Origin of the sequence: Bradyrhizobium sp. CSS354 (assembly GCF_029051725.1) — a bacterium.
Lineage (GTDB): Bacteria > Pseudomonadota > Alphaproteobacteria > Rhizobiales > Xanthobacteraceae > Bradyrhizobium.
Map to the genome: position 1 here is coordinate 170,011 of NZ_JAACFU010000007.1, position 54,341 is coordinate 224,351.

Sequence of the window (54,341 nt, forward strand, 5' to 3'; positions counted from 1 at the left end):
ACCTCGCGATCCCGCTCGGCTTGCTTATCGCACTTGCGGCGCGGGGCGGTGCGCCGAGACCGCTGCTGCTCGCGGGCTTTGCGATCCTTGTGCTGGCGAGCCTCGGCAATGCCGGGCTCGGCACCTATCATTCCGGCGTCGAATGGGGCTTTTGGAAGGGACCGACGGACTGCTCCGGTCCCGTCGTCAATCTCGGCAGCGCCACCGACCTGCTGTCGCGGCTCGACACCGTGAAAGTGGTCCGCTGCGACGAGGTGCAGTGGCGCTTTCTCGGCCTCTCGCTTGCCGGCTACAACGTGCTGATCTCGCTCTTGATGGCTGCGATCGCCGGGTGGGGATTGGTTGCGACGGCGAAGCGCTGAGGCTCAATCATCCACATCGTCCTGCGTCCGGCCGAACAGGCGCACGATGCCCGGCGTCGCGATCGTCACGAACACGAAACGCGAGAGGTGATGGGCGCCGACGAAGATCGGGTCGATGTGCAGCGTCAGGGCCAGCGCTAACATGGCATCCATCGCGCCCGGTGCGTAGGCGACCACGACGTCGGAGAATTTCACCTGCGTGGTGAGCGCCACGATGCCGACGAAGATCGCGGAGACTGCGATGGCGACGGCAAACGAACCCAGCGCCGCGTTGATGTGGCCGGCGAGCGTCTTGATCCGCATCCGCGCGAAGCGGCTGCCGATCAGGGCGCCGATGCCGACCAGCGCCACGCCGCGTACCCAGTCCGGCAGGCCGCCCTCGACCCAGCCCGCGCCATGCAGCACGCTTGAGCCGATCATCGCGCCGAACATCCAGCTCGCCGGAAACCTGATCAGCCGCAGGACGAGCGCCGCGGCTAGCGAGGCCGCGACCAGCTCGACGAGGTCGAGCGGCGAGGCAATCGTCGTCGCCAGCGACGGCGCGACGGAGGGGGCGACGCCGGCGAACGCCAGCACCATCGGCAGCGCCGCGGTGAGGATGATGACGCGCATGGTCTGCACCACCGCGATCCCCGGCAAATCGGCGCCGCGCTCGACCGCCAAAATCGTGATCTGCGACAGCGCGCCGGGGCTGCCGGCGAGGAAGGCCGAGGTGCGGTCCCAGCCGTGGAAGCGCTGGAGATAATAGCTGGAGCCGAAGGTCGAGCAAAAGGTCGCGAGCGCGAGCAGCCCGATGGTGAGCGGATAGGCACTGACCTGTTGAAGCAGGTGCCGCGAGACGACCGAGCCTAATGAAATGCCGAGCAGCACCAGCACGGTCTGGGTCAGGATCGGCGGCAGCGTCAGCTGGCGACCGGCGATCGCGGCGATCCCGACCGCGATCATCGAGCCCGAGATCAATCCCCCGGGAAGGCTCGCGAGCAGAAACACGAGGCCACCGGCGGTGCCAATGACGAGCGTTTCCACCGTGCTCAAGATCTTGGCACGGCTCGGCCATTCGAACGGCGGGGAGGCGGTGATTTGCTTCACACCGCCTTATCGCAAATCAGCGAGAGGCGCACAATTGCGGCCACGTCATGCCGCAATGCGCGCGCCTCTCGCCGAAGCCGGCGAGGACCGTGACGGGTTTACTTCTTGTCGGCGGGAGCCGCGGTCGCGCCAGCCTTGGCTTCCTTCATGCATTCGCGGCGGAATTTCTTGCGCTCCTTGCCCTTCAATCCTTTGGTATCTGCCTGCTTGGAGCATTCGAGCGATCCGGCCGAGCGCTCCTTCGGCGCCTTCTTGTCGGTGGTCGCGGCGGCATCGGTTTTGGCTGCCGGCGCGGCGGTCTGCGCGAAGGCAGTGCCGGTGGCGAGCAGGGAGGCGAGAGCGACGACGGCGAGGCGAGATGAGAAGGTCATGGTGCTGCACTCTTCTTGCGGGAATTGCGAAGGGCGCGAAAGTCGGCTGGCGTTGCTGAACGCGACATGAATAATTTGAACGTAGAGGATCACTATATTTTGGCGGCAGGAGCCATCGCTTCCTTGTCGCGAGCAGGCGGCACGCTAGGATAGAATCCTCGGTTCACTTTCCCCGGGGGAAGATCAAGGAGGAGACCCAGGATGACCATCCAATCAAAGTTGCTGTGTGCAGTTGCGCTGTCGGGATTTGCCGCGCTGGTGGCGAGTGCGCCGGCGCAGGCGCTGACCTCGCAGGAGTGCAGCGCGAAATACCAGGCCGCCAAGAAGGACGGCTCGCTCGGCACCACGAAGTGGAATGACTTCCGCAAGGCCCAGTGCGGCGCGGACGCGACGCCAGCGGCTGCGCCGACCGCGGCCGCTCCCGCTGCGCCCGCCGAGCCGAAGCAGGCGAAGAAGGAGGCCGCCCCGGCTGCTGCGCCGACCCTGCCGGCCGGCCCCGCGATCTATCCGAACGCGGTCGATCCGAAATACGCCAAGGAGACCCCCGGCAAGGGGCGCCTGCACACCTGCGTCGACCAGTACAATGCCAACAAAACCACCAACGGCAATGGCGGCATGAAGTGGATCGAGAAGGGCGGCGGCTATTACAGCGAATGCAACAAGAAGCTGAAGGGCGCCGCCTGAAGCTTTAAGACGACGCAGAGGCCGGAGCCAAGCTCCGGCCTCTTGCTTCAATCCAGTAGCTTCTCGGCCGATTTCGCCACGAGCTGCGATCGCTTGCGCGGACCGCGCTCGACGAACAGCAGGCTCTGGCCGAAGATGAAGCAGTAGAACAGGAAGGCCTGCGCTTCAGCTGCCTCGGTCTCGAGGCCAGTCGCGCGGTAGAGTTCGGCGACGTGCTTCAGCCGCGCCGCGTCCACGTTCGCCACCGCTGCCGCGGCGCCCTCGTCCGAGCGGGCCCATTGCCGGATCGCAAGCTCGATTGCCATCCCGTCCGGATTGAGCCGCTCCGAATAGAGCTGGATCACTGCCCGCAGCCGTTCACGGGGCTCTTGGCCATCGAGACTCGTCTGCTGCGCGATCGCCGTTGAGCGTCCCTCGCGCCAGCGTTCCAGTATGGCACCGAGCAGTGCGGCACGGTCGGCGAAGCGGCGGTAGAAGCCGCCCTTGGTGACGCCCAGATTCTTGGCGAGCACCTCCACCCGCACCCCTTCGACCCCCGATCGGGCGAGCTCGGTGAGCCCTGCCTCGACCCAGACATCGCCTTTGCCGTCACTCATACAGGCAGCCTCGCCGATTCTTGATACGGTGCCGTATTGCTAACGCGGGAGGAGGTTGATACGCTACCGTATCAATCATCAAACGCAGAAGAGGCCAGGGAGAATTGCGATGGAGCAGGAGGCGACCTATCGCGGCACGGTCTATCCGTGGCAGTGCGATCACGTCGGCCATATGAACATCATGTGGTATGTCGGCAAATTCGACGAGGCCAACTGGATTCTGTTCGCCCGCCTCGGGCTGACGCCGAGCTATCTGCGCGGCTCCGGCCGCGGCATGGCCGCCGTGCAGCAGAACATCACCTACAAGCGCGAGCTGCTCGCCGGTGACATCGTCGAGATACGCAGCCATCTGCTGGAGATCCGCGACAAATCGATCCGCTTCCGGCACGACATGACCAATGCCGAGACCGGCGAGATCGCCGCGTTCTGCGAGATCACGGGCGTGCACATAGACCGTAGCCAGCGCAAATCGGTGCCGTTCACGGATGCCATCCGCGAGATCGCTTTGAGCCATCTCACCGAGCCGGCGGAGGCCTGAAGCATGGCCGCATTCGAGCTGAAGAACCCGGGCTATCGCGTGGCTGCCATCGCCATGTTCGACGGCCAGCCGGCGATGCACACGCTCGGCATCGTGATCGACCGCCTTGCGCCGGGCGAAGTCGAACTGGCCATGCTGCATTCGCCGGCGCTCACACAACAGAACGGCTTTGTCCACGCCGGCATCATTACCGCAGGACTCGACAACGCCTGTGGTGTTGCCGCCTTCACTCTGATGCCGCCCGAGGCCGATATCCTCACCGTCGAGTTCAAGACCACGCTGCTCGCGCCGGCGCGGGGCGAGCGTTTCGTCTTCAAAGCAGAGGTGGTCAAGCCCGGCCGCAAGTTGACCTTTTGCGAGGCCAAGGCGTTTGCCGAGCACGAGGGCAAGGTCACGTTGATCGCCACGATGACCGGGACACTGATGGCAATGCTGCCCCGCGCTTCGGCTTCGCACGAGCCACGCACGACCACCGCATAGCGGTGATTGACAAGACTGTCGGGGCGTCCCTTGATACTCCGGTCATGCTTGCAAGCCTTGGTCTCATTCTGCTCTGCCAGTTGATCGGCGAAGCCGTCGTGCGCAGCCTCGGGCTGCCGATGCCAGGCCCGGTACTCGGCCTCTTGCTGCTCCTCATCCTGCTGCTCGCACGCGACCGCTTTGCGCTTCTCGCGCGCGGGCCGCTGCGCGATGATGGCGTCGAGACGGCGAGCAGGGGTCTATTGGCGCATCTGTCGCTGCTGTTCGTGCCGGCCGGGGTCGGGGTCGTGCAAAAGCTCGACCTGCTCGCGTCCCACGGCATCGCTATCATCCTCGTGCTCGCGCTGTCGGTGGTCGTCACGCTGCTCGCGACCGTACTCACCTTCCGTCTGGTCAGCCGCCTGTTGAGGCAACAGGACGCGCGATGAAGGACAATCCGTTCTCGCTCTGGGTCTATCTCTCGCAGTCGCCGTTGCTTTGGTTGACCGTGACGCTGCTGGTCTATGCGAGCACGGACGCGGTGTCGCTGGCAACGCGGCGCCATCCGCTCGCCAATCCCGTGCTGCATGCGATGTGGATCGTCGGCGCGTTCCTGCTGTTGACCGGCACCTCCTACACGACCTATTTCGCCGGCGCGCAGTTCGTGCATTTCCTTTTGGGGCCTGCGACGGTCGCGCTGGCTGTTCCCCTTTACGAGAACCGCAAGCGCGTCGTCGCCTCGATCGTGCCGATGCTGGTGGCGCTGGTTGCGGGATCGGTCACCGCCGTGGTGTCCGTGGTGTTGCTGGCCGAGCTCGCCGGTCTGCCGCGCGACGTGGTTCTGTCGCTCGCGCCGAAATCCGTCACGGCCGGCGTTGCCATGGGCATCGCCGAATCCCTGCATGCCGATCCCTCGCTTGCTGCGGTTGCCGTCATCCTCACGGGCATCATGGGCGCGATCATCGTGACGCCGCTGATGAACCGCACCGGCATCAGCGATTTCCGCGCCCGCGGCTTTGCCGCCGGCCTTGCCGCGCACGGGATCGGTACCGCGCGCGCGTTCCAGGTCGACGAGATCGCCGGCGTCTTCTCCGGGATAGCCATGAGCCTGAACGCTTTGGTGACCTCCTTCCTGGTACCTTTGGCGGTCACGCTGCTGGTGCGATGACATCGGCACCGCGACACTCTATATGAGCTGTAACAATTCCCAGTCTCGAACCGTATCGACGGAGATGGGACCGAAATGGAACGAGATATGGCTGGATTCAGGAACAAGGGCCTTGTGCCGACGCGGCGCGCGGCGCTGACGCTGATTGGGGCGGGCGCCCTTGTCGCGGGTGGGATGACCTCGACGCGCGCGGCGACCGACGAAGACGAGGTGCTGACCGAAGCCAAGGTGCTGCGCGACCCCGATATTCCCGTCGCCGGTAATCCCGACGGGAATATCAGCATTATCGAATGGTCCGACTACAACTGCCCCTATTGCCGCAAGCTCGAGCCCGAGTTGCGTCAGGTCATCCAGGACGACGGCAAGGTCCGGCTGGTGATGAAGGACTGGCCGATCCTCGGGCCGGTTTCGGTCACGGCGGCGCGGACCGCGCTCGCGGCGAAATTCCAGGACAAGTACCACCAGGCCCATGACGCCATGATGGGCGTCAGCTCGCGCCTGACCGAGCCACGCATCAACGAATTGCTCGCGGCCGCCGGTGTTGACATGGATCGGTTGAAGCGCGATCTCGCAGACCGCGCCAAGGACATCGACGCCGTGCTCAAGCGCAACAACGAGCAGGCCGAAGCCTTCGGTTTCAGCGGCACCCCGTCCTTCATCGTCGGCAAGTACCGCGTGCCGGGCGTGCTCAGCATGAACGAGTTCGAGCAGGTCATCGCCGACGCCCGCAAGGCCAAGATGAACTGAGCCGAGCGATATTCACCGCGCAATACGAAGGCGCCGCCGCGGACCCGCGACGGCGCCTCATTTCATTCATGATACCAAATCGTTACTTCGAGGAGATGCGGACCCAGTCCTTGTGCGCGCGATCACGCAGCGCGTCCCAATCGGCCTTGGCAACATCCCAGTTCACGATGGTGCGATTGGTTGTCGCGACCTCGCCATTGGCGACCGACGACGTCTGCATGGAGTCATAGACGTACACGCCGCAGCCGAGCAGCAGCGCGCCCAAAATCATTCCAAGAAACATCCGCATCGCGAAACCTCCAATGACGGGCGATAACGTCGACCCGGATCGATTGTTCCGCGACAGTGCGGCGCAGGTAAGGACGATCCGTTCACGCATCATTCAGCCACTGAACCAACTCCGCATTGATCTCGCGTGGGTAGGTGTGGCTGAGGTCGTCGATCTCGCGATAGGTGACATTTGCGCCGGCGGCGGCGAGGGCCGCCTGGGTCTGCCGCGCGGTCTGCACCGGAAACATCCAGTCGAGCTTGCCGTGCGCGATGAAGATCGGCAGGCGCTGCAGGCGCGTGGCGTCAGCCATCTCAGCCATCAGCGGATGGAAGGTCGCCGACACCGGCGCGACATGCGTGAAGGGCGATGCGCCTTCGAGCCCGGTGACGTAGCAGAAGGTGCCGCCGTCGCTCATGCCTGTCAGCAGCATGCGCGAGGCGTCGATGGCCCAGCGGTTGCGTACGGTTTCGAGAATGCGCATGAGGTTGGGCGTGTCGGAATCGTCACCCATCAGGGCCCAGGTCGGGCCGGTCGCGGTCGGCGCCACTAGGATCGCACCGAGACTGCGGGCGTCGCGCAGCCAGCTCCACAGAAAACCGCGGCCGTTGCCGCTGCCGCCATGCAGCGCCATCACCAGCGGCATGGCGCGGTCGGGCGTGTAATATTCGGGTACGTAGACCGAAAAGCCGCCGCGGCTGCCGGGCTCGTTGTGATCGTGGATGATGCCGGTGTGCGCGTCCGCGCCGGCTTCGAGCCGCGACAACAGGTCGGCATTCTCGCGATTGGCGGCGTTGAGGAAGAAGCTGCTCACCGGCGGAAACTGCATTGCGAGCGGATAGAGTGCCTCCTGCGCGCGCGGCACGTGGCGCAGCGCGCGGAAGACCGCGACGAGGTCGCCATTGCCACGCTCGATCTCGCGGATGCCGGCGAAGGCGGCGAGAGTCTCGTCGCAGGCACGGTCGAGTCGCTCGCGCAGTCCGGTGAACTGTTCCGGCCATTCTCCGATTGCGGCGCGCGCCGTTTGCAACGCCTCGTCGGGAGCGCCGATCGCGTTCATCACGGAGCCGAAGGCCGGCGGGTGCAGGTTTCGCTGAAAGAAGGCGAGCGCTTCCAGCGCATTGAGCAGCGGCGGTAGCACGGCCACGATGTCGTCAACGACGGCCTCGCTCATCGTCGCGTCCTTGCGTCAGTTCTGATCGTCAGTGCAGCTTTGGCGCCTTCAAGAGCTTGTAGCGATCGGTCGAGGTCACCGTGACGTCGAAGGTGACACCTTCATGGTGTACCGTCAGCGGCACGTCAACGCCGGCGGCGCCGAGGCCCCACAGCTTGTTGTAGAAGCCGGTCTGGCTCGTCACCTTCTCGCCGTCGACCGCGAGGATGACGTCGCCGGTCTTGAGCTCGGCGCGGGCGGCCGGACCATTGGCAGAGATCCCGATCACCACCACGCGGTTGTCGATCTCTGTCGAATAGAGTCCAAGCCATGGCCGCGCCGGCTTGTTGACGCGACCGAACTTGCGCAGATCGTCCAGGATCGGCTTCAACAGGTCGATCGGCACGATCATGTTAACGTGCTCGGCCTTGCCGTCGCGCTCGCGTTCGAGCTGGAGCGAGCCGATGCCGATCAGCTCCCCGCGTTCGTTGAGGAGCGCCGTGCCGCCCCAGTTCGGGTGCGCGGGATGGGTGAAGACGGCCTCGTCCAGCAGATATTCCCAGTAGCCGGCAAATTCCTGCTTGGCCACGATCTGGCTCGCGACCGAGCGCGTGCGTCCGCCGGCGCCGCCGACCACGACGCGGTCGCCGAGCTGGGTCTCGGCTGAGATACCGAGCGGCAAGGGATCGACGTCCAGCTGGCCGAGCGCCTGCACCAGGCCAAAGCCGGTGACGGCGTCGAAGCCGAGCACATGTCCCTCCACCACGCGCCCGTCTCCGACGTGCAGCCAAACGGACTCTGCTTCGGTGATGAGGTAACCGATGGTGAGCACCAGCCCATCGTCGATCACGACGCCGTTGCCGGCGCGTTCGGTCCCCAGTGTCTCGGCGCTGAAGGCGTCCGGCGGGATGATGGCATGCAGGCCGACGACGGAGGCGAGCACGCGGTCGAGATCGAAACCGTAATCGCTCGCCCGCGGCTGATTGGCCGGCGGCACTCTCCATTCGGTCAGAGCGGGCATGGAGTTCTCCTGGCTGAGTGCATCGCTCGGCGCGGCTAGCGGAAAGACGCACGAAGCACGCATAATTTAGGCCGGGGGAGGCCGTCTTGAAAGCCTCGCTCCCCAACTATTCCGAAGCGTCGTATGACATTTTTGAAAGGCACGGGAACGGTTCATGCAAGGTCGGTCGGGCGACCCTCCGGCATTGGCCGCATGGCTGCTCTCCGGCGAGGTGCTAGGCGCCTTCCAACGAAGCTGCTAACCATTGCCGCTTCGTTTGACCTAGGGATCACGGATCGAAGCATGGACAACCGCAGCGACATCTGGCGTGGCATCGACACGATCAAGGCACGTTTCATCGACCTCAGCGACAAGGTCTGGGGCATGCCCGAAGTCTGCTACACCGAGGCGCGGTCCGCCGCAGAACATCTCGCCGAGTTGCGTCATCAGGGTTTTCGCATCACCGAGCAGGTCGCGGGCATTCCGACCGCGGTGATGGGCGAATGGGGCGAGGGCGGACCGGTCATTGCCTTCATGGGGGAGTATGATGCGCTGCCGGGCCTCAGCCAGGAGGCGGGCGTCGCGGAGCATCGTCCGGTCGAGACCGGCGGCCACGGCCATGGCTGCGGCCACAATCTGCTCGGTTCCGCAGCTCTCCTCGCCGCGACGGCGGTGAAGGACTGGCTTGCCGAGAACAAGGTGCCGGGCCGCGTGCGCTATTACGGTTGCCCGGCGGAGGAGGGCGGCGCGGCAAAAGCCTTCATGGTGCGCTCCGGCGCATTTGAAGACGCCGACATCGCCATCACCTGGCATCCGCACAGCTTCTGGGAGGTCGCGGTGACGCCGTCACTCGCCAACACCCGCGCCGATTTCATCTTCACCGGCCGCACCTCGCATGCGGCGGCCTCGCCACATCTCGGCCGCTCCGCGCTCGACGCCGTGGAGCTGATGAATGTCGGCGTGAACTACATGCGCGAGCACATGCCGAGCGACGCGCGCGTGCACTACGCGCTGCTCGACACCGGCGGCATCGCTCCGAACGTGGTGCAGGCGCATGCGCGCGTGCGCTATTCGATCCGCGCCCGTGATCTGCCCGGCATGAACGAGCTGGTCGGACGCGTGAGCAAGATCGCGGAGGGCGCGGCGCTGATGACCGAGACCAAGGTCGAGATGAAGATCATCTCCGCGGTCTCCAACATCCTGCCGAACACGCCGCTGGAGCAGGCGCTGCACCGGGTCATGGAAGAGCTCGGACCGCCGCATTTCGACGACGCAGACAAGGGCTTTGCCACGGAGATCCGCGCGACGCTGAGCGACAAGGACATCGAGTCGGTCTATTACGCGATCGGCATGGAGCCGACCGACCGGCCGCTGGCCGACTTCCTGGTGCCACTCGATGCCAAGCGCAATCCGCTGGTCGGCTCGACCGACGTCGGCGACGTGAGCTGGGTGGTGCCGACCGTGCAGGTCCACGCACCCACGGTTGCAATCGGTACGCCCTTCCACACCTGGCAGGTGGTCGCGCAGGGCAAGAGCGCGCATGCGCACAAGGCCATGGTGCAGGCCGCCAAGGCGATGGCCGGCATCGGCATCAAGGCGCTGACGGACCCGGAGCTGATCAAGGCTGCCAAGGCTGACCTCGAGAAGCGCACCGCCAAGACACCTTACGTCTGTCCGCTGCCAGACCACGTCGCGCCGCCGCTCGACATGTCCGTGGCGTAGAATTCGCCTCGATACTTCGTCTGATCCGGCGAACAAATTTTCTGCAGTGCAGCGCGGAATCCAGCCTGTTTTGATGCTGGATTGCCGAATGGATGGGCTGCGGAATATGGTTTTGCCCAACAGACAGTCAGAAGACCGTTTGCATACACACGGTCGCAGTTGACGCGCACCCCATTCGGTGTGCCATCTACCGCCAGCCAAGCCCGGTGGTCGCCTCGCGCGACCGCCTGCATCCATACGGGAACCAGACGGGGGACAACCATGCTGGATAAAGAACTGCGTTCGATGATCGGTGACGTGAAGGACGGGCGGATGGATCGCCGCGGCTTCATTCAACGCCTGGCTGCCGTGGGTCTCACCGCGCCTTTGGCCAACCAGATCCTCGCGCTCGGCGGGGTCGCCATGGCTGAGGGCGTCTCGACCTACAAGCCGACCAAGCGCGGCGGCGGTGGTGCGCTCAAGCTGCTGTGGTGGCAGGGGCCGACCCTGCTCAATCCGCATTTCGCCACCGGCACCAAGGACCAGGACGGCTCGCGCCTGTTCTACGAACCGCTCGCCTGCTGGGATCCCGACGGCAACATGAAGCTGGTTCTCGCGACGGAGATTCCCTCGACCCAGAACGGCCTGCTCGCGGCCGACGGCAAGTCGGTGACCTGGAAGCTGAAACCCGGCGTCAAATGGCACGATGGCAAACCCTTCACCGCCGATGACGTGGTCTTCACCTGGGAATACATCATCGATCCCGCGACCGCGGCCGTCACTGTCGCGACCTACCGCGATATTACGGTTGAGAAGGTGGATGATCTGACAGTCCGCCTCGGCTTCAAGAAGCCGACGCCGTTCTGGGCCGATGCCTTCGTCGGCGCGACCGGACAGATTCTGCCTAAGCACCTGTTTGCCGAGTTCAAAGGCTCGAAGTCCCGTGAGGCGCCGGCCAACCTCGCCCCGGTCGGCACCGGCCCCTACAAATTCGTCGAGTTCAAGCCCGGCGATCTCATCCGGGGCGTGATCAATCCCGAATATCACATGCCGAACCGTCCCCATTTCGATACGATCGAGATGAAGGGCGGCGGCGATGCCGTCTCGGCGGCGCGCGCGGTGATCCAGACCGGCGAATATGATTTCGGCTGGAATATCCAGGTCGAGGACGACGTGCTGCTGCGTCTGGAGAAGGGCGGCAAGGGCAAGACCATCTACGCCGTAGGCGGCGATACCGAGTTCATCGCGCTCAACTTCACCGATCCGACCACCGAGGTCGACGGCGAGCGCTCCTCGATAAAGACCAAGCATCCGCTGTTCTCGGATCCGGCGGTGCGCAAGGCGCTGTCGCTGCTGGTCGATCGCGAGTCCATCAAGAAAGCCATCTATGGCCGCGCCGGCCGCACTACCGCGAACTTCCTCAACGGTCCCGAAAAGTTCGTCTCCAAGAACACCACATGGGAGTTCAGCGTCGAGAAGGCCTCGAAGATCCTCGACGATGCCGGCTGGAAGCCCGGCGCCGACGGCATTCGCGAGAAGGACGGCAAGAGGCTGAAGATCGTGTATCAGACCTCGATCAACGGCCCGCGCCAGAAGACCCAGGCGATCGTCAAGCAGGCCTGTCAGAAGGCCGGCATCGATGTGGAATTGAAGTCCGTCGTGGCCTCTGTGTTCTTCTCCTCGGACGTTGCCAATCCCGACACGTACGCCAAATTCTACGCGGACATCGAGATGTTCCAGATCCCGATGAGCCAGCCGGATCCCGCCCAGCACATGCGCCGCTATCATTCGAGCAATGTCGCGGCCAAGGAGAACAAGTGGCAGGGCACCAATTTCCCGCGCTGGATCAACAAGGACTATGACGCGACCATCGACGCCGCCGACGGTGAGATGGATCCGGTCAAGCGTGTGGCGCTCTACATCAAGGCCAACGATCTCCTGTTCCAGGACACCGTGTTCATCCCGGCGCAGCATCGGCTGAAGGTGGAGGCGAGCGCCAACACGCTGCGTCCGGTGATCAGCGGCTGGGCCAACGAGACCGACAATTTGTTCGACTGGTACCGCGAGGAATGATCACGCACGCCTAGAGCGGTCCTTCTTCATGAGCCAGTATGTCCTGCGTCGCCTCCTGATCGCGATTCCGAGCCTGCTCGGAATTTCGCTCGTGCTGTTCGTCGTGCTCGCGCTAGCCCCGGGCGATCCCTTCTCGGAGCTGGCGACCAATCCGAACGTGCCGCCCGAAGTCGCTCTCGCGCTTCGGGCGAAGTTCGGCCTCGACGATCCGATCTACCTTCGTTACCTGCACTGGCTCAACGCCATGCTGCATGGCGACTGGGGTTTCTCCTTTGTCAGCCGGATGAACGTCGACACGCTCATTCTCCAGCGACTGCCAACGACGCTCTACGTGATCGGCTCGGCGCAGATTCTGGCGCTCCTGATCGCGATCCCGGTCGGGGTCTATGCCGCGACGAAGCCGTATTCGCTGTTCGACCAGGTTGCCAACACGCTGGCCTTCGTCGGCTTCTCGCTTCCGACCTTCTTCACCGGCATCCTGTTCATCCTGATCTTCTCGGTCACGCTGGACTGGCTGCCTTTCGTCTACACCACGGACATCAAGGGCACGGGCATTCACTGGCTGGCGGAGACGATCCGTCAGGCAATCATGCCGGTGGCGGTGCTCGGCCTGTTCCAGGCGGCGTCGATGACGCGCTTCGTGCGCTCGGCGATGCTCGACGTGATCCGGCTCGACTACGTCACCACCGCGCGCGCCAAGGGCATCGGCCAGCGGCGGGTGATTATCAAGCACGTGATGCGCAACGCGATGATCCCGGTCGTCACGCTGATTGCGTTGCAAATCCCGGCGGTGTTCGGCGGCGCCATCGTCACCGAGCAGATTTTCCGCATCCCCGGCATCGGCTCGCTGCTGATCTCCTCCATCCTTTCCAACGACACGCCGGTGGTGATGGCCGTCACCTTCGTCTTTGCGTGCCTGGTCGTGCTGTTCAATCTCATCGCGGACGTTCTTTATGGCTGGCTTGACCCTCGCATCTCCCTCCGCTGAGCGGCGCGTCTACTCGCCCTGGCGCGAGACGTGGCGGCGCTATAGCCGCCACAAGCTTGCCGTGGTCAGTGCGTTCCTGCTCCTCGTTCTGATCCTGGCGGTGGTGGTCGGCCCCTTTATCTGGCGGGTCAAGATCGACGACATCGATATCGTGGCGGGCATGCAGGGGCCGTCGCTGGCCCATCCTTTCGGCACCGACGATCTCGGGCAGGACATCCTCGCCCGCATGATCTATGGCGGGCGCATCTCGCTCGCGGTCGGCCTCGCCGCGATGCTGGTCTCAGTCTTTGTCGGCGTGCTGATCGGCGCGCTCGCCGGCATGTCGCGCGGTGCGCTCGGTCATGGGCTGATGTGGCTCACCGATCTCTTTCTGTCGCTGCCGCAATTGCCCCTGCTGCTGCTGCTGATCTATCTCTTCCGCGACGGGCTGAAGGCGGCTTTCGGCCCCGAGGGCGGCATTTTCATCCTGATCGTGCTCGTGATCGGTGGCTTGCGCTGGATGCCGGTTGCGCGCCTCGTTCGCGCCCAGTTCCTGTCGATCCGCGAGAAGGAATTCGTTGAAGCCGCGCGCGCTCTCGGGGCAAGCCCGGTGCGGCAGGTTGTGCGCCATATCCTGCCCAATGCCCTCGGTCCGGTGATCATCGCCGGCACCATCGACGTGGCTGCCGCCATCATCGCGGAATCGACGCTGTCCTTCCTCGGCCTCGGCTTCCCTCCGGATACGCCGACCTGGGGCCGGCTGCTTTATGACGCGAAAGACTTTCTCGACATCGGCCCGCACTGGGCGCTGTTTCCGGGCGGCGCGATCTTCATCGCGGTGGTCGCCATCAACTTCATCGGCGACGGCTTGCGTGACGCGCTCGATGCGCGGCGGGTGATCTGATGGCGCCGCTGCTCGAGATCAAGGGACTGAAAACCCACTTCTCCACCGACGACGGCATCCTCCAGGCGGTCGATGGTGTCGACATCTCCATCAACCGCGGCGAGACGCTCTGCGTCGTCGGCGAATCCGGCTGCGGCAAGACCGTCACCGCGATGTCGATCCTGAAGCTGATCGCGATGCCGCCGGGCCGCATCGCGGCAGGCGAGATCATCTTCGAGGGCCGCGATCTCGTGCCGCTGACGAGCAGTCAGCTCGACGAGATCCGCGCCAAGGAGATCGGCTTCATCTTCCAGGAGCCGATGACCTCGCTCAATCCGGTGCTGACCATCGGCGAGCAGATCGCCGAAAGCCTGCGCCGCCATGAGAACGTCACCAGGAAGCAGGCGCTCGAGCGCACCATCGAAATGCTCAAGCTGGTGCAGATTCCCAACGCCGAAGGCCGCGTGCACAACTATCCGCATCAGTTCTCCGGCGGCATGCGGCAGCGCGTGATGATCGCGATGGCGCTCGCCTGCAAGCCGAAACTGATCATCGCCGACGAGCCCACCACGGCCCTCGACGTCACCATTCAGGCGCAGATCCTCGACCTGCTCCAGGACATGAAGGAGCGCTTCGGCATGGCGGTGATGCTGATCACCCATGCCATGGGCGTCGTCGCCGAGACCGCGCAACGCGTCGTGGTGATGTACGCCGGCAAGGTGGTAGAGGAGGCGCCTGTCGACGACCTCTTCGGCAATCCCGGCCATCCCTATACCCAGGGACTGATCCGCTCGATCCCGCGCATTGATCTCGACAGCGAGCACAAGGTGCGGCTGGAGGCGATCGGCGGCTCGGTGCCGATCCTGATCAACCCGCCGGTCGGCTGCCGCTTCGCTCCGCGCTGCCGCCACGCCATGAGCATCTGCACCGAGAGGGAGCCGCTGCTGCGCGAAATCGCGCCCGGCCACCGCATGGCCTGTCATCTGGGAGATACGCAGTTGGGAGGCGCAGCATGACCGAGCCCTTGCTCCGCGTCAGCGGCCTGAAGAAATATTTTCCCGTGCATGGCGGCCTGTTATCGCGCCAGGTCGGCAGCGTTTATGCGGTGGACGGGGTCTCGTTCTCGGTCAACCGGGGCGAGACGCTCGGCCTCGTCGGCGAATCCGGCTGCGGCAAGTCGACGACGGGACGCTGCGTGCTGCGCCTGATCGAGCCGACCGACGGCGAGGTCGTGTTCGACGGTCAGGATGTCCGCCAGCTCGGCGGCAACGATTTGCGCGCGATGCGGCGGAACATGCAGCTCGTGTTCCAGGACCCGTTCGCCTCCCTCAATCCGCGCATGACGGTCGGCGCCATCCTCGGCGAAGCGCTGATCATCCATAAGCTTGGCTCATCGGCCAAGGAGCGGGAGGATCGCGTCGCGAGCCTGCTGGTGAAGGTGGGGCTCAAGGCCGAGCACATGCGCCGCTATCCGCATGAGTTTTCCGGCGGTCAGCGCCAGCGCATCGTGATCGCGCGTGCGCTCGCGGTCGAGCCGAAACTGATCGTCTGCGACGAACCGGTGTCGGCGCTCGACGTCTCGATCCAGGCTCAGGTCATCAATTTGCTGGAAGATCTCCAGGCCGAGCTGAACCTCACCTATCTCTTCGTCGCGCACGATTTGTCGGTGGTCGAGCACATCTCCGACCGCGTCGCGGTGATGTATCTTGGCCGTATCGTCGAGCTCGCCAAGGCCAGCGACCTCTACCGCAATCCGCAGCATCCCTACACGAGGGCGCTGTTATCAGCGGTGCCGGTGCCCGATCCCAAGCTCAAACGCGAGCGCATCCGCCTCAAGGGAGACGTTCCGAGCCCGATGAAGCCGCCGTCGGGCTGCCACTTCCACACCCGCTGTCCTATCGCCCAGCCGCGTTGCGCCGAAAGCGCGCCGGAGCTGAAGGAGGGAGCGGGCGGGCACCTTGTGGCGTGCCATCTCGCCTGACGCCTGGAAAAGCGGAGCGCGCATTCATGCGTGAAGCAGGCCGTGCTCCGAAAGGGCCTGCCTGAATGCCTCAACCGAAGTGTGGTGATGCGCGAACAGACGCGCCTCTCGCGCGCCGCTCGTAGCCCCCGCAAGCTTCGCCAGCCATGCGACACGCTTTGCCCTGTCGTAATCGCAGAGGACATTGTCCATGTCGAAGAGGACGAGCTTGTTCCACCAGTCACAGCGGCACTCTCGGATTGGCCGAACATCCGGCCGTGATCCAAGCCATACCGCGCTAGAGCGCAGGCAACAAATCCAGAGCAACAGTCGATCCCGTCACGCGCTTCTCGCGGACCAGGGAACGACCTGTGCCGACATCATCAGCCGGTCCCGGCCATTGTCCCTGGCGGCGTAGAGCGCGCGATCGGCGGCGGCGACCAGCGTGCTGCAGTCCGTCGTGGGTTGGGACGGCAGACTCGTCGCGGCGCCAACACTTGCAGTCATCAGGCGGGAGGGGGATTGTCGCGTTAACCAGGCTGGCTCAAGCGTCGGCTTGGCCCGGTGTTCTACCTCACTCGTCCAGAGTGAAGCCGACGCGCAGCGTAACCTGGTAGTGGCGCACGGCACCGTTCTCGATATGGCCGCGCGTTTGCACCACCTCGAACCATTTCATCTCACGAACGGTCTTGGCGGCCCGGCTGACCGCGTTCTTGATCGCGTCCTCGATCGAGGTCTCGGACGATCCGACCAGTTCCAGGATCTTGTAGACGTGATCCGTCTCGCTTGTGGCCATGACTATTCTCCCCTTGTGCTGTGGCAGGGCTGGACACGTCTGGCGCGGACCGTTGGCGCGCGCGAAACATCCGGCCTTCACTCTGAACGGTCGGCGGCGCATCGAGTTCCGTCCCCGGCGAGAGCCTGCCGCGCGCCTGCCGGGCACCGCCCTGGCGTCTTCATTTTTTTAAGTGCACGAAAATCTGGATGGCATGTGCGGGCTGCGCTCCCGAATTGACGCGCGGTCGCGGGCCTGCCCTTGCCCGTCCCGATACGAGCGAGCTAACCTCGGCCTTTCCTCCGGCATCTTCGAAGAGCGGTGATGATCGCGCGTTGGACGAGGGGCGCTCTGGCTGTGATCGGTCTCTGCGTTGTGCCTGCGCCGGCCCTCGCGCAGGACGATCTCGACGGTGCCCCGGTGAGCATGTCGCTGCAGGTGACGACCGATCCCTCCGCCATCGCGTGCCGCCGGCTGGAAACGGTCAATCCGGCCTCGCTGATCTTCTTGCCGCTGCGCCGGACCTTCAACGAGGATTTTGACGAGCACCCGCTGGCGAACGGACGCTGGGTGCCGCATTACGCCGGCGGTGCGGCCTGGCCGGAGGCGCGCTACTGGGGTGGCGACGGCTCCGACTTCAAGCGCAAGACCAGCGCCAATGGCGAGCAGCAGATCTACGTCGATCCGCGCTACGCGGGGCGGGCCGCGGCGCCGCTCGGGCTCGATCCGTTCAAGGTCAAGGACGGCGTGCTGTCGATCGTCGCCAGCCGCACCCCGCCGGAATTGAAACCGGTGCTGTTCAACAACGAGTACATTTCCGGGATACTCACGACCCAGGGCACGTTCGCGCAGAAGCACGGCTATTTCGAAATCCGCGCCAAGGTGCCGGTCGGGCACGCGGTATGGCCGGCGTTCTGGATGCTGGCGGATGACGGCGGCTGGCCGCCGGAGGTCGACGTGCTGGAAGGCCGCGGCGAAAAGCCGGGTGATCTCGTGATGACGACGCATTGGCGGATTCCCTCGACCCAGAAGATCCAGTCCTGCGGCTTCGACTTCGCGGTCGGCGACGCTTCGAGCGCGTTCCACACTTACGGTGTATTGTGGGAAGAGGATCGCCTGGTCTATTTCATCGACCGGAGGCCGGTGTCCGACATCAAGGTGCCGATCGGTTTCGACGATCCCATGTACATGATCGTCAATCTCGCAATCGGATCGAAATTCTTTCTCGGCGTCGGACCGGTCGACGCGGAGTCGCCCTCGACCGTTGCATTCGAGATCGACCGCATATCCGTCTATCAGATCGATATGGAGCAGGCCCGGAGATAGCAATGGCAGCTGATTTCTCGCGGCGCGATTTTGCAAAGCTCGCGGGCCTTGCGGCGGTCGGCGCAACGGCAGGTGTCAAGGCTGACGAGAAGGCTGCGGACAAGGCTGCGGTAGATGAAACGCTGATCGTGCCCGACCGCCACGCGCCCGCGCCTTTCCCGAAGGATTTTCTCTGGGGCACGGCGACTTCGTCCTATCAGATCGAAGGCGCCGTCGACGAGGACGGTCGCGGCAAGTCGATCTGGGACACCTTCAGTCACACGCCCGGCAAGATCGAGGACGGTACGACCGGCGACCGCGCCAACGAACACTATCATCGCTACAAGGACGACGTGACGCTGATCAAGGCGCTCGGCGTCAAGGCTTACCGTTTCTCGATCGCCTGGCCGCGGGTGTTTCCGGAAGGATCGGGACAACCCAATCCCAAAGGGCTCGACTTCTACAACCGTCTCGTCGACGAGCTGCTCGCGAACGGCATCGAGCCCTACGCCACGCTCTATCACTGGGACCTGCCGCAGGCGCTCCAGGACCGCGTCGGCGGCTGGCAGTCCAGCGACACCTCGAAGGCTTTTGCCGACTACGCCGCCTACGTCGCCCAGCGTCTGACCGATCGCGTGAAGAATATTTTCACCGTCAACGAGGTCGGGCGCTTCGTGAATTTCGGCTATGGCTGGGGCATCGACGCGCCCGGACTCAAGCTGCCGGCGGCGCTGCTCAACCAGGCCCGCCATCACGTCGCGCTGGCGCACGGGCTGGCGGTGCAGGCGATCCGCGCCTCAGGGCGCGCCGGCACCCGCGTCGGCGCGGCCGAGAACATTGCCGCCTGCGTGCCGGCGATCGCGACACCCGAAAACATCCGCGCGGCCGAGATCGCGACGCGCGAGCTCAACGCCAGCTTCCTCGGTGTGGTGCTGGAGGGCAAATACACCGACGGGTTCCTCGCCTATGCCGGCGCGGACGCTCCGAAATTCACGCCTGATGAATTGAAGATCATCGGCACGCCGAACGACTTCGTCGGCCTCAACATATACGCGCCGCAATATTACATCACGGCCTCCGATCGTGCGCCCGGCTTCCATGTACTGCCGTTCCCGACCTCGTTCCCGCACATGAACTCGGAATGGTTACGGGTTGGCCCCGAGGTCATCTACTGGGCGCCGCGCATCGCCGCAAAGATCTGGAACATCGACGATATTTATATCAGCGAGAACGGTACCTCGTCGGAGGACAAGCTCGCCGCCGACGGCCAGGTCTACGACCTCGACCGCATCATGTTCCTGCGCAACTACCTGACCCAGATGCAGCGCGCGATTACCGAAGGCGTCCCAATTCGCGGCTATTTCCTGTGGAGCCTGATGGACAATTTCGAATGGATTTTTGGTTACGGAAAGCGGTTTGGCCTGTACCGCGTCGATTTCGAGACGCAGGCGAGGGTGCCGAAGCTGAGCGCGGCGTTCTATCGCGACGTGGTCGCGCGGAACGCGATCGGGATGTGAGGCCAGACGTCAACCTTACGGATCCAGCTCCGTATCCCAGTAGAGATAATCCAGCCAGCTGTCGTGCAGATAGTTCGGTGGGAACAGGCGGCCGTTGCGGTGGAGCTGGTGCACGGTCGGCGCGAACGCGTGTTGGCGCGGAAACATCTTGGCCTGCACCGGCGTCAGATTGCCCTTGCGCAGATTGCAGGGCGAGCACGCCGCGACCACGTTCTCCCAGGTGGTCTGGCCGCCTTTGCTGCGCGGGATGATGTGGTCGAAGGTGAGGTCTTCGGGCGAGCCGCAATATTGGCAGGCGAAACGATCGCGCAGGAAGACGTTAAATCGGGTGAAGGCAGGATGGGTAGTCGGCTTGACGAAGGATTTGAGCGAGACGACGCTCGGCAACTGCATTTGCAGCGTGGGACTATGGACCGCCTGATCGTAATGCGCGACGATGTTGACGCGGTCGAGGAATACCGCCTTGATCGCGTCCTGCCACGACCACAAAGACAGTGGGTAGTAACTCAGCGGCCGGAAGTCCGCATTCAGCACCAACACCGGCCAATGGCCTTGCGAGACATGTGCGTTCAAGTAACGCTCCTGGCCTCCAATGTACGCTGCGAAGCAGCACGTAACTGACATACTACATGCAGCGTGACGGGATTGTGAAGCCCGTCGAGCGACTTATTCCGGCACAAGCAATGCGGCCGAGGGGTGGCAAACCGCGCAAAACGCCGTGATTTCCAGGTCCGAGGCCGTGGAGGCAGCGTCCTCCTGACAGCGCAACGTGGATGTGTCGAGGCAGCTACTCCCGTACCCGCTCCAGCTTCTGCAAACATCGCGTCGCGCGCACCGCGGCCGGCATCTCCTCATCCGGAAAGCTGGTCTTCCAGTCGGTGACGCCGACCTCGCCGACATAAATGTCGCCCCGGGAATCCAGCGCAATGCCGTGTGGTGCCAGGAACTTTCCGTTCGCAACGCCCGGGCCTTCCTCGCCGCCGAGCCGCGCGATGCGGTTGCCCTTGGCGTCCACGATCGAGAGCCGTGGGCCGAGATTGGGCACCTTGCGGTTGACCGCAAGGCCGGGCCCGAGTTCTCCGATGACGAAGGTCGGGCTCTTGCTGCCGCCGCAGCAGCATAGCGCACACGGGCGGTGCAGATTGTTCCACTGAGTCTCGTATTTGCCGTTGCCGTCGAACACCTGCACGCGGTGGTTCTCGCGGTCGGCGACATAGACAAAGCCGTCGGCGTCGGCCGCGATGTTGTGCACGATGTTGAACTGGCCGGGATCGGTGCCGGGCTCACCCCAGCTTGTCATCAGCTTGCCATCGGGCGTGAATTTGTGCACGCGCGCATTGCCATAGCCGTCGGAAACGTAGATTTCGCCCTTCGGCGACAGCGCCGTGTGGGTACAGCGGTGGAAGGGGTCGCCGCTCATGAACGGCGACGGTTTCTCCGGGATGCCGATCGTCAGCAGCACCTTGCCGTCGGTGGTGCACTTGCGCACGGTGTGGTCGCCGTCATCTGTGCAATAGAGGTTGTCGTCGGCATCGATATGCAGGCCGTGGGCGCGCGAGAACAGGCCTTCGCCCCAACTGCGCAAGAAATTGCCCTCGCGGTCCAGCACGACCATCGGATGGGCCCCGCGGTTGAAGACGTAGACGCGGTCCTTGCTGTCGACCGCGACCGAAGCGACGTCGGTGAGCTGCCATCCGTGCGGCAGCTTTGCGAAGTTTTCAACGACACGGTAGCGGTGCTCGCCGGTGCCGAGAATGGCTGGCATGGGTGTTCTCCTCTTATTCGTGTCGGCGATGCGCGATCGTCTCCACACTGTCATTGCGAGCGCAGCGAAGCAATCCAGACTGTCTCTCCGAATAGACACTGGATTGCTTCGCTGCGCTCGCAACGACGAGGAGGCTCAAATTGCGCCCGCCTCACGCCCCAAAATCCCTTCCTCGATCGCCTTGATCTGGAGCGCGAGATATTTCGAGTTGATCCGGCATTGCGCGAGGCTGCCGGCGATGAACCAGAGGCCGGGTTGCCCAGTGCGCGCATACATGTTGCGCAGCTCGAGGCCGTCGCCAAAGCCCCAGATCGGGCCGACGCGGTCGGCGACGCCGTCGCCGAACAGTTTCCGCACCAGATATTCCTGTGTCTTGTAACCGGTCGAAAGCACGATCAGGTCGGCCGGAAGGGTCGTGCCGTCCTTCATCCGCGCTCCCTCGGCGACGAAGCTCTCGATGTCGGAAAACTGCCTGAGCTTGATCGCACCCTCGACGATGAGGTTGGAGCAGCCGACATTGAAATAATAGCCGCCGCCACGGGTGAGATATTTGAACTGCCAGCCGGTGCCGGCCTCGCCGAAATCGAGCTTGAAGCCGATTTTGCGCAGGCCGTCGAGCAGCTCGTTATCGAGCTGCTTCGACTGCTCCGTCAGCATCACATGGGTCTTCTTCGCCAGCGGCGTCGGCATCGAGGCCGCGATCAAATCGTTGTCCTCGAGCGTGCCCTCATTGTAGGTCGCGTAGGCAAGTTGGGCCGACGGCTCGATATTGGTGACCAGCGTGGGTGAACGCTGCACCAACGTCACTTCTGCGCCACTGGAGTGAAGATCCTGCGCGATGTCGTGGCCGCTATTGCCGGTGCCGATGACGATGGCGCGTTTGCCTGTCCAGCTCTCGCCGTCCTCGTAGCGGCTCGAATGCAGCAGCGTGCCCTTGAAGTTTTCGAGGGTCGGAATGACAGGCACATTGGCGATGCCGCTGACGCCGGTCGCCATCACTACATGGCGCGGGTGCATGGTCCGTTTGCCGCCGTCGGCGCCTCGCAACGTGACGGTCCAACTGCCCTTGGCATCGTCGTAGGCGCCGCCTTCGAATTCGGTCCCGGTCCAGAAGTTCAGCTCCATCGCGTCGACGTAAGCTTCGAACCAGTTGGCGAGCTTGTCCTTGGGGATATAGGTCGGCCAGTTCGGCGGAAACGGCATGTAGGGCAAATGATTGACTTGCACCTGGTTATGCAGGGTCAGCGCGTGGTAACGTTTGCGCCAATTGTCCCCGATCCGCGCCTCGCGATCGACGATCAGTGTGTCGATCTTCAACTGCTTCAGCCGAGCCGCAATCGCGAGCCCGGCCTGGCCGCCGCCGACCACCAGCACGGCTGGATCGCGATCGGTGTAGTCGCGCGAGGCGTTGCGCAGGTCGAGCCAGTTCGGTCCACGGAAGTCGCGCGAATAAGCCTGGCCGCGCGGCCGCGAGGTGCCGAGCTGCTCCTCGAAGCCCTTGAGCTCGTCGAGCGCGGTGAGGAGCGTCCACGCTTTCAGGCGGTCGCCGTCGGTAGCGTCGGGCACAAGCCTCGCGATGCCGCTGCCGCGCCCCAGTGCGGTTTCGAAATCGAAGATCGCTTCGATCGTGTTGGTCCCGGCACGCGTCACCCAGCGCGGTGGCGCTCGGTTCGGCGCGATCTTGAAGCTGCCCGGTGCGACCTTTGCCGCGAGCGTTGTCAGCTCCCGCTTGATCGAGGCGCCGCCGGCGATGGTTTGCAGGTTCCAGCTCAGTGCCAGCACATCGCGCCAATAGCTGTCGGCGAGGAAAAGACGGTCCAGCCCAGCGCCACCGGGTACGCCAAGTGTGCGCTCGAATTCGTCGAGCCAGCCTTGCGCGGATGCGGCGATATCCTTCGTCCTGTCCAGCATGCGCGACCTCGTGCCGTCTTCGCGGCGTTTCCTCTAGGGTCGAAGGCTATACTGTTTCGCAGACGGCCAATAGCCGATTACCCGAGCAGTGAGAGCATGTGCCCCTGCTTCAGCGGAATGCGCCGTCAGCCCGTGAGGGAGACCTGCGGCACTCTCGCGGTGTTTGAGAACGGACACGCGAAAAAGGCTCCACCTCGGTGGAGCCTCCCTCGCGCTCTTGGGATTCACAGCCGCTCGCGTCGCGGCGAGCGGAACATCCCTACCTCACCCGCGTGCCGGCGCCGTACAACTCACGCTCACGGCCGACATCGTCAGGCGACAGCGGCGGGCTTGCGGCGTCGAAGCCGTTCCAGCCGGACTTTTGCCAGGCGGCGCTCCGTTCCTGCAGGTTCACCGCCTTCTCGTGCAATAGGGCATCGAGACGTGAGCGGTCCTGGTCGGGCACCCGCGCCGATACCAGCGTTCCGCCGCGACGGACGCCCTCCGCGTACCGCGACGCATCATCCTTGGAAACGCCGGCTTCGGTCAGCGCGCCAACGATGCCGCCCGTCGCGGCGCCGGCTGCGGCACCAACTGCCGTCGAAGCCAGCCATCCGGCAGCAACCACCGGCCCGAGCCCCGGAATAGCCAGCAATCCGAGTCCTGCAAGCAGGCCCGCCGCGCTTCCGATTCCAGCGCCGATGCCTGCACCCGTACCGGCGCCTTCGGCGCGGTCATCGACGCCGTCGCGGTCACGGTCGACCTTGCCGGTGGAGGAGGAGCCGTACCAATTATCGGAGTTGTTCGCGACGATGCTGATGTCGGAGTGCGGCACGCCCGCGGCCTCCAGACGCCTGACCGCACGTTCCGCATCCGAATAGGTGTCATAAAGTCGAGAAATGGTGGTGGTCATGTTTTATCCTCCTTACTTGGCGGGGTTCACGTTGCCCTGGAAATCGACGCTCACGTCCGCCTTGGTCCCAGCCTTGTCGGCCTTGCCGCGCCAGACGCCGTTGTCGTCCTTTTGCAGGCCGGAAACATTGGAATAGCCCGCGCCCTCGATCTTCGACTTCGCCTGTCCCTCGGTGAAGCTGTTGCGGCCTGCGACTGGTGCGTTCGAGTTGTTGTGATCAGAGCTGTTGACGGCGTTGTTGCCCGGGCCGCTTTGTGCCTTTTGGGACTGTGCGCTTACGGGCATTGATCCGAGCAGCAGGACAGCCGCAGCGAGCGAAATTATACGTGACATAGTTTATCCTCCGGCAGTGATTGTGCCGGTCGACAACAGACGAGATTCGAATTGGTTGCTCTTCCGTTTGCGACGGAAGCGCGCGTCTTCAATCTGTAATCTGTCCAATAGTGGAGAGCCGCAGGAACGATTGCCACTCGTTCCCGTTTATATGAGTCTCGCGCTCTCGGACGCGTCGCCTGTTCTCACGCCGCCCAATAGGGCTCCCGCAGCTTGCGCTTGAAGATCTTTCCCGTTGCCTCGCGCGGCAGCGCGTCGCGGAATTCGACGTCCTTTGGCACCTTGAAATTGGCAAGCCGCTCGCGCAGGAACGATCGGACGGCGTCGGCCGAGAGCTCGGTACCCGATTCAGGCTCGACAAAGGCGCACAGCCGCTCGCCAAATTCCGCGTCGGGGATGCCGAACACGGCGCAGTCGCGCACTCCGGGCATTCCGATCAGCGCGTTCTCAATCTCCGCGGGATAGATGTTGACTCCGCCGGAGATCACCATGTCGCGCTTGCGGTCGCACAGGAACAGATAGCCGTCCGCGTCGAGGTAACCGACATCGCCGACGCTGACGAGGCCGTCACGGCCGGCCTCGGCCCTTGCCTGCGACCTGCGGTGATAGTCGAAATCGGGCACTGCCGTCTGGCGCATGTAGATTTCGCCGACTTCGCTGGCACCGCACGGGCTGCCATCGTCCCGGAAGATCCTGACGATGCCGCCTTCGATGGCGCGGCCGACCGTGCCGGGCTTCTTCAGTGCTTCCTCGGCCGAGTGCCAGACCGGGATCCCGGTCTCGGTGGAGCCGAAATACTCGTTGATGACCGGTCCCCACCAGTCGATCATGGCGCGCTTGACGTCTGGCGGGCAGGGGGCGGCGCCGTGCACGACGAAACGCAGCGACGACAGGTCGTAACGCTGTCTGACCGCTTCGGGCAACCGCAGCAGTCGGACGAACATGGTCGGCACCATGTGAATATGCGTGACGCGGTGGCGCTCGATCAGCGCCAGCAGTTCCTCCGCATCGAACCGCGCCTGGAGAATGATGGTGCAGCTGCTCCGAAATGCCAACATGCCGTAGGAATGCGGCGCCGAGTGATACATCGGCCCGTTGATCAGCACGATTTGGTCTTCCCGCGGCTTGATGCCATAGGCGATCCCGCCCACGCGTTCGGAGGCGGCCGCCTGTTCGGGCTGCATCGGCATGCGCCGCACGCCCTTCGGCATGCCGGTGGTGCCCGATGTGTAGATCATCGCTGCGGCTCGCCGCGGCGGCTCCTGCGCTTGCGGATGGCTATCGCGCCAGCGGTCCCAATCGGTCAGTCCCACCGGGATTTCGGTCAGCTCCGGAGGGATCGAGAAGGTCGCAGCGAGTTCGGGCGGCGTCGCGACCACCAGGAGAAGCACATCCGCCGGTACGCCCTCCCGGATCTGCGGCAGCAAATCGGCATGGCAGACGAGGATCTTCGCGCCGCTGTCGGCCAGGATGTAACGGACCTCCTCGGCTTTCAGATGCCAGTTGATCGGCACCACCGGACTGCCCAGCGCGGCCGAGGCCGCAACCACCTCGAACAGGGCGAAATCGTTGCGCAGCATCATCGCGACCGGCGCGGCCTCGGCAAGGCCCAGGGCGCGGAAGCCGCTCATCGCCCGCTTGATCCGGGCCCGGATGTCGTCATAGCTGATCTGGCGTTCGCCGCTGATGATCATGGCGTCTCCTCATTCCGCTCGTCTAGCGATCATCCAGCACGTCGCCGAAGCCGACCCAGCTCTTGCCGTTGAAGCGCCGGAGCTGAAGCTGCTGGAACGGCAGATAGTCGTCGGGAGCGGTCGTAACAGCCATTCCCGGCAGCAGCAGCGGCAGCTTCACTTCCTTCAGCGAGGCCGCCTGGCGCAGGATGTTGTCGCGGCTGACATCATCCTTGCATGCTTTTAGCACCGTCATCAGCAGCGTGGCATAGTGATAGCCCGCGGCGTAATTGGAGTTGGAGAGGTCCGCGGTCGGCATGTAGCGCTTCATGAAGGCGAAATATTCCTTCACGCCGGGATCGTCGGCCCATTGCGGGTCCATCGTGTCCTTCTGGTTGCTCGACGAGATCAGACCAACGGCATTGTCGAGGCCCGCCGGCTCCAGAAATGAGATCGAGGACGCCGAGGTCGGCACGAAAAACAGCTCCGGCTTCCAGCCGATCTCGGCCACGCCCTTGACCATCTGCGAGGTGAACTTGCCGAGCACGACGCCGAACAGCACGTTGGCGCCTGAGGCCTTCAGCGTCGAGAGCTGCGAACTGATCGTCGGCGCGCTGGTCTCGTAGCTTGCTTCCGCGATGATCATGCTTGCGGCCTTGGGCCCGAGCGCGCGCTTGAACCCTGCGACATAGTCGCGGCCGAAATCGTCGTTCTGCGACAGGATCGCGATCTTGGCGTCCGGCTTGGTCTGCAAGATATATTTGGCATAGACCACGCCCTCGGATTCGTAGGCCGCCATGCCGGGCATCGTCCACGGGTTCTTCTGTGGTTCGGCCCATTTGGTGGCGCCGGAGAGCACGAATAGCTGCGGCACTTTCTTGGCGTTGAGATAGCGCTGCACGGCGCTGTTGGTGGCGGTGCCGAGCGAGCCGAACATCATCAGCACCTCCTCTTGCTCCACCAGCTTGCGGGTCTGCTCGACGGTCTTCGGCGGCGAATAGGCGTCGTCCAGCGTGATGAACTTGACCTTGCGGCTGTTGATGCCACCTTCGGCATTGACCTTCTCGAAGAACGCTTCCTGCGTCCGTCCGATTGCGCCGAAGCCGGAGGCCGGGCCGCTGTAGGGCAGGGTCTGCCCGATGCGAATCTCGTCGCTGCCTTCGGCATGGGCGCTGCCGCCAGCGAGCGTCAGCAACGACATGCCGATCAGTGCGGCTGCCAGCTTCATGGTGTCCTCCCGTTTTATTGTCGGTCCGAGTCCTTAGGCGCTGGCGCGCATCAGGAAATCCTCTCGGGCCTGATCGAATTCCCGTTTCATCCGGTCGACGAGCTCGGCGACCGGCGGTGCATCGGCGATCTGGCCGATGCCCTGGCCCGAGCCCCAGATGTCGCGCCACGCCTTGGACTTCATGTTGCCGCCGGAGCCGAAGTTCATCTTGGTCTTGTCGGCGGCCGGCAGATTGTCCGGATCGAGACCAGCCGCGGCGATCGAAGGGCCGAGATAGTTGCCGTGCACGCCGGTGAAGAGGTTGGTGTAGACGATGTCGTGCGCGGCATGCTGCGTCAGCGCCGACTTGTAGGCTTCGTCAGCGTTGGCTTCCTTCGTCGCGATGAAGCGCGTGCCCATATAGGCGAGGTCGGCGCCCAGCGTCAGCGCAGAGGCGATTGCGAAGCCGTCGCTGATTGCGCCCGACAGCAGGATCGCGCCGTCGAACCATTGCTTGACCTCGCGTACCAGTGCGAAAGGCGAGAGCGTTCCTGCATGTCCTCCAGCGCCGGCGCAAACCAGGATCAGGCCGTCGACACCTTGCTCGGCGGCCTTGCGCGCGTGCTTGACGTTGATGACGTCGTGGAACACGAGGCCGCCGTAGGAATGTGCGGCCTCCACGAGCTCGGCGGGCGGTCGCAGCGAGGTGATGATGATGGGCGCCCTGTGCTTCACACAGGTCTCCATGTCCTTCATCAGCCGGTCGTTGGAGGCGTGGCAAATCTGGTTGACGGCGTAGGGTGCGACCTTCTTGCCGGGATTGCGCGACTTGTATTCGCCGAGTTCATTCTCGATGCGGCTCAGCCACTCGTCGAGCTTTTCCACCGGACGGGCATTGAGCGCCGGAAACGAGCCGACGATACCGGCCTTGCACTGGGCGATCACCAGCTCCGGGCCTGAGACGAGGAAGAGCGGCGAGCCGACCACGGGCAGCTCGAGCGAATCCTTCAAGAGAGCGGGCAGCGCCATGATGTCCTCCCGAAAACGCAGCCCGCCGGCAGGCGGATGACGAGGCGTTTCCCTGTTTGATTGTCGCGGGCGAGTTGCCGCCCATGTTTCATTTCACGCCATTATAGGGGTTGGAGTGCGGCCTCCCATCGTCCAATATTGAACAGACAACTATTCAGATTTGAACAGAGGCCGCTGATGGACTGGGACCTTTGCAAGACCTTCGTCGCGGTCGCCGATACCGGCAGCTTCACCGGCGCGGCACGTCGGCTGCACAGCAGCCATCCCACCGTCAGCCGCAAGATCGCGGCGCTGGAAGCCCAGCTCGGCACCAGGCTGGTGGCGCGCGCCGCCGACGGCCTGGCGCTGACCGCGGATGGACGGACACTGCGCGAGCACGCCGAGGCGATGGCGGCGGCGGCGCTGCGGGCGGAGACAGCAGTCTCGGCGGGAGGGCACAAGGCGCGCGGTACCGTCAAGCTGTCGATCGGCGCGACGCTGGCCTCGCATTGGCTGATGCCGCGCCTGCCTGCGTTCCTGCGCGCGCATGATCACGTCCAGCTCGAGATCATCACCCATCCGTTTCCGGCCAGCGTGCGCCGCCGCGAGGCGGACGTGGTGCTGCGGCCTTTCGACAGCGGCGAGGAAAATCTGGTCGGCCGCAAGATCGGCCGTCTCGGCACCGGATTCTACGCCTCGCGGGACTATGCCGGCGGGCGGTCCTTGCCGGAACGGCGCGGCGAGTGGAAGGGGCACAGCGTCATCGGTTTCGCCGATCAGACCTCCAACGTCCAGCTTGCGCGCTGGAGCGACGTCGTCACGCGTCAGGCCAGGGTGGTGATGCGCTGCTCGTCGCAGGGCGACATGCTGGCGGCGGTCCGCGCCGGACTCGGAATCTCCGCCCTGTCGTGCTTTGTCGCCGAAAGCTATCCCGATCTCGTGCGCGTCGCGCCCCAGAAGCTCGCCAGCGTGGCGGACCTGTGGCTGCTCGCCCATCCCGACCTCGTCGAGCTCCCCGCGGTGCGCGCCGTGGTCGACTTCGTCGCCGATTGCGCCCGGACCGATCGCGTTAGATTGCGGGGCTAAGCTGATCCCGCGATGACGCCCTCGCGTTTTTTTACCGCGCGGTAGTAGCTCCACCATAGATGCGCCGCCGCACCGCGCAGGGGGCGCCAGGGTTCGGCGAGCGGCGCCATCTGCTTCTCCGTCGGCCGCGCCTGCAAGCCGAGCCCGATGCGGATGCCTTCTTGCATGGCGAGGTCGCCGGCCGGCCAGGCGTCGCCATGGCCGAGGCAGAACAGCAGATAGACGTCCGCCGTCCACGGTCCGATGCCGGGCAGTGCGATCAGCGTGTGATGCGCGGCATCGGCGTCTTCTTCTGCGAGCACGTCGAGGTTCAGTCGCTGTGCGGTGATCTCGCGTGCGAGATGTTTCAGCGTCTTGATCTTGGCGGCGGACAGGCCGAGCCGCCCCAGCCGGTCGGTGCGGGCGCGGCGCACCGCCTCGTGATCGAACGGATCGAACGCGGCGGACAGCCGTCCCCAGATCGCTGCAGCGCTCGCTGTGGAGAGCTGCTGTCCGCAAACGATGTGGGCAAGCCCCGCAAAGCCCGGCTCGCGCCGGCGCAATGCCGGCATGCCGGCGGTCGCGAGCACGGGCTTCAGCCGCGGATCGCGCTTGATGAGCGCGTGGACGGCCTCTTCGAGATCGGATTGGGTTTCGAGGTGGATGGTCATGGCAATCGTCAACTCTCTCCGGCGTCATGGCCAGGCTTCCACGCGGCTATCCACGTCTTTCCAACCGTGCATTATTATTAGCACGGCTGGGGTCATCGCATTGTCGGCGATCTTGACACGATCGGTGCGCCGCACCGAAGAACGTGGATGGCCGGGACACAGGCGAGCGGAAGCGACGCCGTCCGTCTGGACGGCTATGCCTGGCCATGATGAATTCCGAAGCATGTCGCCACCCGTTTTCCGATTTGCCCCCAGCCCGAATGGCTACCTGCATCTCGGCCACGCTTATTCCGCGCTGCTCAATTTCGATCGCGCGCGCGAGACCGGCGGGCGGTTTTTGTTGCGGATCGAGGACATCGACACGACGCGTTGCCGACCGGAATATGAGACAGCGATCTACGAAGACCTCGCCTGGCTCGGCATTGCCTGGGAGACGCCGGTGCGGCGGCAGTCGGAGCATCTCGACGCGTATCGGGCGGCGCTGGACAGGCTCTCGGCGCTCGGCGTGGTCTATCCCGCCTTCGAAAGCCGCGCCGAGATCGCAAGGCTGGTAGCGGATGGGCCGTGGCCGCGCGATCCCGACGGCGCGCCGCTCTATCCCGGCGACGCCAGATCGCTGTCCGCCGACGAGCGCGATCGCCTCGTCGACACCGGCGCGCCTTATGCGCTTCGGCTCGACATGGCGGCGGCCTGCCGCCGCGCCGTCGGCCTGAGCTGGAACGAACTGGGCGAGGGGCCCGATGGTGAGCGTGGCGTCGTTCCGGCGCGGCCAGAAGCCTGGGGCGACGTCATTGTGGCCCGCAAGGAGACGCCAACGAGCTACCATCTGTCCGTCGTTGTCGACGATGCGCTCCAGGACATCAGCGAGATCGTGCGGGGTCAGGACCTGTTTCACGCCACTTCGGTCCACCGTCTGCTTCAGGCTCTGCTCCGCCTGCCCGAACCCGTCTACCGCCACCATGGGCTAGTTCGCGACGAGGGCGGCCGGAAGCTGTCGAAATCAACCAGCTCGACCGGCCTTCGTGAACTGCGCGCTGCCGGCGCCACGCCGGCCGGTATCCGCCAGCTGGTGGGATTAGGTTAAGTTTCTCTGGGGGTTAGCCAAACGGCGCCGTGACTCCAGGTGTTCCGCCGTGCCATGCTCGCCTGACAGCCCGGGGTTCGAAGGCGATACTTCGAAGGGGAGTTATGGCGGCGAAAACGCGCGCAGCGCGCACTACGGGGACGTCCAAGCGAGTGACTGGGAAGCGCTCCGGGCCGACCGCCCGGTTGCGTAAGCGCAGCACCAAGCGTGTCGAGCCGGACGTCGTCCAGGCCGCGCTTGCCGCCTTTGCCCATGAGGTCCGCACCCCCCTGACCGGCATTCTCGCGATCAGCGACCTGCTCGCGACTTCGGATCTCGGTGAACGGGAAAGACGCTGGGCCGACACGATCAAGGCCGGTGCCGAGCATCTGGCGAACCTTGCCACCCTGTTCGTCGATGCGGCCAGAACCGGCAAGGGGACGGGCAAGGGCGTCGGAGGTGGAAGCACGCTGCGGCAGGATTTGTTCGACCTGCGGACCCTTGCCCGGAACGCTGGCGATTCGCTGGCCGGTCGCGCCGCGGCCAAGGGTCTCCAGGCCGAAGTCAATATCTCGGAGAAGCTGCCGGGGCTGGTGGTCGGTGATCCCGTCCGCCTGCGCGCCGCGCTCGAGAATCTGATCGACAATGCCGTGAAATTCACCGAGCACGGCGGCGTGGCGCTCACGGTCGCGCCTTGGCGTTCCGCAAAGAGCAAGGGAAAGACCAAGAGCAGAGGCAAAGCCAAGCGCAAAGGCAGCGTCGGTGTCGCCTTCGCGGTATCCGACAGCGGCATCGGCCTCACCATGGCCGAGATCAAGCGGCTGTTCCGCCCGTTTACTCAGGCCAATGTCACCATTGCCTCGCGCTTCGGCGGCGCCGGCCTGGGCCTGTCGTCGGTGAAGCAACTGGCGCGCGCGATGGGCGGCGACATCACGGTCGCCCCTCGGCCCGGCGGCGGCGCCACCTTCACGTTGACGGTGTCGGTGGATGCCACGGGATCGGGCAAGTCCAGCAAGTCGAAGGGCGAAGCCGAGATGGATGCGGTCCCGGCGCTGCGCTTGCTCAGCGTCGAGGACAATCCGTTCGGGCGCGTCGTGCTCAACACCATCCTGACCGAGCTCGGCCATCATGCCGAGTTCATCGGGCGCGGCGAGGACGCGGTGAACCGGCTTGCGCAGGGCGCCTTCGACGCGGTGCTGATGGACATGGTGCTGCCGGGCATCAATGGCGTCGAGGCGATCAGGCGGATCCGCACCATGGCGACGCCGCTGGCTCAGATCCCCATCATCGGGGTGTCCGGTCGCGGCGAGGACGAAGTCGCCTCACGCGAGGCCGGCGCCGACGCCTTTCTGGTCAAGCCTGTGTCTCCGCGGGCGCTAGCGACTGCGCTGCTTGCAGCGACACGCCGTGAGGAAGTCGCGACTTGATGATCGCGGCGTTGAGTTCGCCGCCGTAGACGAAGATCGCGGCGATGAAATACAGGAACACCAGCGCGATGATCACCGAGGCGAGCCCGGCATACATCGTCACGTAATTGTTGGCGAAGCGCGCGAGGTACTGGCCGAATACGATGCCCGAGATCAGCGACGCCACGATGGTGAAGACGATGCCGGGCAGGATCTGGAGGAACCGGCGCCGTCCCGCCGGCAGCCAGGTATGCAGGATCATCAACGCCACCACCAACGCGCCGACGGTGATGCCGTAACGCAGCCAGGTGAGGATCCTCTCGTTGGATTCAACGAACAGCGGAATGTGCGCACGCGCGGCCTCGATGAGCAGCGGTCCGAGCACGATCAGGAATGCCATGGCGAGCGCGGTGAAGGCCGCAATCAGCGTGTAGGCGATCGATTCCAGCCGTAGCCAGTACCAGGGCCGCATCTCCACGACCGCATAGGCGCGGTTCAGTGCGACCCGCAACGCCTCGACGCCGTTGGAGGCGAAGTAGACCGACAGCACCGCGCCGATGGTGAATAGGCCGGTGCGGGTCGTGGTCAGCACGTCGTGGACTTCCCCCGAGATCGAATCCGCGACCTGCTTGGGCCAGACCTGGAGCATGAGGCTTGCAGCCTGGTCGGCGAGTTCCTTGGAGCCGAAGAAGCCGGCGAGCGATGTCAGGACGATCAGGAACGGGAATAGCGCCATCAGCGTCGACAGCGCGATATGGCTCGCGATCGCCCAGCCATCGTCGGCCAGGAACGTGTAGAACGCGTCCATCACGACGACGTAGATGGTGCGGATTGCCTTCACGCGCCACCTGCACTGCTGTTGCTGCTTCCTCTTTCCGCGCGCGGGAAACGCATTCCGACCTCTCCCCGCAGGCGGGGAGAGGCGAAGAGGATGGGCAATTCGCGCAAATCGGAAATCATCTAGCTAGCTTCTGATATTATTGGCTTAAAAGCCAGATCGGGAACGCCATGGCGGACCGGCGCGCAGGGTGTTATCTACCCTCGAATGGCATCTCTCCTGAGTACTTTCATCCTGCCGATCGCGGTCGGCGCCGTGGCGTTGGTGCTGCTGCTCGGTCTCATCAACATGATGCGCGGCGGCTCGCCCAGCACCTCGCAGAAGCTGATGCGCTGGCGCGTGCTGCTTCAGTTCGTGGCGATCGTCATCGCGATGGTCGCCGTATGGGCGATGGGGCGTTAACATGGTCGTGCTCAACCGCATCTATACGAAAACCGGTGACGACGGCACGACAGCGCTCGGCTCGGGCGAACGCCGGCCGAAATACGATCTGCGCATCGAGGCCTATGGCACGGTCGACGAGACCAATGCTGCGATCGGCGTGGTCCGGCTTCACACCAGGGATGCCCCCGAGCTCGACGCGATGCTTGGCCGCATCCAGAACGATCTGTTCGACCTCGGCGCGGACCTCGCGGTGCCCGAACGTGAGGGCAAGGCGGAGCGGCTGCGGGTGGTGGCGAGCCAGGTCGAGCGACTCGAGCGCGACATCGACGCGCTCAACGACAAGCTGGCACCCCTGACCTCCTTCGTGCTGCCGGGCGGCACGCCCGCCGCCGCCTACCTCCATGTCGCCCGCACGATTTGCCGCAGGGCGGAACGCGTGATGGTGGAACTGGCGGCCCGGCCGGAAGAGCCTGTTGGTGCCGCTGGCATCCAGTATATGAATCGCCTGTCAGACTTCCTGTTCGTCGCCAGCCGCGCCAGTAACGATGACGGCGCCGGCGACGTGCTCTGGGTTCCGGGCCAGAATCGCTGACCCATTAGGCCGCGCATTTCTGGGCGCCAAAATTAGACCCCTTCGCGCGTTGACCGGGCCGGATCAGGCCTTTAGGTTCCGCGCCAGTTGATAACCCCCCTCCCAGATTGAGTGAAAGAGGATCGATGAAGGTCTTGGTGCCGGTAAAGCGGGTGGTCGATTACAACGTCAAGGTCCGCGTCAAGAGCGATGGATCGGGCGTTGAACTCGCCAACGTCAAAATGTCGATGAACCCGTTCGACGAAATCGCGGTCGAAGAAGCGCTGCGCCTGAAGGAAGCCGGCAAGGCGACCGAAGTCGTGGTGGTCTCCATCGGACCGGCGCAGGCGTCGGAAACGATCCGCACCGGTCTCGCCATGGGCGCCGATCGCGGCATCCTGGTGAAGGCCGAGGGCGCGGTCGAGCCGCTCGCGGTCGCCAAGATACTGAAGAAGATTGCGGACGAAGAGCAGCCGGGCCTGATCATTCTCGGCAAGCAGGCGATCGACGACGACAGCAATCAGACCGGCCAGATGCTGGCCGCGCTGCTCGGCTGGTCGCAGGCGACCTTCGCCTCGAAGCTCGAGGTCGAAGGCAGCGACTTCAAGGTCACCCGCGAAGTCGACGGCGGCTTGCAGACCGTGAAGCTGAAGGGACCGGCGATCGTCACCACCGATCTCCGCCTCAACGAGCCGCGCTACGCCTCGCTGCCCAACATCATGAAGGCCAAAAAGAAGCCGATCGCGGACAAGACCGCCGCCGATTACGGGGTCGATCTCACTGCGCGCCTCGAGGTTCTCAACACGACCGAGCCGGCGGGCCGTAAGGCGGGCGTCAAGGTCAAGGACGTCGCCGAGCTGGTGTCGAAACTCAAGAACGAAGCCGGGGTGCTCTGATGACGACGCTTCTGATTGCCGAACACGACAATGCGTCGCTCAAGGATGCGACCAACAAGGCCCTGACCGCGGCGGCCGCGCTCGGCGCGGACGTCGAGGTTCTGGTGGCGGGCGAGAACGCCAAGGCCGCGGCGGACGCCGCCGCAAAGCTTGCCGGTGTGAAGAAGGTGCTGCTCGCCGACGGCGCGCTTTACGCGCACGATCTGGCCGAGCCGCTGGCCGCGCTGATCGTCTCTCTGGCGCCGTCCTATGACGCCATCGTCGCGCCCGCGACCTCGCGCTTCAAGAACGTGATGCCGCGCGTCGCAGCCCTGCTCGACGTCATGCAGGTCTCGGAGATCACCAAGGTGGTCGCCCCCGACACCTATGAGCGTCCGATCTACGCCGGCAACGCCATCCAGACCGTGAAGTCGAAGGACGCCAAGAAGGTCATCACGGTGCGCACCTCCACCTTTGCCGCAGCAGGTGAAGGCGGCAGCGCGTCGGTCGAGAGCGTCGCGGCGGTGGCCGATCCAGGCCTGTCGTCCTTTGTCGGCGAGGAGGTCGCAAAGAGCGACCGTCCCGAGCTGACCTCGGCCAAGATCATCGTCTCCGGTGGCCGCGCCATGCAGAGCCGCGAGAACTTCGCAAAGTACATCGAGCCGCTCGCCGACAAGCTCGGCGCCGGCGTCGGCGCTTCGCGCGCGGCGGTGGATGCGGGCTACGCGCCGAACGACTGGCAGGTCGGCCAGACCGGCAAGGTCGTGGCCCCCGAGCTCTATGTCGCGGTCGGCATTTCCGGCGCGATCCAGCATCTGGCCGGCATGAAGGACTCCAAGGTGATCGTCGCGATCAACAAGGACGAGGACGCGCCGATCTTCCAGGTTGCCGATTATGGCCTGGTCGCCGACCTCTACCAGGCGGTTCCGGAGCTGACCGCCGAACTCGGCAAGCTCGGCAAGTAAAACGCGCTAAAACACCGGCCGGAGCTATAAACTCCGGCCGGTGTTGCGTTTTGAGGCGTTTTCTTTGGCGTGGGACACGCCTTCGAAGCGATCCAATCTAGGTTTCGAGGCCGGGTTCTGATTAAATCGGATCTCCCGGCTCGGGGGATAGGCAGGCGCGGTTGATAGTGCGCCGTTCCGGTGGATGACATTATGGCGGCAGTAATCAAGAAAGTCGGCGTGATCGGCGCGGGGCAGATGGGCAATGGCATCGCTCATGTCGCTGCGCTGGCCGGCTTCGACGTGGTGCTCAACGACATTTCGACCGACCGCCTCAAGTCAGGCATGGCCACGATCAACGGCAATTTGACGCGCCAGGTCTCCAAGAAGGCCGTCAGCGAGGACGACAAAGCCAAGGCGATGGCGCGTATCGTGGCTGGCGAAAAGCTGGACGATCTCGCGGATTGCGATCTCGTGATCGAGACCGCGGTCGAGAAGGAAGAGGTCAAGCGCAAGATTTTCCACGATCTCTGTGCCGTATTGAAGCCGGAGGCGATCGTCGCCTCCGATACCTCCTCGATCTCGATCACGCGGCTCGCCGCCGCCACCGACCGGCCCGAACGCTTCATCGGCATTCACTTCATGAATCCGGTGCCGTTGATGGAACTGGTGGAGCTGATCCGCGGGATCGCCACCGACGACCAGACCTTCGAGGCGTCAAAGGAATTCGTCGGCAAGCTCGGCAAGCAGGTCGCGGTCTCCGAAGATTTCCCGGCCTTCATCGTCAACCGCATCCTGCTGCCGATGATCAACGAGGCGATTTACACGCTGTATGAAGGCGTGGGTAACGTCGAGGCAATCGACGCGGCGATGAAGCTCGGGGCGCACCATCCGATGGGCCCGCTGGAGCTCGCCGATTTCATCGGTCTCGATACCTGCCTGTCGATCATGCAGGTGCTGCATGAGGGCCTCGCCGACTCCAAGTACCGCCCGTGCCCCCTGCTGGTGAAATACGTCGAGGCCGGCTGGCTCGGTCGCAAGACCCAGCGCGGTTTTTACGACTACCGCGGCGCCAAGCCGGTTCCGACGAGGTAAGCCGGTCTCGTGCCCGGCTCTGCGGTGCGTCACTTCGTGCTGCGCCGGGTCCGGAACACGGACAAAGCCTACCTTGCGGCGCTTCGCGACAATTCATGTCCCGTTAACCGCTCGCCTCTAGGTTACGGCCGGTACGAGGGTTTGCGTAATGGACATGATGGCGATGGTCAGCAGCATGCTGGCCTCTCAGCAAGGCGCGCTGCAGTCGAATATCTCGGCGACGCTGATGAAGCAGAACGCGGATGCGGAGAAATCCACCGTCCTGACGTTGCTCGGCGCCGGACAGCCCTCGCTTGCCAATGTCGGCGCCGGCGTCGGCAGCAACCTCAACGTCACCGCCTAAACATCATCGCTTAGAACGACGCCGCGGCTTTGCCGGTCGCAGCCCGGATCAGCTTGAGCGCATCCTCGCTCGCCCATTCCGCCGGCCCCGCGATCGTCGCGATCTCGCAGCCTTGGGGATCGACCAGCACCGAGGTGGGCATGCCCAAAGCCCGGCCTATTGCCTTAAGATCCTGAAAAACCTTGGCTTTCTGGTCATTGAAATAGCCGAGCCTGATAAGATTGGCCTCTTTCAGGAACGTCTTGGGCTTTTCGGGGTCGCGGGTGTCGATATTGATCGCCACCACCTCGAAATTCGGGCCCGAAAGCTTGCCCTGGAGCTCGTCCAGCGCCGGCATTTCCTTGCGGCAGGGCACACACCAGGTGGCCCAGAGGTTCACCAGCAGCGTCTTGCCGCGGAAATCCGACAGCTTCTTCGGCTTGCCGTCGGCGTCCTCGAAGGCCAGGTCCGGCAGCTTCAGCGGTGCGCTCGCCATGGTCAGCGCCGCCACCTCGCCATGGGCGAGCGGGGCGATCTTCCGTGCGGTGTTCACCGCCGCCCGGCAGGCGGGATCGCCGGATGGGGCCCGGCCCAGGCCCAGCCCGTACAGCACGGCAAAGCCGGCCAGGCCCCCGACCACCACGGTGAGGATGACGACGGGGATACGGCGCGTGGCCGACCGTGCTGTCCGTTGGTCGAGCCTATCGTTGGGGTCGAGCATATCGTTTGTCATCCGGTCGCAGATATGGCTATCAGAGGCCTCTTAATACGGCTGGCAGCCGTCAGCAAACGTGCGGCGGCGACAGGCAAGGCGTGAGCAGGGGATCATGAGCAACAAGATGTGGGGCGGCCGGTTCTCGGAACGTCCCGACGAGATCATGGAAGAGATCAACGTCTCCATCGACGTCGATCGTCACCTCTTTGCCCAGGACATTGCCGCGTCCAAGGCCCACGCCGCGATGCTGGCCACGCAGGGCATCATCACGGCCTCTGATGCGAAAAATATCGGCAAGGGTCTAGACACGATTTTGTCAGAGATCGGCAAGGGCGGCTTCGAGTTCAAGCGCGCGCTCGAGGACATTCACATGAATGTGGAGAGCCGCCTGTCCGAGCTGATCGGCCCCGCCGCCGGCCGCCTGCACACCGCGCGCTCGCGCAACGACCAGGTCGCGACCGATTTCCGTCTGTATGTCCGCGATGTCCTCGATGAGACCGACGCCGCGCTCGCCGCGTTCCAGCAGGCGCTGGTGGAACGCGCGCTGGAGCATGCCGGAACGGTCATGCCCGGCTTCACGCACCTGCAGACCGCGCAGCCGGTGACCTTCGGCCACCATCTGCTCGCCTATGTCGAGATGGCCGCGCGCGATCGCGGCCGCTTCCAGGACGCGCGTAAGCGGCTGAACGAATCCCCGCTCGGAGCTGCAGCGCTCGCCGGCACCTCGTTCCCGATCGACCGTCACGCCACGGCGAAGGCGCTCGGTTTTGATCGTCCGATGGCGAACTCGCTCGATGCGGTCTCCGATCGCGACTTCGTGCTGGAGACGCTGTCAGCGGCCTCGATCTGCGCCGTGCACATGTCGCGCTTTGCCGAGGAGATCGTGATCTGGACCTCGCCGCTGGTCGGCATGATCCGTCTCAGCGACAAGTTCACCACGGGATCCTCGATCATGCCGCAGAAGCGGAATCCTGACGCCGCCGAGCTGGTGCGCGCCAAGACCGGCCGCGTCATCGGCGCGCTCAATGGGCTGCTGATCGTGATGAAGGGACTGCCGCTCGCCTATCAAAAGGACATGCAGGAAGACAAGCAGGGCGCCATGGAGGGCTTCGCCGCGCTGTCGCTCGCGATCCGCGCCATGACCGGCATGGTCCGGGATCTCGTGCCTGATGAAGCGAAGATGAAGACGGCCGCAGGCGAGGGCTACGCCACCGCGACCGATCTTGCCGACTGGCTGGTGCGGACGCTGAAGATGCCGTTCCGCGAGGCCCATCACGTCACCGGCCGCATCGTCGCGAAAGCCGCCGAGGGCGGCGTGGCGCTGCACGAGCTGCCGCTGAGGGAGATGCAGGCGATCGAAGCGAAGATCACGAAAGACGTGCTCGGCGTGCTCTCGGTCGAATCGTCGGTGAAGAGCCGGACCAGCTTCGGCGGCACCGCGCCGAAGAACGTGGCGTCGCAGGCCAAGGCCTGGTTGAAGCGGCTGGAAAAAGAGCGAAAATTGGGCTGAGGGGCAAAATTTCGCTTATGTTTCATGGCCATCCGGGTCTCGCCAGAGCGCGCCAATCTCTGTATGGTGCGCCGCGCGTAGTGGGGATTTCGTCGTGACGTCAAAGTTTCGCCCGGCCAGCTCGGGGTGGGCCATCATTGTCTTGAGCCTGACGGCGCTCGCGCTTGCCGGCTGTGGCCGCAAGGGCCCGCTGGATCTGCCGCCGACCGCCTCCAGCGCGTCCACGGCCAACGTCGCGCCGCCGACCGACACCGAGACCGAAGCCCAGAGGACGCCGAGCGTGTTCAATCCCACCTATGGCGCCGACGCCGCACCGGCGGCGACCAAGGGCAGGAAGAAACCGTTTATCCTCGACCCGCTCCTGGACGAAAGACCCAGCCGATAGGCTGGGGCAACTGAGCCAACGCCATGAACCATTTTGACTATCGCAACGGCGTGCTGCACGCCGAGGCGGTGAACCTGTCCGAGCTGGCCGCAGCCGTCGGCACGCCGTTCTATTGCTATTCGACCGCAACGCTCGAGCGGCACTATCGCGTTTTCGCCGACGCTTTCGCCGGCGAGAAGGTGCTGGTCTGCTACGCCATGAAGGCGAACTCCAATCAGTCGGTGCTGCGCACGCTGGCCAAGCTTGGGGCCGGCGCGGACGTGGTCTCCGGCGGCGAATTGAAGCGCGCGCTGGCTGCCGGCATCCCGGCAAGCAAGATCCTGTTCTCCGGCGTAGGCAAGACGGAAGACGAGCTGCGCGCTGCGCTGGCTGCCGACATCCTCTGCCTCAACGTCGAATCTGAGCCCGAGCTCGATCTGCTGTCGCGCGTTGCGACCGAGACGGGCACGACCGCGCGGATCTCGATCCGGGTCAATCCAGACGTCGATGCCGGCACGCACGCAAAGATCTCGACCGGCAAGTCCGAGAACAAGTTCGGCATTCCGATCGCGCATGCTCGTGAGGTCTATGCCCGCGCCGCAAAGCTGCCGGGCATCGAGGTCACAGGCACCGACGTGCATATCGGCAGCCAGATCACCGACCTCTCCAAGATGGAGATCGCGTTCCGCATCCTCTCCGAATTCGTGCAGACGCTGCGCGCCGACGGCCACAACATCTCGCATGTCGATTTCGGCGGCGGTCTCGGCATTCCCTATTACATGGACCGCGAGGCGCCACCGGCGCCCGACGCCTATGCCGCCATGGTCAAGCGCGTCAGCCACAATCTCGGCTGCACGCTGATGTTCGAGCCGGGCCGCATGATCGTCGGCAATGCCGGCATCCTGGTCGCCAAGGTGATCTACGTGAAGCACGGTGACGGCAAGAATTTCGTCATCATCGACGCCGCCATGAACGATCTGATCCGTCCGACGCTGTACGAAGCCCATCACGACATTCTGCCGGTGACGCAGCCTGCGAAGGGTGCGGCCACGATCGCGGCCGACGTCGTCGGCCCGGTCTGCGAGACCGGCGACTACCTCGCGCTGGATCGCACGCTACCGACGCCAAAGCCCGGCGACCTCATCGCCATCATGACCGCCGGCGCCTATGGCGCAGTGCAGGCCGGCACCTACAATACGAGGCCGCTGGTGCCCGAAGTGCTGGTGAAGGGCGCCCAGTACGCGGTCGTGCGTCCGCGCATCGAGGTCGAGCAACTGATCGCGATGGATACGCCGGCGCCCTGGTTGTAATTGTGTGATCGTCCACGATGAGCGCAGCTACCGCTGCGCCCATCGCTGCATTGATTCCTATTTCTTGAACCGGTCCCTGATCGCGGCGAGGCCGGAATCATAGACGCCGCCGAGGGCATCGATCGCGTCCTTCTCCCGCCCCGGGTCGGGCGTGTAGATGCCGGTCCATGTCACCACCGACGCGCCTTCACCCTTTGCCGTGACCTTGATGGTCGACTTGTACTGGCTCACCGGCAGTGGGCTCGACAGGAACGCGTAGGAATAGCTGTAGTCTTTGTCGTTCCGCGCAGTCTGCGTCTCCACGAACGAGGCCTTGCCGTCCCTGGTGACGAGCGTCCGGGTTGGCGGCGACTTGCCGTCCGTAATGCACTGCCCTACCGGCGGCAGCCAATCCTTGATCGCGCAGAACGGCCCGATGACGGACCACACCTCGGCCGCAGCACCGCTGACCTCGATGTTCCTCGTCAGATTGGCTGCGGACGCCGGCATGACGCCGACGCCCAGGCCGAGGGTGCAAATCGCGGCGCTGCGAACCGAAACGAGCAATCTGGAAGCCGCTGAATCGTATTTCTTCATGGTAATCTCCTGTGTCCGGCGGGCCGTGATTGCGGCGGCCGGCTTGCGAATGCCGGTCGAATAGACGCTCACCGCGGCCCGCGGCCAGTTCAGAGAATGAATCGCTGCTGATACAGAAACTGAACTAGGAAGCCGCGCGCATCGGCCCTAAGGTTCCGCTCTCGCTTGTCAGGGAGGCCCGCATGACCATCGGCAGCTACAGGCAGTTCTGTCCGGTCGCGATGGCGGCCGAGATATTATGCACGCGCTGGACCGTCGTGCTCCTTCGCGAACTCATTGCCGGTTCGACGCGCTTCAACGAGCTGCGCCGCGGCGTTCCGCGGATGTCGCCTGCCTTGCTCTCTCAACGTCTCAAGGAGCTCGAAGCCGCCGGCATCGTTACGCGCCGGGCATCGGCTTCCGAGCGCGGTATCACCGAATATCTGCTGACCACAGCCGGACGCGAACTCGGCCCAATCGTGGAGGCCTTCGGCATCTGGGGCCAGCGCCGCATCGAGTCGGATCTGTCGCTTCAGCATCTCGATGTCCAGCTGTTGATGTGGGACATGCGGCGGAATTTGAACACGACGCCGATGCCGACCCGCCGCAGCGTGCTGCAGTTCGCGTATCCGGAATTGCCTTCGACGCAGCGATTGTGGTGGCTGATCGTCGATCCTGACGACTGTGTCGACCTCTGCTCGATTGATCCCGGTTTCGACGTTGACCTTTACGTGTCGGTTGATCTGCGCACCATGACGGCGATCTGGATGGGACTCGATACCGTGCGCGCGGCCGTCGCAAGCCGGCGCATGCTGCTCACCGGCGACCGGCAGCTTGCCGCGGCCATGCAAAGCTGGCTGGGCCTCAGCCCGTTCGCCAAGGAACGCAAGCTGGCGAGCTGATCCAGGGCGGCGCATTCAGTATTTGTATCGCCCCGCTACAGTTCCCGTACTGGCGAGCCCGCGCCGTGTTCTGGCACCCAAGTGATGCCCGCGTTGTATCAACGCGGAGCTGAACTCGAGCCAGGAGACACGACATGACAGCGTATCTGATCGCGGACATCAAAGTGACTGACGGAAAGTGGGTGCCGGACTACGCAGCGTCCGTCCACGAGCTGGTGCATAAGCACGGCGGCAAGTACCTCTCGCGCAGCGGCAATGTGAAGACGCTGGAAGGTGCGCCTTTAGATACGTCGCTGATCGCGATCATGTCGTTTCCCACGGCGAAAGCGGCGGAGTCCTTCGTCACTGATCCCGCCTACGGCCGCTTCGCGGCAGCGCGCAGGGGCGGCAGCGAAAGCCGCTTCCAGTTGATCGACGATACGGACTTGGCCGGCACGATCCCCTATCTCGCCAAGGCTTGAACTGCGTCTTCGTCAAAAACTCGGCCGCAGGCGCAGTCGTGCCCGGCCAACACAGGAGATTGGAATGAATGATTCACTCGCCGGCGCCGGCCTGCCTCGTATGTTTTTCGCAGCTTGCAGCGTGGCCTTCCTGATCGGATTGTCCGGCGCCGCGTCGGCCCGGGTCACGCGGTGCGACATTACGTGGGTCAGCTGCAACAACACCTCTGCGAAATGCTCGAGCGAGAGACGGTGCATGCGCAGGTGCGACGAGAAATATATCAAATGCAGTGGGGGCTCGGCCTCCCTGCAACTCGAGCAGCCGATCGACCTTCTGGAATTTGGCAGACGCCGCTCGTAACAGATCGATCCAAGGAGGACAGCGCAGCGCCCGTCGTCGGCGCTGCGTTCTCGTGTTGGTGCTAGCTGGGCGGCCTGCCGCCAACCACAACACCCGCCTTCTTCTCGATCGGCTTGATCGCCGCGGTGAAATCGGATTCGGCGCCTTCCGCGCTGATGACCGTCTCCCACAACCGGCCGACCGCATCCGCGACCTCCATCGACAGGCCGAGCTGCTTCATCTCCTCCAGCGCCAGCCGCACGTCCTTCACCATCAGTCCCGTGGCGAAGCCGAAGTCGAAGCTGCGCGGCAGCACCGAGCGCGGAAACTTGTCGCGGCTCGCGGTGTTCATGCCGGAGCCGGCATTGATGACGTCGATCATCACGACGGGATCGAGCCCCGCCTTGACGCCCATCACCACCGCTTCCGAGGTCGCAACGATGGCCGTGGCCGACAAGAAATTGTTGGCGAGCTTCATAGTCTGCGCCGCGCCGGGCTTCTCGCCGATGAAGAACACTTTTCCGATGATGTCGAGCGCGGGCTTGAGCAGCTCGAACTCGGTCTTCGGCCCCGAGACCATCACCGCCAGCGTGCCCTTCTCCGCGCCGCCGACGCCGCCGGAGACTGGGCAGTCGACCTGCACGATGTCATGCTTGGCGAGCAGGCCGTGAATCTTCACCGCCATCGCCGAACCGACGGTGGAGAGATCGATGAAGCGTTTTACGCGGCTCCCCTCGATCACACCGTTCGGCCCCGTCGCAACCGCGAGCGAAGCCTGCAGCGAGGGCAGGCTCGCCATGACCGTCTCGACCTGGTCGGCGACGTCCTTCGGCGAAGTCGCCGCACTGGCGCCGCGCGCCACCAGCTTGTCGACGACCTCCTGGCGCGTGTCGAACACGACGAGCCGGTTGCCGGCCTCGATCAGCCGCCGCGCCATCGGGAAACCCATGTTTCCGAGGCCGATGAATCCGATGTCCATGGTGCTTCCTTGTGTTGAATATTCGTTGTTGTTGATCGGCGCGCTTCCATCCTCGGTGTCGTCCTGGCGAAAGCCGGGACCCACTACCCCAGGGAGAGGTTGTGGCGCGAAGTGGCAACTCCGAGTGCCCGTAACCACACCTGCCGGTGGCTATGGGTCCTGGCTTTCGCCAGGACGACATGGGGACGTCGCGGCCCCGTCCCTCACACCGGCCCCCCCTCACGCCTTGCCGTCGATCTCCGCGAACACCTCGCGCGCGATCCGAAAGCTGTCGACCGCAGCCGGCATGCCGCCATAGATTGCGACCTGCATCAGGATCTCACGGATCTCGTCGCGGCTGACGCCGTTGGTGAGTGCGCCCTTCAGATGCGCGCGGAATTCGTGCTGACGATTGAGGATCGCGATCATCGCGATGTTGAGCATGCTGCGGGTTTTGCGCGGCAGCTCCTCGCGGCCCCACACCGTGCCCCAGCAATATTCGTTGAGCATCTCCTGGAACGGACGGTTGAAGTCGTCGACGGTCTTCAGGGCGTTGTTGACATAGGCCTCGCCCAGCACCGCTTTGCGGACTTCCAGGCCCTTGTCGTGCATCTTCTTGTCCATGGCGTTTCCTTTGCTTCTCTTGCGTTTTTCTTGGCTGGCGGCGCGGAAATTACGGGGTTGCGGCGTGCCAGTCACGTCCTCGTGTTATGCGGGAAAAGGGGTGTCTCCCGTACAGGAACGGATGCCTCAGTGCTGCCGTTGTGGTACGCTCCTCTACCGGGCAACCTGGAGAGTTGATTGAGCGGCGTCACCCCCGACCCGTCAGACCCGATCCGCGATGGCGACGCTCTGTCGCGGCTGAAGCTGGCGCAAGCCCTGCAGCGGGCCACTTATGCCATCGCGTGGGAGCGTGCCTGGCCGAATTTGGCGCGGCTTCTCACTGTCGTCGGCCTGTTCCTGGCGGTCTCCTGGGCCGGCCTCTGGCTGGCGCTGCCGTTCATTGCCCGCGCCATCGGGCTCGTCGTTTTCGCCGGCATCGCGATTGTCGTCCTGTTCCCGTTGACTCGCTTTCGCTGGCCGAGCCGCGAGGAGGCGCTGGCGCGGCTCGACCGCGGCTCCGGCATCCGTCATCGGCCGGCCACCACGCTAACGGATACGCTGAGCTCGCAGGACCCGGTTGCGCAGGCCTTGTGGCGGGCGCAGCGCGAGCGCACGCTGGCTTCGATCAAGCGCATCCGCGCTGGTCTGCCGAAGCCCCGGCTCGCTCTGCATGATCCCTGGGCGCTGCGCGCGCTGGTCATGGTGATGCTGGTTGCGACCTTCTTCGCGGCCGGCGACGAGCGCGCGATGCGGCTCGGGGCCGCCTTCCACTGGAACGGCATGCTGGCGCCGACGAATGTTCGCGTCGATGCCTGGGTTACGCCGCCGCTCTACACCGGCAAGCCGCCGGTCATCCTGTCGGCTGCGAACAAGGAGGCAGCCGCGCTGCCGGCCAGCGGCCCGCTTGCCGTTCCCGCAGGCTCGACCCTGATCGTTCGCTCCTCCGGCGGCAGCCTTGATGTTGTCGTCTCCGGGGGTCTCAAGGAAGTCGCGCCTACCGAAGCCGCGCCCAAGGGCACCAACGAGAAGCATTTTGCCATCAGTGGCGACGGCACCGCGCATGTCCGCGCGCCCTCCGGCCAGCCGCAATGGGCGTTTGCGGCAACGCCGGACCGTGCGCCGACGATCGCGCTGGCCAAGGATCCCGAGCGGCAGGCCCGGGGCGGACTCCAGCTCACCTACAAGATCGAGGACGATTACGGCGTCACCGGCGCCGACGCGCAAATCGGCCTGCGTCCCGCCGATGCCAAAGATGGTGTCAAGGATGGCAGCAAGGAGGCCGACACCAAGAGCGCCGCGCGGCCGCTATTCCAGCCTCCGCAATTTCCGCTCGTGCTGCCGAATGCGCGCACCCGCAACGGCGTCGGCCAGACGGTGAAGGACCTCAGCGAGGATCCCTATGCCGGCGCCGACGTCACGCTGACCCTGACCGCCAAGGACGAGGCCGGCAACGAGGCCAGGAGCGAGCCCTTCAACATGCGCCTGCCCGAGCGGCTGTTCACCAACTCGCTCTCGCGCGCGCTGGTCGAGCAGCGCCGCATCCTCGCGCTCGACGCCAACAAGAATTCGGATGTCTACGCCGCGCTCGATGCGCTGATGATCGCGCCCGAATTGTTCACTCCGGATGCGGGCTGCTATCTCGGCCTGCGCAGTCTGGCGCAGCAGCTGGAAGCCGCCCGCACCGACGACGCGCTGCGCGAGGTGGTGGGAAGCATGTGGGCGTTCGCGGTCACCATCGAGGACGACGGTGTCGCCGGCAGCGTCAACGCCGCGCTACGCTCGGCGCAGGATGCGCTCAAGCGGGCGCTGGAACGCGGCGCCAGCGAGGACGAGATCAAAGCGCTGACGCAAAAGCTTCGCGAGGCGATGGCCGGCAAGGTGCGCGATCTCGCCCGGCGCGCCGAGCAAAATCCGCTTGGACCGCGGCAGCCATTCCCGGCAGAGGTTCAGCTCATCCTCGACAAGTCCGTCGAGCTGAAACAAAAGACCCAGAGCGCCACGCCCGAGCAGCTCGAAGAGCTGGCTAAGCAGCAGGACGCATTGCGCGAGCAGCTTCAGGCCTATCGCAAGTCGGCGAACAACCGGGCGAAGGCGGGCAACGACGGGGCCAACCAGTCGACGCGAGACCGTAAATGCGGAAGCTAGCACGCGTGCCACTCTTGAAGGCGATCTCGATCGCCTGCCTCGCCTTCCTGTTGGGAGGCGTCTCGCCCGTGGCTGCCCAGCAGGATCAGGATGTCGATGCCCTGCTCGATGGCGCTGAAAAGGCGATGCAGGATTCCGGCGACAGTCTCAGGCAGAAGGAATCCGGCAAGAGCCTGAACAATCAATCCGATGCGATTCAGAAGCTCGAGGACTACAAGCGTGCGACGGAAAAGAGCCAATCCTCCAATCGCGATCGTTCCGTCATCACGCAGCGCGACCTGGACGAATTGCTGAAGCAAATCGAGAAGGCGGCGCGCGAAGGCAATAAAGAAGCGGCCCAGCGCATGCTCGAGCAGCTCGCGCAGATCATGGAAAACCTCCAGATGGCGCAGCCCGGGCAATCCGGCGACAGCGACATGGAGCAGGCGCTCAACGAGCTCAGCGACATGATCCGCAAGCAGCAGCAATTGCGCGACAAGACTTTCAAGCAGGGCCAGGATTCCCGGCGTGAGCGCTCGCGCGGCAAGCAGCAGGGCGACCAGTCGATGTCGGACCTGCAGCAGGATCAGCAGTCGCTGCGCGATCGCCTGAAGAAGCTGCAGGACGAGCTCGCCAAGCGCGGCCTCACGCAGAAGGGGCAAAAGGGCCAGAAGAGCCAGGGCCAGAAAGGGCAGAAGGGTCAGCAGGGCGAGCAGGGACAGCCGGGCCAGGATGGCGATCAGGACGGCGACCAGGGCGATGACGACGGCAGTCTGGACGCCGCCGACGGGGCCATGGGCGATGCCGGCTCGCAGCTCGGCGAGGGCAATTCGGACGGTGCCGTGGACTCGCAGGGGAAAGCTCTCGAGGCCTTGCGCAAGGGCGCGCAGAAGATGGCCGAGGCGATGCAGCAGGGCGATGGCGACGGGCAGGGCGATGGTCCCGGCAACCGTGCCGGCCGCCAGCAGAGCGGCGGCAATCAGACCGATCCACTCGGCCGCCCCCTTCATGGCCGCGATCTGAGCGACGACTACACGGTCAAGATCCCCGGCGAGATCGACGCCCAGCGCGTCCGCCGCATCCTCGAGGAGCTCCGGCGCCGCTTGGGTGATAGCTCGCGCCCGCAGATCGAACTCGACTACATCGAGCGGCTGCTGAAGGATTTTTGAGTTCTCTGTCATCGCCCGGCTTGACCGGGCGATCCAGTACTCCGAGACGGTTGTGATTCAATCGAGAGGCCGCGGCGTACTGGATGCCCCGGTCAAGCCGGGGGCATGACAGTGGAACACGTGGCCGCCCCGCCCGCTATCCCTTCTTCGCCGCCAGCGCATCTGCCACCGCGGTGCGGATGTCGGCGACCGAAAACGGCTTGGTCACGACGTCATGCACCAGCGCATTGAGGTTTGAGGCGCGCTCGCGCTGGTCGGCAAAGCCGGTCATCAGCAGAATGGTCAAATCGGGGAAATCGCGTGCGACGGAAAGCGCCAGCGCGATGCCATCCATCACCGGCATCTGGATGTCGGTGAGCAGCAGGTCGAATGCGCCGTCCGCGCGAGTGAGGATCTCCAGCGCCTCGGCGCCGTCTTGCGCGGTGACGATCTCGTGGCCGTCCATGGCGATGGCCCGCGCCACCAGCTGGCGCATCGAATCCTCGTCGTCGGCGATCAGGATTTTGGACATGAGACCAACCTTGGGATCAATCTCGCCACCAGCTTTGCCTGCGAGACCTGCGAGACCTGCGAGACCTGCGAGATCGACTATACGCTGCCGCCGGCGATGTCGCGCCGGTTGAAGAAGCGAATGTCGATATTGCGGCCTTCCGGCGGCGGCGAGGCCAGGCGCGAGCGGAAGAAGGCGCGCTCGCCGGGCTGTAGCACGGTCTGTTCCAGAACGGCGTTCCAGGCGTAGATTTCCGCGCCCTGCGCGTCGCGCACCGCGAAGCGCAACCGGGGAATGTCGAGCGGCTTCTTGCCCTGGCCCACGATCACGCCTTCGATCACCAGCACCTGCTTACCGTCCACGGTCTCGCTGGAGAGCTTGACGTCCTTGAAGGCCAGTGCGCGCAGGTTAACTTCGAGGCCGACCATCCTGTAGAAGGCGGCCGTCTGCGGCAGCAGCCGCACCATGTCGCCGCGCCAGATCACCAGCGCCAGCACCAGCGCGCCCATGGCGGCGCAGGCGGTTGGCAGGCCAAAATGGGATTTTCGCGGGGCAGCCGTGGCGGCCGGACGGCGCACCCGCGCGCCGCGGCGGCGGCCGAACAGGCCGCGGAACCAGGACTGGTGCTGTTCGCCGACGACTTCCTCCTCGGCGGACCGGGCGGCCGCGGACCATTCGTCCTCGGTGTCCCCGGCTTCCTGGTCCGGCCAGTCGCTGGCGATGGAGGGGCTGTCAACGACAGGCGCCTCAGTGGCGCCGTCGTCCTGGGCATAGGAGTTCCACTGCTCGGCGAGATCGGACTGGTCGTCAGCCCGGCTGGCCGCGGCCATAGCCGGGACAGATGCCTCCTCGATGGCATCCTCGGCATGGGCAACCCAGGTTTCCTTGCAACGGGAACAGCGCACCGTCCGGCCGTTCGCCCCAAGGCTCGCGGGCTTGATGGCGTAGGATGTCGTACAATGAGGGCAGACGATATGCATGGACGAGCCTTGATGCATGGACAAGTCTTGATGGTGACACGGTCGCGGAGAACCGAGGGGGAAAGATGCTATCAATCATGCTACAGGACGACCGTTAACGAACCGGAAACCATAACGGCCGCAAAACCCGTTGATCGCGTGTGGCGGAACACAGCCGTGCGGCCCGCGGCCTCTCTCGAACGGAGCTGAGCTTGGTTCGGTTCGAAAATGTCGGATTGCGTTACGGCCTGGGGCCCGAGGTCCTGCGCGACCTCAACTTCCAGATCCCGGCGCATTCCTTCCAGTTTCTCACCGGCCCGTCCGGCGCCGGCAAGACCTCGTTGCTGCGCCTGTTGTTCCTGTCGCATCGCCCGACGCGGGGCCTCGTCAATTTGTTCGGTCACGACATCTCGCAGCTCGGCAAGGACGAGATCGCAGGCTTGCGCAAGCGCATCGGCATCGTGCTGCAGGATTTCCGTCTGCTCGACCACATGACCACCTATGAGAACGTCGCGCTGCCGTTCCGCGTCATGGGCCGCAGTGAATCGAGCTACCGCAAGGAGGTCATCGACCTCCTGAAATGGGTCGGGCTCGGCGAGCGCATGGACGCGCTGCCGCCAATCCTGTCCGGCGGCGAAAAGCAGCGCGCGGCGATCGCCCGCGCCGTGATCTCGCGGCCGCAGCTGCTGCTGGCCGACGAGCCGACCGGCAGCGTCGATCCGACGCTCGGTCGCCGCCTGCTGCGGCTGTTCATCGAGCTCAACAAGTCAGGCACGGCCGTCATCATCGCCACCCACGATATCGCCCTGATGGACCAGTACGAGGCGCGACGCTTCGTGCTGCACCAGGGACGGCTGCACGTCTATGAGTAGGCCCGACGAACGCGGCGTGCTGGTCGATCTCGGACAGGAGGGGCCGCCGCTTCCGGCCCGGGCGCGCAACATGTCGCCGATCGTGCCGCGCGCCTCGATCCACGGCCGCGCGCTGGTCGCCGTCGTTGCCATCATGACCTTCCTGGCTTCGATGACGACCGGCACGGTGCTGCTGGTCAGCGCCTCCGCCGCCGAATGGCAGTCGGACGTCGCGAGCGAGATCACCATCCAGGTCCGCCCGCAGGCGGGCCGCGATCTCGAACGCGACACCGCGGCGGTAACCGAGGCCATGCGCGCGCAAGCCGGCATCGTCGAGGTCAAGCCGTTCACCAAGGACGAGAGCGGCAAGCTGCTCGAGCCCTGGCTCGGCACCGGCCTGTCGATGGACGATCTGCCGGTGCCGCGCATGATCATCGCGCGCGTGCAGCCCGGCACGGCGCTCGATCTCGTCGCCTTGCGCGCCCGCGTGACCCAGGTGGCGCCAAGCGCTAGCGTCGACGATCACCGCGCCTGGATCGAGCGCATGCGCTCGATGACCAACGCTACTGTGCTCGCCGGCCTCGGCATCCTCGCGCTCGTCATCGTCGCCACCATCATCTCGGTGTCGTTCGCGACCCGCGGCGCCATGGCGGCGAACCGTCCGATCGTCGAGGTGCTGCATTTCGTCGGCGCCGGCGACCGCTACATTGCCAACCGCTTCCTGCGTCATTTTCTCAGGCTGGGGCTGGAGGGCGGCGTGATCGGCGGCGGCGCCGCCATGCTGGTGTTCGGCTTCTCCGAGTCGATTGCAGGCTGGTTTTCCGGCACCCCCGTCGGCGACCAGTTCGCCGCGCTGCTCGGCACCTTCTCGCTGCGGCCGTCCGGCTACATCGTGCTTGCGGTGCAGGCCGTGCTGATCGGCGCCATCACCGCAGTCGCCTCGCGCCAGACGCTGTTCGCGACGCTGAATGATGTCGATTGAGGCCGACAGACCGGACTCCACTTCGCCTCAAAACGTCCTAAAATCGCCTCTGGGAAGGGATCACCGACATCGCATGACCGCGCCGACCGACGATCGATCGCCGAAACTGCCGCGCGGCTGGCTGCGCGCGGCCGTGATCTCGACGATTGCGCTCGCTTTCGTCGGCGCCGCGGCGGGCTTCATTGCGTTTCTGTCGCAATTGCGCGGCGCCGAGATCGCGCCGGACCGCAGGGCGGACGGCATCGTGGTGCTGACCGGCGGCTCATCGCGGGTGTCGGATGCGATGGAGCTGCTCGCTGCCGGCTACGGCAGGAGGCTCCTGATCTCCGGCGTGCACCCGACCTCGACGGCGAGCGACATCTCCCGGACGTTGCCGGAGAACCAGTCCTTCATGCGTTGCTGCGTCGATCTCGACCGCACCGCGGTCTCGACCCGCGGCAATGCCGCGGAAGCGCGGCGCTGGGCCGCGGGGCGCGGCTTCAAATCGCTGATCGTCGTCACCTCGAACTATCACATGCCGCGCGCGCTGGTGGAATTCTCGCATGCGATGCCGGAGACGACACTGATCCCGTTCGTGGTGGTCGGCGACAAATGGCGCGAGGAGCCGTGGTGGACCTCCGCGTCCACCTTGCGGCTGTTGCTGTCGGAGTATGTCAAGTACATCGCGGCCGAGCTCAGGGTGCGGCTGGAGGATTTCGGGATTGACCTTTCGCCCGAGATGTCGGAGCAGCCTCCCGGGCTTCAACCGAAGCGGCCCGCCACCGCACAGGCCAACTGATCGGCAATTGATCGGATCCTCGATGTTCTTGATTTTCCTGCGATCGCTCGTGTTCAACGTGCTGTTCTACACCGTGCTGGTGTGCCTCGCGATCGTGGCGCTGCCGACCTTCGCATTGCCGCCGCGCGCCATGCTCACGGTCGCGCAATGGTGGGCGAAGGCGACGCTGTTTCTGATGCGGGCGGTCTGCAACATCAAGGTGGAATTCCGCGGCCTCGAAAAGATTCCGACGGGACCATTGGTCGTCGTGGCGAAGCACCAGTCGTTCTGGGAGACGTTCGTCCTGCCGGGTTTTTTCGACCGTCCGATTTTCATCCTCAAGCGTCAGCTCATGCAGATCCCGGTGTTCGGTCAGTTCCTGGTCAAGACCGGGATGATCGCGATCGACCGCAACGCCGGCGTCAAGGCGCTGCTGGACATGACGCGGCGGGCCCGTGAGGCGGTGCGCAGCGGCGGGCAGCTCGTGATCTTTCCCGAAGGCACGCGCCGTGCCCCGGGCGCGCCACCGGACTACAAGAGCGGCTTCGCGCAGATCTACTCGTCCTGCGGTGCGCAGTGCCTGCCGATCGCGCTCAATTCCGGCCTGTTTTGGCCGCGCCGCACCTTCATGCGCTATCCCGGCACGCTGGTGGTGGAATTCCTCGATCCGCTGCCGCCAGGCTTGCCCAAGGACGAGTTTCTCTCCCGTGTGCAAACGGCGATCGAAGACGCGACCGGCCGCCTTGTCGAAGCGGGCCGCAGGGAGCAGGAGCAGCTGATCGGCTCGGCGCCGAGCTATGCGCCGTCCGAGAGCTAGCGGTTTTCCCGACCGTCCACTGGAGCCGGCGCGTGCTGAGAATGCGCATCACCATGCAGCATCGTGGCGAGCTGATGCAGCGGCGCATCGCGAAAACCTTCGGCCTCGATGGCCTTCACCGTCGCGGTCACGTAGTCGCGGTTGGCGCCGGACTGGCCGTGGCCCTGGAGCACGTGGCGATGCTGGTCGGCGAGCGACAGCCGGCCCGCATATTGCACATGGCCGCGGTCGACGACATAGGCGAGCGCGGAGACGCGCTGCCGTGCGTCGTTCTCCAGCCACACCGAGCGCATGACTTCGCGATAGACCGACGTCACCTGCTCGCGCGCGCGCAAATAGCCGACGACGTCGGCGCGGTTCTTTTCGGCGACGCGGAAGGCGATGCCGCGGCAGGCGCCGCCGCGGTCGAGGCCGAGCACCAGACCCGGCTTCTCCGGCGTGCCACGGTGCACGAAGGAATAGACACAGAGCGCGCGATGCTCGCCGACCAGCCGCGCCGGGACGCGCTCCTCGAATTCGAAGCCCGGCCGCCACATCAGCGAGCCGTAGCCGAACACCCAGAGGTCGCCCTTGGCAGTGGTGACGGAGGGGAGGGTGATTTCCGACATTTCGGGCACGGCTACCAGAACCGCGCCCCCAAACGAAGCGAATTCTCCGCCTTTCGGAGCAAGCCAAGCTCGCTTACATTTGACAAAATCAGGGGTCAAAGGGTCGCCGCATGTCCGATATGACCGTTGCCGCAGGCCGGCGCTCCCGTTGGGGCCTTTTCATCGCCCCTGTCATCCTCCTGATCCTCGCGGTGGCGTGGAGCGGGTTCTGGTTCTATGCGGCGTCGCAGGCCGAAATCGCCGCCGAT

At 64.7% G+C, this 54,341-nt stretch carries 60 protein-coding genes and 1 pseudogene (2 of these 61 only partly in view); 36 read left to right on the forward strand and 25 right to left on the reverse strand.

From position 1 onward, the window contains the following. Positions 1–362, forward strand: partial view of a disulfide bond formation protein B gene (locus tag GWG67_RS19090; protein WP_275170897.1) — the 3' portion only. Its footprint begins 178 nt before the window's first position; only the last 362 of its 540 coding nucleotides appear in the window; its start codon lies off the left edge, out of view; its stop codon occupies positions 360–362. Positions 363–365: 3 nt separating this feature from the next. Here the strand turns inward: GWG67_RS19090 and GWG67_RS19095 are convergent, their stop codons facing one another. After that, a complete protein-coding gene (locus tag GWG67_RS19095) occupies positions 366–1,451 on the reverse strand; it encodes an AbrB family transcriptional regulator (protein ID WP_275170898.1) in 1,086 nt (361 codons plus the stop codon). Positions 1,452–1,549: 98 nt separating this feature from the next. Further along, positions 1,550–1,822, reverse strand: a complete 273-nt coding sequence (locus GWG67_RS19100) for a PsiF family protein (RefSeq protein WP_275170899.1) — start codon at positions 1,820–1,822, stop codon at positions 1,550–1,552. A 201-nt stretch (positions 1,823–2,023) separates the two neighbouring features. Between GWG67_RS19100 and GWG67_RS19105 the strand changes: the two genes are divergently transcribed. Then, entirely contained in the window at positions 2,024–2,506 is a 483-nt protein-coding gene (locus GWG67_RS19105) for a hypothetical protein (protein ID WP_275170900.1), read from the forward strand. A gap of 47 nt (positions 2,507–2,553) precedes the next feature. Here GWG67_RS19105 and GWG67_RS19110 read toward each other — a convergent pair whose 3' ends face one another. Beyond that, positions 2,554–3,102, reverse strand: coding sequence for a TetR/AcrR family transcriptional regulator (locus GWG67_RS19110; protein ID WP_275170901.1), 549 nt, complete (start codon positions 3,100–3,102; stop codon positions 2,554–2,556). A 109-nt stretch (positions 3,103–3,211) separates the two neighbouring features. Here GWG67_RS19110 and GWG67_RS19115 point away from each other — a divergent pair, with 109 nt between their 5' ends. The 5 genes from GWG67_RS19115 (at position 3,212) to GWG67_RS19135 (ending at position 6,014) form a co-directional block, all read left to right on the forward strand. Continuing rightward, complete coding sequence (locus tag GWG67_RS19115) at positions 3,212–3,640, forward strand: thioesterase family protein (protein WP_275170902.1); 429 nt, start codon at positions 3,212–3,214, stop codon at positions 3,638–3,640. Positions 3,641–3,643: 3 nt separating this feature from the next. After that, positions 3,644–4,120: a PaaI family thioesterase gene (locus GWG67_RS19120; RefSeq protein ID WP_275170903.1), complete on the forward strand. Its 477-nt coding sequence runs from the start codon at positions 3,644–3,646 to the stop codon at positions 4,118–4,120. Positions 4,121–4,164: 44 nt separating this feature from the next. Further along, a complete protein-coding gene (locus GWG67_RS19125) occupies positions 4,165–4,548 on the forward strand; it encodes a CidA/LrgA family protein (protein ID WP_275170904.1) in 384 nt (127 codons plus the stop codon). Continuing rightward, entirely contained in the window at positions 4,545–5,267 is a 723-nt protein-coding gene (locus tag GWG67_RS19130; protein WP_275170905.1) for an LrgB family protein, read from the forward strand. The genes GWG67_RS19125 and GWG67_RS19130 overlap by 4 nt, the downstream gene beginning before the upstream one ends. 87 nt (positions 5,268–5,354) lie before the next feature. Further along, positions 5,355–6,014, forward strand: a complete 660-nt coding sequence (locus GWG67_RS19135) for a DsbA family protein (protein ID WP_275170906.1) — start codon at positions 5,355–5,357, stop codon at positions 6,012–6,014. 82 nt (positions 6,015–6,096) lie between these two features. Here the strand turns inward: GWG67_RS19135 and GWG67_RS19140 are convergent, their stop codons facing one another. The 3 genes from GWG67_RS19140 to GWG67_RS19150 all read right to left on the reverse strand — a co-directional run bounded on the left by GWG67_RS19140 (position 6,097) and on the right by GWG67_RS19150 (position 8,456). Further along, a complete protein-coding gene (locus GWG67_RS19140) occupies positions 6,097–6,303 on the reverse strand; it encodes a hypothetical protein (protein WP_027514183.1) in 207 nt (68 codons plus the stop codon). 82 nt (positions 6,304–6,385) lie between these two features. Further along, positions 6,386–7,456, reverse strand: a complete 1,071-nt coding sequence (locus tag GWG67_RS19145; RefSeq protein ID WP_275170907.1) for a phospholipase — start codon at positions 7,454–7,456, stop codon at positions 6,386–6,388. Positions 7,457–7,484: 28 nt separating this feature from the next. Continuing rightward, the gene (locus tag GWG67_RS19150) at positions 7,485–8,456 is read right to left on the reverse strand and encodes a S1C family serine protease (protein WP_275170908.1); all 972 of its coding nucleotides are present in this window, start codon (positions 8,454–8,456) and stop codon (positions 7,485–7,487) included. 282 nt (positions 8,457–8,738) lie between these two features. Here GWG67_RS19150 and GWG67_RS19155 point away from each other — a divergent pair, with 282 nt between their 5' ends. The 6 genes from GWG67_RS19155 (at position 8,739) to GWG67_RS19180 (ending at position 16,040) form a co-directional block, all read left to right on the forward strand. Next, positions 8,739–10,157 carry a M20 family metallopeptidase gene (locus tag GWG67_RS19155; RefSeq protein ID WP_027514180.1) on the forward strand — a complete coding sequence of 473 codons (1,419 nt, stop codon included), beginning with the start codon at positions 8,739–8,741 and terminating at the stop codon, positions 10,155–10,157. Between the two features lie 261 nt (positions 10,158–10,418). After that, complete coding sequence (locus tag GWG67_RS19160; protein WP_275170909.1) at positions 10,419–12,209, forward strand: peptide ABC transporter substrate-binding protein; 1,791 nt, start codon at positions 10,419–10,421, stop codon at positions 12,207–12,209. Between the two features lie 28 nt (positions 12,210–12,237). Then, positions 12,238–13,197 (forward strand): ABC transporter permease, encoded by a 960-nt coding sequence (locus GWG67_RS19165; protein WP_106941042.1) that lies wholly within the window; start codon positions 12,238–12,240, stop codon positions 13,195–13,197. Beyond that, the gene (locus GWG67_RS19170) at positions 13,163–14,080 is read left to right on the forward strand and encodes an ABC transporter permease (protein WP_007597392.1); all 918 of its coding nucleotides are present in this window, start codon (positions 13,163–13,165) and stop codon (positions 14,078–14,080) included. Before GWG67_RS19165 ends, GWG67_RS19170 begins: the two co-directional genes overlap by 35 nt. Next, positions 14,080–15,075 (forward strand): ABC transporter ATP-binding protein, encoded by a 996-nt coding sequence (locus GWG67_RS19175; RefSeq protein ID WP_275170910.1) that lies wholly within the window; start codon positions 14,080–14,082, stop codon positions 15,073–15,075. Before GWG67_RS19170 ends, GWG67_RS19175 begins: the two co-directional genes overlap by 1 nt. After that, entirely contained in the window at positions 15,072–16,040 is a 969-nt protein-coding gene (locus GWG67_RS19180) for an ABC transporter ATP-binding protein (RefSeq protein WP_275170911.1), read from the forward strand. Before GWG67_RS19175 ends, GWG67_RS19180 begins: the two co-directional genes overlap by 4 nt. Before the next feature lie 318 nt (positions 16,041–16,358). On the opposite strand, the pseudogene GWG67_RS19185 reads toward GWG67_RS19180, so the two are convergent. Then, positions 16,359–16,544, reverse strand: a pseudogene (locus tag GWG67_RS19185) (hypothetical protein); the annotation flags it as partial. Between the two features lie 49 nt (positions 16,545–16,593). Then, positions 16,594–16,815: a dodecin gene (locus tag GWG67_RS19190; RefSeq protein WP_018453224.1), complete on the reverse strand. Its 222-nt coding sequence runs from the start codon at positions 16,813–16,815 to the stop codon at positions 16,594–16,596. A 303-nt stretch (positions 16,816–17,118) separates the two neighbouring features. Here GWG67_RS19190 and GWG67_RS19195 point away from each other — a divergent pair, with 303 nt between their 5' ends. Both GWG67_RS19195 and GWG67_RS19200 read left to right on the forward strand, forming a co-directional pair. Further along, a complete protein-coding gene (locus tag GWG67_RS19195; protein WP_275170912.1) occupies positions 17,119–18,120 on the forward strand; it encodes a glycoside hydrolase family 16 protein in 1,002 nt (333 codons plus the stop codon). 2 nt (positions 18,121–18,122) lie between these two features. Beyond that, positions 18,123–19,616: a GH1 family beta-glucosidase gene (locus tag GWG67_RS19200; RefSeq protein WP_275170913.1), complete on the forward strand. Its 1,494-nt coding sequence runs from the start codon at positions 18,123–18,125 to the stop codon at positions 19,614–19,616. Positions 19,617–19,631: 15 nt separating this feature from the next. On the opposite strand, the gene GWG67_RS19205 is transcribed toward GWG67_RS19200, so the two are convergent. The 8 genes from GWG67_RS19205 to GWG67_RS19240 form a co-directional block, all read right to left on the reverse strand. Further along, positions 19,632–20,189: an HNH endonuclease gene (locus tag GWG67_RS19205; protein ID WP_007597381.1), complete on the reverse strand. Its 558-nt coding sequence runs from the start codon at positions 20,187–20,189 to the stop codon at positions 19,632–19,634. Positions 20,190–20,403: 214 nt separating this feature from the next. Continuing rightward, positions 20,404–21,381, reverse strand: coding sequence for a peptidyl-alpha-hydroxyglycine alpha-amidating lyase family protein (locus GWG67_RS19210; protein ID WP_275170914.1), 978 nt, complete (start codon positions 21,379–21,381; stop codon positions 20,404–20,406). 135 nt (positions 21,382–21,516) lie between these two features. After that, positions 21,517–23,292 carry an NAD(P)-binding domain-containing protein gene (locus GWG67_RS19215; RefSeq protein WP_275170915.1) on the reverse strand — a complete coding sequence of 592 codons (1,776 nt, stop codon included), beginning with the start codon at positions 23,290–23,292 and terminating at the stop codon, positions 21,517–21,519. 259 nt (positions 23,293–23,551) lie between these two features. Next, positions 23,552–24,184 (reverse strand): general stress protein, encoded by a 633-nt coding sequence (locus GWG67_RS19220; RefSeq protein WP_275170916.1) that lies wholly within the window; start codon positions 24,182–24,184, stop codon positions 23,552–23,554. 12 nt (positions 24,185–24,196) lie between these two features. Further along, complete coding sequence (locus GWG67_RS19225) at positions 24,197–24,517, reverse strand: hypothetical protein (RefSeq protein ID WP_275170917.1); 321 nt, start codon at positions 24,515–24,517, stop codon at positions 24,197–24,199. 185 nt (positions 24,518–24,702) lie between these two features. Continuing rightward, positions 24,703–26,211: an acyl-CoA synthetase gene (locus GWG67_RS19230; protein ID WP_275170918.1), complete on the reverse strand. Its 1,509-nt coding sequence runs from the start codon at positions 26,209–26,211 to the stop codon at positions 24,703–24,705. Positions 26,212–26,233: 22 nt separating this feature from the next. Next, entirely contained in the window at positions 26,234–27,418 is a 1,185-nt protein-coding gene (locus tag GWG67_RS19235; protein ID WP_275170919.1) for an ABC transporter substrate-binding protein, read from the reverse strand. A 33-nt stretch (positions 27,419–27,451) separates the two neighbouring features. Beyond that, the gene (locus GWG67_RS19240; protein WP_275170920.1) at positions 27,452–28,426 is read right to left on the reverse strand and encodes a nitronate monooxygenase family protein; all 975 of its coding nucleotides are present in this window, start codon (positions 28,424–28,426) and stop codon (positions 27,452–27,454) included. A gap of 177 nt (positions 28,427–28,603) precedes the next feature. Between GWG67_RS19240 and GWG67_RS19245 the strand changes: the two genes are divergently transcribed. Next, on the forward strand, positions 28,604–29,491 hold the full coding sequence (locus GWG67_RS19245) for a LysR family transcriptional regulator (RefSeq protein WP_275170921.1): 888 nt from the start codon (positions 28,604–28,606) through the stop codon (positions 29,489–29,491). Here the strand turns inward: GWG67_RS19245 and GWG67_RS19250 are convergent. Beyond that, entirely contained in the window at positions 29,488–30,141 is a 654-nt protein-coding gene (locus GWG67_RS19250) for a DNA-3-methyladenine glycosylase (protein WP_275170922.1), read from the reverse strand. The genes GWG67_RS19245 and GWG67_RS19250 overlap by 4 nt on opposite strands. Before the next feature lie 223 nt (positions 30,142–30,364). Between GWG67_RS19250 and gluQRS the strand changes: the two genes are divergently transcribed. Next, positions 30,365–31,225, forward strand: a complete 861-nt coding sequence (gene gluQRS, locus GWG67_RS19255; protein WP_275170923.1) for a tRNA glutamyl-Q(34) synthetase GluQRS — start codon at positions 30,365–30,367, stop codon at positions 31,223–31,225. 104 nt (positions 31,226–31,329) lie between these two features. Beyond that, a complete protein-coding gene (locus GWG67_RS19260) occupies positions 31,330–32,631 on the forward strand; it encodes an ATP-binding protein (RefSeq protein WP_275170924.1) in 1,302 nt (433 codons plus the stop codon). Here GWG67_RS19260 and GWG67_RS19265 read toward each other — a convergent pair. Then, entirely contained in the window at positions 32,558–33,451 is an 894-nt protein-coding gene (locus GWG67_RS19265; protein WP_275170925.1) for a YihY/virulence factor BrkB family protein, read from the reverse strand. The genes GWG67_RS19260 and GWG67_RS19265 overlap by 74 nt on opposite strands. A 204-nt stretch (positions 33,452–33,655) precedes the next feature. Here GWG67_RS19265 and GWG67_RS19270 point away from each other — a divergent pair, with 204 nt between their 5' ends. The 6 genes from GWG67_RS19270 to GWG67_RS19295 all read left to right on the forward strand — a co-directional run bounded on the left by GWG67_RS19270 (position 33,656) and on the right by GWG67_RS19295 (position 37,660). Next, on the forward strand, positions 33,656–33,850 hold the full coding sequence (locus GWG67_RS19270) for a twin transmembrane helix small protein (protein ID WP_247427614.1): 195 nt from the start codon (positions 33,656–33,658) through the stop codon (positions 33,848–33,850). A 1-nt stretch (position 33,851) separates the two neighbouring features. Next, positions 33,852–34,424 (forward strand): cob(I)yrinic acid a,c-diamide adenosyltransferase, encoded by a 573-nt coding sequence (locus tag GWG67_RS19275; RefSeq protein ID WP_247285810.1) that lies wholly within the window; start codon positions 33,852–33,854, stop codon positions 34,422–34,424. A 125-nt stretch (positions 34,425–34,549) separates the two neighbouring features. Beyond that, the gene (locus GWG67_RS19280; protein ID WP_007597346.1) at positions 34,550–35,299 is read left to right on the forward strand and encodes an electron transfer flavoprotein subunit beta/FixA family protein; all 750 of its coding nucleotides are present in this window, start codon (positions 34,550–34,552) and stop codon (positions 35,297–35,299) included. Next, on the forward strand, positions 35,299–36,243 hold the full coding sequence (locus GWG67_RS19285) for an electron transfer flavoprotein subunit alpha/FixB family protein (protein WP_275170926.1): 945 nt from the start codon (positions 35,299–35,301) through the stop codon (positions 36,241–36,243). Before GWG67_RS19280 ends, GWG67_RS19285 begins: the two co-directional genes overlap by 1 nt. Before the next feature lie 192 nt (positions 36,244–36,435). Further along, on the forward strand, positions 36,436–37,317 hold the full coding sequence (locus GWG67_RS19290) for a 3-hydroxybutyryl-CoA dehydrogenase (protein ID WP_007597339.1): 882 nt from the start codon (positions 36,436–36,438) through the stop codon (positions 37,315–37,317). Between the two features lie 148 nt (positions 37,318–37,465). Further along, on the forward strand, positions 37,466–37,660 hold the full coding sequence (locus GWG67_RS19295; RefSeq protein WP_007615312.1) for a hypothetical protein: 195 nt from the start codon (positions 37,466–37,468) through the stop codon (positions 37,658–37,660). A gap of 10 nt (positions 37,661–37,670) precedes the next feature. Here the strand turns inward: GWG67_RS19295 and GWG67_RS19300 are convergent, their stop codons facing one another. Then, the gene (locus tag GWG67_RS19300) at positions 37,671–38,360 is read right to left on the reverse strand and encodes a TlpA disulfide reductase family protein (RefSeq protein ID WP_275171083.1); all 690 of its coding nucleotides are present in this window, start codon (positions 38,358–38,360) and stop codon (positions 37,671–37,673) included. Between the two features lie 106 nt (positions 38,361–38,466). Between GWG67_RS19300 and argH the strand changes: the two genes are divergently transcribed. From argH to lysA, 3 genes are all read left to right on the forward strand, one after another. Beyond that, the gene (gene argH, locus GWG67_RS19305; RefSeq protein WP_275170927.1) at positions 38,467–39,864 is read left to right on the forward strand and encodes an argininosuccinate lyase; all 1,398 of its coding nucleotides are present in this window, start codon (positions 38,467–38,469) and stop codon (positions 39,862–39,864) included. A gap of 94 nt (positions 39,865–39,958) precedes the next feature. Continuing rightward, positions 39,959–40,249, forward strand: a complete 291-nt coding sequence (locus tag GWG67_RS19310) for a lipoprotein (RefSeq protein WP_275170928.1) — start codon at positions 39,959–39,961, stop codon at positions 40,247–40,249. 23 nt (positions 40,250–40,272) lie between these two features. Then, on the forward strand, positions 40,273–41,538 hold the full coding sequence (lysA, locus tag GWG67_RS19315; protein ID WP_275170929.1) for a diaminopimelate decarboxylase: 1,266 nt from the start codon (positions 40,273–40,275) through the stop codon (positions 41,536–41,538). 57 nt (positions 41,539–41,595) lie between these two features. On the opposite strand, the gene GWG67_RS19320 is transcribed toward lysA, so the two are convergent. Next, the gene (locus GWG67_RS19320) at positions 41,596–42,114 is read right to left on the reverse strand and encodes an SRPBCC family protein (protein WP_275170930.1); all 519 of its coding nucleotides are present in this window, start codon (positions 42,112–42,114) and stop codon (positions 41,596–41,598) included. Between the two features lie 182 nt (positions 42,115–42,296). Here GWG67_RS19320 and GWG67_RS19325 point away from each other — a divergent pair, with 182 nt between their 5' ends. Beyond that, entirely contained in the window at positions 42,297–42,995 is a 699-nt protein-coding gene (locus GWG67_RS19325; protein ID WP_275170931.1) for a helix-turn-helix domain-containing protein, read from the forward strand. Between the two features lie 134 nt (positions 42,996–43,129). Then, a complete protein-coding gene (locus GWG67_RS19330) occupies positions 43,130–43,456 on the forward strand; it encodes a DUF1330 domain-containing protein (protein WP_018453248.1) in 327 nt (108 codons plus the stop codon). Positions 43,457–43,857: 401 nt separating this feature from the next. Here the strand turns inward: GWG67_RS19330 and GWG67_RS19335 are convergent, their stop codons facing one another. Next, the gene (locus tag GWG67_RS19335; RefSeq protein WP_275170932.1) at positions 43,858–44,754 is read right to left on the reverse strand and encodes an NAD(P)-dependent oxidoreductase; all 897 of its coding nucleotides are present in this window, start codon (positions 44,752–44,754) and stop codon (positions 43,858–43,860) included. A 219-nt stretch (positions 44,755–44,973) separates the two neighbouring features. Next, positions 44,974–45,357, reverse strand: coding sequence for a carboxymuconolactone decarboxylase family protein (locus tag GWG67_RS19340; RefSeq protein ID WP_007597318.1), 384 nt, complete (start codon positions 45,355–45,357; stop codon positions 44,974–44,976). Between the two features lie 177 nt (positions 45,358–45,534). Here GWG67_RS19340 and GWG67_RS19345 point away from each other — a divergent pair, with 177 nt between their 5' ends. Together GWG67_RS19345 and GWG67_RS19350 are read left to right on the forward strand one after the other, a co-directional pair. Continuing rightward, the gene (locus GWG67_RS19345; RefSeq protein ID WP_275170933.1) at positions 45,535–47,481 is read left to right on the forward strand and encodes a TIGR02302 family protein; all 1,947 of its coding nucleotides are present in this window, start codon (positions 45,535–45,537) and stop codon (positions 47,479–47,481) included. After that, complete coding sequence (locus tag GWG67_RS19350) at positions 47,469–48,629, forward strand: DUF4175 family protein (protein ID WP_275170934.1); 1,161 nt, start codon at positions 47,469–47,471, stop codon at positions 48,627–48,629. The genes GWG67_RS19345 and GWG67_RS19350 overlap by 13 nt, the downstream gene beginning before the upstream one ends. A 136-nt stretch (positions 48,630–48,765) precedes the next feature. Here the strand turns inward: GWG67_RS19350 and GWG67_RS19355 are convergent, their stop codons facing one another. After that, entirely contained in the window at positions 48,766–49,140 is a 375-nt protein-coding gene (locus GWG67_RS19355; protein WP_275170935.1) for a response regulator, read from the reverse strand. Positions 49,141–49,217: 77 nt separating this feature from the next. Further along, positions 49,218–50,099 carry an MJ0042-type zinc finger domain-containing protein gene (locus GWG67_RS19360; protein ID WP_275171084.1) on the reverse strand — a complete coding sequence of 294 codons (882 nt, stop codon included), beginning with the start codon at positions 50,097–50,099 and terminating at the stop codon, positions 49,218–49,220. A gap of 191 nt (positions 50,100–50,290) precedes the next feature. On the opposite strand from GWG67_RS19360, the gene ftsE reads away from it, so the two are divergent. The 4 genes from ftsE (at position 50,291) to GWG67_RS19380 (ending at position 53,485) form a co-directional block, all read left to right on the forward strand. After that, a complete protein-coding gene (gene ftsE, locus GWG67_RS19365; protein WP_275170936.1) occupies positions 50,291–50,950 on the forward strand; it encodes a cell division ATP-binding protein FtsE in 660 nt (219 codons plus the stop codon). Then, positions 50,943–51,911, forward strand: coding sequence for an ABC transporter permease (locus GWG67_RS19370; protein WP_275170937.1), 969 nt, complete (start codon positions 50,943–50,945; stop codon positions 51,909–51,911). The genes ftsE and GWG67_RS19370 overlap by 8 nt, the downstream gene beginning before the upstream one ends. Positions 51,912–51,984: 73 nt before the next feature. Further along, positions 51,985–52,689 carry a YdcF family protein gene (locus tag GWG67_RS19375; protein WP_275170938.1) on the forward strand — a complete coding sequence of 235 codons (705 nt, stop codon included), beginning with the start codon at positions 51,985–51,987 and terminating at the stop codon, positions 52,687–52,689. A gap of 22 nt (positions 52,690–52,711) precedes the next feature. Continuing rightward, positions 52,712–53,485 (forward strand): 1-acyl-sn-glycerol-3-phosphate acyltransferase, encoded by a 774-nt coding sequence (locus tag GWG67_RS19380; protein ID WP_275170939.1) that lies wholly within the window; start codon positions 52,712–52,714, stop codon positions 53,483–53,485. On the opposite strand, the gene GWG67_RS19385 is transcribed toward GWG67_RS19380, so the two are convergent. Further along, on the reverse strand, positions 53,482–54,093 hold the full coding sequence (locus GWG67_RS19385; protein WP_275170940.1) for a gamma-glutamylcyclotransferase: 612 nt from the start codon (positions 54,091–54,093) through the stop codon (positions 53,482–53,484). The two genes, GWG67_RS19380 and GWG67_RS19385, sit on opposite strands and share 4 nt — an antisense overlap. A gap of 110 nt (positions 54,094–54,203) precedes the next feature. Between GWG67_RS19385 and GWG67_RS19390 the strand changes: the two genes are divergently transcribed. Beyond that, positions 54,204–54,341 carry the start of a DUF2125 domain-containing protein gene (locus GWG67_RS19390; protein ID WP_275170941.1) on the forward strand. Its footprint extends 1,047 nt past the window's final position, so 138 of the gene's 1,185 nt are visible here — the first part of the coding sequence; it begins with the start codon at positions 54,204–54,206; the stop codon falls past the right edge of the window.

Bases quoted from the DNA above. Each gene is read 5' to 3' on its own strand.
- GWG67_RS19100 (WP_275170899.1), bottom strand. From the start codon at position 1,822: ATGACCTTCTCATCTCGCCTCGCCGTCGTCGCTCTCGCCTCCCTGCTC.
- GWG67_RS19105 (WP_275170900.1), top strand. From the start codon at position 2,024: ATGACCATCCAATCAAAGTTGCTGTGTGCAGTTGCGCTGTCGGGATTT.
- GWG67_RS19110 (WP_275170901.1), bottom strand. From the start codon at position 3,102: ATGAGTGACGGCAAAGGCGATGTCTGGGTCGAGGCAGGGCTCACCGAG.
- GWG67_RS19115 (WP_275170902.1), top strand. From the start codon at position 3,212: ATGGAGCAGGAGGCGACCTATCGCGGCACGGTCTATCCGTGGCAGTGC.
- GWG67_RS19120 (WP_275170903.1), top strand. From the start codon at position 3,644: ATGGCCGCATTCGAGCTGAAGAACCCGGGCTATCGCGTGGCTGCCATC.
- GWG67_RS19125 (WP_275170904.1), top strand. From the start codon at position 4,165: ATGCTTGCAAGCCTTGGTCTCATTCTGCTCTGCCAGTTGATCGGCGAA.
- GWG67_RS19130 (WP_275170905.1), top strand. From the start codon at position 4,545: ATGAAGGACAATCCGTTCTCGCTCTGGGTCTATCTCTCGCAGTCGCCG.
- GWG67_RS19135 (WP_275170906.1), top strand. From the start codon at position 5,355: ATGGCTGGATTCAGGAACAAGGGCCTTGTGCCGACGCGGCGCGCGGCG.
- GWG67_RS19140 (WP_027514183.1), bottom strand. From the start codon at position 6,303: ATGCGGATGTTTCTTGGAATGATTTTGGGCGCGCTGCTGCTCGGCTGC.
- GWG67_RS19145 (WP_275170907.1), bottom strand. From the start codon at position 7,456: ATGAGCGAGGCCGTCGTTGACGACATCGTGGCCGTGCTACCGCCGCTG.
- GWG67_RS19150 (WP_275170908.1), bottom strand. From the start codon at position 8,456: ATGCCCGCTCTGACCGAATGGAGAGTGCCGCCGGCCAATCAGCCGCGG.
- GWG67_RS19155 (WP_027514180.1), top strand. From the start codon at position 8,739: ATGGACAACCGCAGCGACATCTGGCGTGGCATCGACACGATCAAGGCA.
- GWG67_RS19160 (WP_275170909.1), top strand. From the start codon at position 10,419: ATGCTGGATAAAGAACTGCGTTCGATGATCGGTGACGTGAAGGACGGG.
- GWG67_RS19165 (WP_106941042.1), top strand. From the start codon at position 12,238: ATGAGCCAGTATGTCCTGCGTCGCCTCCTGATCGCGATTCCGAGCCTG.
- GWG67_RS19170 (WP_007597392.1), top strand. From the start codon at position 13,163: ATGGCTGGCTTGACCCTCGCATCTCCCTCCGCTGAGCGGCGCGTCTAC.
- GWG67_RS19175 (WP_275170910.1), top strand. From the start codon at position 14,080: ATGGCGCCGCTGCTCGAGATCAAGGGACTGAAAACCCACTTCTCCACC.
- GWG67_RS19180 (WP_275170911.1), top strand. From the start codon at position 15,072: ATGACCGAGCCCTTGCTCCGCGTCAGCGGCCTGAAGAAATATTTTCCC.
- GWG67_RS19190 (WP_018453224.1), bottom strand. From the start codon at position 16,815: ATGGCCACAAGCGAGACGGATCACGTCTACAAGATCCTGGAACTGGTC.
- GWG67_RS19195 (WP_275170912.1), top strand. From the start codon at position 17,119: ATGATCGCGCGTTGGACGAGGGGCGCTCTGGCTGTGATCGGTCTCTGC.
- GWG67_RS19200 (WP_275170913.1), top strand. From the start codon at position 18,123: ATGGCAGCTGATTTCTCGCGGCGCGATTTTGCAAAGCTCGCGGGCCTT.
- GWG67_RS19210 (WP_275170914.1), bottom strand. From the start codon at position 21,381: ATGCCAGCCATTCTCGGCACCGGCGAGCACCGCTACCGTGTCGTTGAA.
- GWG67_RS19215 (WP_275170915.1), bottom strand. From the start codon at position 23,292: ATGCTGGACAGGACGAAGGATATCGCCGCATCCGCGCAAGGCTGGCTC.
- GWG67_RS19220 (WP_275170916.1), bottom strand. From the start codon at position 24,184: ATGACCACCACCATTTCTCGACTTTATGACACCTATTCGGATGCGGAA.
- GWG67_RS19225 (WP_275170917.1), bottom strand. From the start codon at position 24,517: ATGTCACGTATAATTTCGCTCGCTGCGGCTGTCCTGCTGCTCGGATCA.
- GWG67_RS19230 (WP_275170918.1), bottom strand. From the start codon at position 26,211: ATGATCATCAGCGGCGAACGCCAGATCAGCTATGACGACATCCGGGCC.
- GWG67_RS19235 (WP_275170919.1), bottom strand. From the start codon at position 27,418: ATGAAGCTGGCAGCCGCACTGATCGGCATGTCGTTGCTGACGCTCGCT.
- GWG67_RS19240 (WP_275170920.1), bottom strand. From the start codon at position 28,426: ATGGCGCTGCCCGCTCTCTTGAAGGATTCGCTCGAGCTGCCCGTGGTC.
- GWG67_RS19245 (WP_275170921.1), top strand. From the start codon at position 28,604: ATGGACTGGGACCTTTGCAAGACCTTCGTCGCGGTCGCCGATACCGGC.
- GWG67_RS19250 (WP_275170922.1), bottom strand. From the start codon at position 30,141: ATGACCATCCACCTCGAAACCCAATCCGATCTCGAAGAGGCCGTCCAC.
- gluQRS (WP_275170923.1), top strand. From the start codon at position 30,365: ATGTCGCCACCCGTTTTCCGATTTGCCCCCAGCCCGAATGGCTACCTG.
- GWG67_RS19260 (WP_275170924.1), top strand. From the start codon at position 31,330: ATGGCGGCGAAAACGCGCGCAGCGCGCACTACGGGGACGTCCAAGCGA.
- GWG67_RS19270 (WP_247427614.1), top strand. From the start codon at position 33,656: ATGGCATCTCTCCTGAGTACTTTCATCCTGCCGATCGCGGTCGGCGCC.
- GWG67_RS19275 (WP_247285810.1), top strand. From the start codon at position 33,852: ATGGTCGTGCTCAACCGCATCTATACGAAAACCGGTGACGACGGCACG.
- GWG67_RS19280 (WP_007597346.1), top strand. From the start codon at position 34,550: ATGAAGGTCTTGGTGCCGGTAAAGCGGGTGGTCGATTACAACGTCAAG.
- GWG67_RS19285 (WP_275170926.1), top strand. From the start codon at position 35,299: ATGACGACGCTTCTGATTGCCGAACACGACAATGCGTCGCTCAAGGAT.
- GWG67_RS19290 (WP_007597339.1), top strand. From the start codon at position 36,436: ATGGCGGCAGTAATCAAGAAAGTCGGCGTGATCGGCGCGGGGCAGATG.
- GWG67_RS19295 (WP_007615312.1), top strand. From the start codon at position 37,466: ATGGACATGATGGCGATGGTCAGCAGCATGCTGGCCTCTCAGCAAGGC.
- GWG67_RS19300 (WP_275171083.1), bottom strand. From the start codon at position 38,360: ATGCTCGACCCCAACGATAGGCTCGACCAACGGACAGCACGGTCGGCC.
- argH (WP_275170927.1), top strand. From the start codon at position 38,467: ATGAGCAACAAGATGTGGGGCGGCCGGTTCTCGGAACGTCCCGACGAG.
- lysA (WP_275170929.1), top strand. From the start codon at position 40,273: ATGAACCATTTTGACTATCGCAACGGCGTGCTGCACGCCGAGGCGGTG.
- GWG67_RS19320 (WP_275170930.1), bottom strand. From the start codon at position 42,114: ATGAAGAAATACGATTCAGCGGCTTCCAGATTGCTCGTTTCGGTTCGC.
- GWG67_RS19325 (WP_275170931.1), top strand. From the start codon at position 42,297: ATGACCATCGGCAGCTACAGGCAGTTCTGTCCGGTCGCGATGGCGGCC.
- GWG67_RS19330 (WP_018453248.1), top strand. From the start codon at position 43,130: ATGACAGCGTATCTGATCGCGGACATCAAAGTGACTGACGGAAAGTGG.
- GWG67_RS19335 (WP_275170932.1), bottom strand. From the start codon at position 44,754: ATGGACATCGGATTCATCGGCCTCGGAAACATGGGTTTCCCGATGGCG.
- GWG67_RS19340 (WP_007597318.1), bottom strand. From the start codon at position 45,357: ATGGACAAGAAGATGCACGACAAGGGCCTGGAAGTCCGCAAAGCGGTG.
- GWG67_RS19350 (WP_275170934.1), top strand. From the start codon at position 47,469: ATGCGGAAGCTAGCACGCGTGCCACTCTTGAAGGCGATCTCGATCGCC.
- GWG67_RS19355 (WP_275170935.1), bottom strand. From the start codon at position 49,140: ATGTCCAAAATCCTGATCGCCGACGACGAGGATTCGATGCGCCAGCTG.
- GWG67_RS19360 (WP_275171084.1), bottom strand. From the start codon at position 50,099: ATGCATATCGTCTGCCCTCATTGTACGACATCCTACGCCATCAAGCCC.
- GWG67_RS19370 (WP_275170937.1), top strand. From the start codon at position 50,943: ATGAGTAGGCCCGACGAACGCGGCGTGCTGGTCGATCTCGGACAGGAG.
- GWG67_RS19375 (WP_275170938.1), top strand. From the start codon at position 51,985: ATGACCGCGCCGACCGACGATCGATCGCCGAAACTGCCGCGCGGCTGG.
- GWG67_RS19380 (WP_275170939.1), top strand. From the start codon at position 52,712: ATGTTCTTGATTTTCCTGCGATCGCTCGTGTTCAACGTGCTGTTCTAC.
- GWG67_RS19385 (WP_275170940.1), bottom strand. From the start codon at position 54,093: ATGTCGGAAATCACCCTCCCCTCCGTCACCACTGCCAAGGGCGACCTC.